50 protein-coding genes (1 of these 50 cut by a window edge) are annotated in these 57405 nt (G+C 71.0%); 34 read left to right on the forward strand and 16 right to left on the reverse strand.

Going from position 1 to position 57405, the window contains the following annotated elements; translation table 11 throughout:
- Positions 1-210: 210 nt before the first annotated feature.
- The 8 genes from ACH4RC_RS00125 to ACH4RC_RS00160 all read right to left on the reverse strand — a co-directional run bounded on the left by ACH4RC_RS00125 (position 211) and on the right by ACH4RC_RS00160 (position 6861).
- Positions 211-633: a rhodanese-like domain-containing protein gene (locus ACH4RC_RS00125; RefSeq protein ID WP_398195591.1), complete on the reverse strand. Its 423-nt coding sequence runs from the start codon at positions 631-633 to the stop codon at positions 211-213.
- Entirely contained in the window at positions 624-1160 is a 537-nt protein-coding gene (locus ACH4RC_RS00130) for a cysteine dioxygenase (RefSeq protein ID WP_398193134.1), read from the reverse strand. The genes ACH4RC_RS00125 and ACH4RC_RS00130 overlap by 10 nt, the downstream gene beginning before the upstream one ends.
- A 149-nt stretch (positions 1161-1309) precedes the next feature.
- Positions 1310-1357, reverse strand: a complete 48-nt coding sequence (locus ACH4RC_RS00135; protein ID WP_342781581.1) for a hypothetical protein — start codon at positions 1355-1357, stop codon at positions 1310-1312.
- 138 nt (positions 1358-1495) lie between these two features.
- Positions 1496-3169, reverse strand: a complete 1674-nt coding sequence (locus ACH4RC_RS00140) for an FAD-dependent monooxygenase (RefSeq protein WP_398193136.1) — start codon at positions 3167-3169, stop codon at positions 1496-1498.
- Between the two features lie 253 nt (positions 3170-3422).
- Positions 3423-4358, reverse strand: coding sequence for an amino acid ABC transporter permease (locus tag ACH4RC_RS00145; protein WP_398193138.1), 936 nt, complete (start codon positions 4356-4358; stop codon positions 3423-3425).
- A complete protein-coding gene (locus ACH4RC_RS00150) occupies positions 4355-5002 on the reverse strand; it encodes an amino acid ABC transporter permease (RefSeq protein ID WP_356491110.1) in 648 nt (215 codons plus the stop codon). Before ACH4RC_RS00150 ends, ACH4RC_RS00145 begins: the two co-directional genes overlap by 4 nt.
- A 116-nt stretch (positions 5003-5118) precedes the next feature.
- The gene (locus tag ACH4RC_RS00155; RefSeq protein ID WP_398193140.1) at positions 5119-6036 is read right to left on the reverse strand and encodes a glutamate ABC transporter substrate-binding protein; all 918 of its coding nucleotides are present in this window, start codon (positions 6034-6036) and stop codon (positions 5119-5121) included.
- 45 nt (positions 6037-6081) lie between these two features.
- Positions 6082-6861 (reverse strand): amino acid ABC transporter ATP-binding protein, encoded by a 780-nt coding sequence (locus ACH4RC_RS00160; protein WP_398193142.1) that lies wholly within the window; start codon positions 6859-6861, stop codon positions 6082-6084.
- 273 nt (positions 6862-7134) lie between these two features.
- Here ACH4RC_RS00160 and ACH4RC_RS00165 point away from each other — a divergent pair, with 273 nt between their 5' ends.
- The gene (locus ACH4RC_RS00165) at positions 7135-7821 is read left to right on the forward strand and encodes a response regulator transcription factor (protein ID WP_398193144.1); all 687 of its coding nucleotides are present in this window, start codon (positions 7135-7137) and stop codon (positions 7819-7821) included.
- A gap of 21 nt (positions 7822-7842) precedes the next feature.
- Positions 7843-9309, forward strand: coding sequence for a sensor histidine kinase (locus ACH4RC_RS00170; RefSeq protein ID WP_398193146.1), 1467 nt, complete (start codon positions 7843-7845; stop codon positions 9307-9309).
- Here the strand turns inward: ACH4RC_RS00170 and ACH4RC_RS00175 are convergent.
- Both ACH4RC_RS00175 and ACH4RC_RS00180 read right to left on the reverse strand, forming a co-directional pair.
- A complete protein-coding gene (locus tag ACH4RC_RS00175; RefSeq protein ID WP_398193148.1) occupies positions 9288-10283 on the reverse strand; it encodes a TAXI family TRAP transporter solute-binding subunit in 996 nt (331 codons plus the stop codon). The genes ACH4RC_RS00170 and ACH4RC_RS00175 overlap by 22 nt on opposite strands.
- A gap of 60 nt (positions 10284-10343) precedes the next feature.
- A complete protein-coding gene (locus tag ACH4RC_RS00180; protein ID WP_398193149.1) occupies positions 10344-10754 on the reverse strand; it encodes a cupin domain-containing protein in 411 nt (136 codons plus the stop codon).
- 246 nt (positions 10755-11000) lie between these two features.
- On the opposite strand from ACH4RC_RS00180, the gene ACH4RC_RS00185 reads away from it, so the two are divergent.
- The 12 genes from ACH4RC_RS00185 to ACH4RC_RS00240 all read left to right on the forward strand — a co-directional run bounded on the left by ACH4RC_RS00185 (position 11001) and on the right by ACH4RC_RS00240 (position 22380).
- Positions 11001-11564 carry a carboxymuconolactone decarboxylase family protein gene (locus ACH4RC_RS00185; protein WP_398193150.1) on the forward strand — a complete coding sequence of 188 codons (564 nt, stop codon included), beginning with the start codon at positions 11001-11003 and terminating at the stop codon, positions 11562-11564.
- The gene (locus ACH4RC_RS00190) at positions 11561-13066 is read left to right on the forward strand and encodes a sugar ABC transporter ATP-binding protein (RefSeq protein ID WP_398193152.1); all 1506 of its coding nucleotides are present in this window, start codon (positions 11561-11563) and stop codon (positions 13064-13066) included. Before ACH4RC_RS00185 ends, ACH4RC_RS00190 begins: the two co-directional genes overlap by 4 nt.
- Positions 13063-14079, forward strand: a complete 1017-nt coding sequence (locus ACH4RC_RS00195; protein ID WP_398193154.1) for an ABC transporter permease — start codon at positions 13063-13065, stop codon at positions 14077-14079. Before ACH4RC_RS00190 ends, ACH4RC_RS00195 begins: the two co-directional genes overlap by 4 nt.
- A gap of 59 nt (positions 14080-14138) precedes the next feature.
- Positions 14139-15137: a sugar ABC transporter substrate-binding protein gene (locus ACH4RC_RS00200; protein ID WP_398193155.1), complete on the forward strand. Its 999-nt coding sequence runs from the start codon at positions 14139-14141 to the stop codon at positions 15135-15137.
- 47 nt (positions 15138-15184) lie between these two features.
- Positions 15185-16129 (forward strand): LysR family transcriptional regulator, encoded by a 945-nt coding sequence (locus ACH4RC_RS00205; RefSeq protein ID WP_398193157.1) that lies wholly within the window; start codon positions 15185-15187, stop codon positions 16127-16129.
- Positions 16130-16202: 73 nt separating this feature from the next.
- Positions 16203-17126, forward strand: coding sequence for a VOC family protein (locus ACH4RC_RS00210; protein ID WP_398193158.1), 924 nt, complete (start codon positions 16203-16205; stop codon positions 17124-17126).
- A gap of 187 nt (positions 17127-17313) precedes the next feature.
- Complete coding sequence (locus ACH4RC_RS00215; RefSeq protein WP_398193160.1) at positions 17314-18774, forward strand: NAD-dependent succinate-semialdehyde dehydrogenase; 1461 nt, start codon at positions 17314-17316, stop codon at positions 18772-18774.
- Positions 18775-18779: 5 nt separating this feature from the next.
- Positions 18780-19577, forward strand: a complete 798-nt coding sequence (locus tag ACH4RC_RS00220; RefSeq protein WP_398193161.1) for a fumarylacetoacetate hydrolase family protein — start codon at positions 18780-18782, stop codon at positions 19575-19577.
- Complete coding sequence (locus tag ACH4RC_RS00225; protein ID WP_398193163.1) at positions 19574-19945, forward strand: VOC family protein; 372 nt, start codon at positions 19574-19576, stop codon at positions 19943-19945. Before ACH4RC_RS00220 ends, ACH4RC_RS00225 begins: the two co-directional genes overlap by 4 nt.
- A gap of 23 nt (positions 19946-19968) precedes the next feature.
- The gene (locus tag ACH4RC_RS00230; RefSeq protein ID WP_398193165.1) at positions 19969-20763 is read left to right on the forward strand and encodes an alpha/beta fold hydrolase; all 795 of its coding nucleotides are present in this window, start codon (positions 19969-19971) and stop codon (positions 20761-20763) included.
- Between the two features lie 132 nt (positions 20764-20895).
- Positions 20896-21375: a heme-binding protein gene (locus tag ACH4RC_RS00235; protein ID WP_398193166.1), complete on the forward strand. Its 480-nt coding sequence runs from the start codon at positions 20896-20898 to the stop codon at positions 21373-21375.
- 6 nt (positions 21376-21381) lie between these two features.
- Positions 21382-22380, forward strand: coding sequence for a methionine synthase II (cobalamin-independent)-like protein (locus ACH4RC_RS00240; protein WP_398193167.1), 999 nt, complete (start codon positions 21382-21384; stop codon positions 22378-22380).
- A 160-nt stretch (positions 22381-22540) separates the two neighbouring features.
- On the opposite strand, the gene ACH4RC_RS00245 is transcribed toward ACH4RC_RS00240, so the two are convergent.
- Entirely contained in the window at positions 22541-22900 is a 360-nt protein-coding gene (locus tag ACH4RC_RS00245) for a putative quinol monooxygenase (protein WP_398193169.1), read from the reverse strand.
- A gap of 109 nt (positions 22901-23009) precedes the next feature.
- On the opposite strand from ACH4RC_RS00245, the gene ACH4RC_RS00250 reads away from it, so the two are divergent.
- The 7 genes from ACH4RC_RS00250 to ACH4RC_RS00280 all read left to right on the forward strand — a co-directional run bounded on the left by ACH4RC_RS00250 (position 23010) and on the right by ACH4RC_RS00280 (position 32423).
- A complete protein-coding gene (locus ACH4RC_RS00250) occupies positions 23010-24527 on the forward strand; it encodes an aldehyde dehydrogenase family protein (RefSeq protein ID WP_398193170.1) in 1518 nt (505 codons plus the stop codon).
- Positions 24528-24563: 36 nt separating this feature from the next.
- Positions 24564-25766 (forward strand): L-2-hydroxyglutarate oxidase, encoded by a 1203-nt coding sequence (lhgO, locus tag ACH4RC_RS00255; protein ID WP_398193172.1) that lies wholly within the window; start codon positions 24564-24566, stop codon positions 25764-25766.
- Between the two features lie 128 nt (positions 25767-25894).
- Entirely contained in the window at positions 25895-26755 is an 861-nt protein-coding gene (locus ACH4RC_RS00260; RefSeq protein WP_398193173.1) for an amidohydrolase family protein, read from the forward strand.
- 13 nt (positions 26756-26768) lie between these two features.
- Complete coding sequence (locus tag ACH4RC_RS00265; RefSeq protein ID WP_398193174.1) at positions 26769-28484, forward strand: thiamine pyrophosphate-dependent enzyme; 1716 nt, start codon at positions 26769-26771, stop codon at positions 28482-28484.
- Positions 28485-28942: 458 nt separating this feature from the next.
- Positions 28943-30070 (forward strand): Ldh family oxidoreductase, encoded by a 1128-nt coding sequence (locus ACH4RC_RS00270; protein ID WP_398193176.1) that lies wholly within the window; start codon positions 28943-28945, stop codon positions 30068-30070.
- A gap of 34 nt (positions 30071-30104) precedes the next feature.
- Positions 30105-31637, forward strand: a complete 1533-nt coding sequence (miaB, locus tag ACH4RC_RS00275) for a tRNA (N6-isopentenyl adenosine(37)-C2)-methylthiotransferase MiaB (protein WP_398193178.1) — start codon at positions 30105-30107, stop codon at positions 31635-31637.
- A 45-nt stretch (positions 31638-31682) separates the two neighbouring features.
- Positions 31683-32423 carry a class III extradiol dioxygenase subunit B-like domain-containing protein gene (locus tag ACH4RC_RS00280; protein ID WP_398193180.1) on the forward strand — a complete coding sequence of 247 codons (741 nt, stop codon included), beginning with the start codon at positions 31683-31685 and terminating at the stop codon, positions 32421-32423.
- Positions 32424-32520: 97 nt separating this feature from the next.
- Here ACH4RC_RS00280 and ACH4RC_RS00285 read toward each other — a convergent pair whose 3' ends face one another.
- Positions 32521-32775 (reverse strand): antitoxin, encoded by a 255-nt coding sequence (locus ACH4RC_RS00285; protein WP_398193181.1) that lies wholly within the window; start codon positions 32773-32775, stop codon positions 32521-32523.
- 31 nt (positions 32776-32806) lie between these two features.
- The gene (locus ACH4RC_RS00290) at positions 32807-33097 is read right to left on the reverse strand and encodes a hypothetical protein (RefSeq protein WP_398193183.1); all 291 of its coding nucleotides are present in this window, start codon (positions 33095-33097) and stop codon (positions 32807-32809) included.
- Between the two features lie 197 nt (positions 33098-33294).
- On the opposite strand from ACH4RC_RS00290, the gene miaA reads away from it, so the two are divergent.
- From miaA to hflX, 6 genes are all read left to right on the forward strand, one after another.
- The gene (gene miaA / locus ACH4RC_RS00295; RefSeq protein WP_398193185.1) at positions 33295-34233 is read left to right on the forward strand and encodes a tRNA (adenosine(37)-N6)-dimethylallyltransferase MiaA; all 939 of its coding nucleotides are present in this window, start codon (positions 33295-33297) and stop codon (positions 34231-34233) included.
- Between the two features lie 107 nt (positions 34234-34340).
- On the forward strand, positions 34341-34808 hold the full coding sequence (locus ACH4RC_RS00300) for a hypothetical protein (protein ID WP_361077184.1): 468 nt from the start codon (positions 34341-34343) through the stop codon (positions 34806-34808).
- A 43-nt stretch (positions 34809-34851) separates the two neighbouring features.
- The gene (gene dapF / locus ACH4RC_RS00305; RefSeq protein ID WP_398193187.1) at positions 34852-35757 is read left to right on the forward strand and encodes a diaminopimelate epimerase; all 906 of its coding nucleotides are present in this window, start codon (positions 34852-34854) and stop codon (positions 35755-35757) included.
- Positions 35758-35897: 140 nt separating this feature from the next.
- The gene (locus tag ACH4RC_RS00310; RefSeq protein ID WP_398193188.1) at positions 35898-38030 is read left to right on the forward strand and encodes a RelA/SpoT family protein; all 2133 of its coding nucleotides are present in this window, start codon (positions 35898-35900) and stop codon (positions 38028-38030) included.
- Between the two features lie 87 nt (positions 38031-38117).
- Positions 38118-39593 carry a M1 family metallopeptidase gene (locus ACH4RC_RS00315; protein WP_398193190.1) on the forward strand — a complete coding sequence of 492 codons (1476 nt, stop codon included), beginning with the start codon at positions 38118-38120 and terminating at the stop codon, positions 39591-39593.
- A gap of 189 nt (positions 39594-39782) precedes the next feature.
- A complete protein-coding gene (hflX, locus tag ACH4RC_RS00320) occupies positions 39783-41306 on the forward strand; it encodes a GTPase HflX (protein WP_398193191.1) in 1524 nt (507 codons plus the stop codon).
- An 82-nt stretch (positions 41307-41388) separates the two neighbouring features.
- Here the strand turns inward: hflX and ACH4RC_RS00325 are convergent, their stop codons facing one another.
- Complete coding sequence (locus ACH4RC_RS00325) at positions 41389-42603, reverse strand: trypsin-like serine peptidase (protein ID WP_398193193.1); 1215 nt, start codon at positions 42601-42603, stop codon at positions 41389-41391.
- A gap of 200 nt (positions 42604-42803) precedes the next feature.
- Positions 42804-44027 carry a trypsin-like serine peptidase gene (locus ACH4RC_RS00330; RefSeq protein WP_398193194.1) on the reverse strand — a complete coding sequence of 408 codons (1224 nt, stop codon included), beginning with the start codon at positions 44025-44027 and terminating at the stop codon, positions 42804-42806.
- 509 nt (positions 44028-44536) lie between these two features.
- Between ACH4RC_RS00330 and ACH4RC_RS00335 the strand changes: the two genes are divergently transcribed.
- From ACH4RC_RS00335 to ACH4RC_RS00355, 5 genes are all read left to right on the forward strand, one after another.
- On the forward strand, positions 44537-46060 hold the full coding sequence (locus ACH4RC_RS00335) for a diaminobutyrate--2-oxoglutarate transaminase family protein (protein ID WP_398193196.1): 1524 nt from the start codon (positions 44537-44539) through the stop codon (positions 46058-46060).
- Positions 46061-46166: 106 nt separating this feature from the next.
- The gene (locus ACH4RC_RS00340) at positions 46167-48560 is read left to right on the forward strand and encodes an IucA/IucC family protein (RefSeq protein WP_398193198.1); all 2394 of its coding nucleotides are present in this window, start codon (positions 46167-46169) and stop codon (positions 48558-48560) included.
- 84 nt (positions 48561-48644) lie between these two features.
- On the forward strand, positions 48645-49598 hold the full coding sequence (locus ACH4RC_RS00345) for a GNAT family N-acetyltransferase (RefSeq protein WP_398193199.1): 954 nt from the start codon (positions 48645-48647) through the stop codon (positions 49596-49598).
- Between the two features lie 57 nt (positions 49599-49655).
- Complete coding sequence (locus tag ACH4RC_RS00350; RefSeq protein WP_398193201.1) at positions 49656-51701, forward strand: IucA/IucC family protein; 2046 nt, start codon at positions 49656-49658, stop codon at positions 51699-51701.
- Between the two features lie 40 nt (positions 51702-51741).
- Positions 51742-53739 carry an ATP-dependent DNA helicase gene (locus ACH4RC_RS00355; RefSeq protein ID WP_398193203.1) on the forward strand — a complete coding sequence of 666 codons (1998 nt, stop codon included), beginning with the start codon at positions 51742-51744 and terminating at the stop codon, positions 53737-53739.
- A gap of 166 nt (positions 53740-53905) precedes the next feature.
- Here ACH4RC_RS00355 and lexA read toward each other — a convergent pair whose 3' ends face one another.
- Positions 53906-54691, reverse strand: a complete 786-nt coding sequence (lexA, locus tag ACH4RC_RS00360; RefSeq protein WP_398193204.1) for a transcriptional repressor LexA — start codon at positions 54689-54691, stop codon at positions 53906-53908.
- A 549-nt stretch (positions 54692-55240) separates the two neighbouring features.
- On the opposite strand from lexA, the gene nrdR reads away from it, so the two are divergent.
- Together nrdR and ACH4RC_RS00370 are read left to right on the forward strand one after the other, a co-directional pair.
- Positions 55241-55786 (forward strand): transcriptional regulator NrdR, encoded by a 546-nt coding sequence (gene nrdR / locus ACH4RC_RS00365; RefSeq protein WP_398193206.1) that lies wholly within the window; start codon positions 55241-55243, stop codon positions 55784-55786.
- A 136-nt stretch (positions 55787-55922) separates the two neighbouring features.
- Positions 55923-57405, forward strand: partial view of a vitamin B12-dependent ribonucleotide reductase gene (locus ACH4RC_RS00370; RefSeq protein ID WP_398193208.1) — the 5' portion only. The gene runs 1424 nt beyond the window's last position; the window shows 1483 of its 2907 coding nt (coding positions 1-1483); its start codon is at positions 55923-55925; the stop codon falls past the right edge of the window.

Genomic DNA, 57405 nt, shown 5'->3' on the forward strand with positions numbered 1-57405 from the left:
CACCGGCAGCCCCGCCGCCTCACCGGCAGCCCCGCCGCCTCACCGGCAGCCCCGCCGCCTCACCGGCAGCCCCGCCGCCTCACCGGCAGCCCCGCCGCCTCACCGGCAGCCCCGCCGCCTCACCAGCAACCCCGCCACCTCACCAGCAACCCCGCCGCCTCACCAGCAACCCCGCCACCTCACCGGCAACCCGCCGCCTCACCCCGGCCGTCACCCCGTGCCGGTCGGTGGCAGGATCGGCAGTCCCGCCGCACGCCATGCCTGGAAGCCGCCCACCAGATCCGTGGCGCGGTGCAGGCCGAGCTGGTGGAGGGAGGCGGCCGCGAGGCTGGAGGCGTAGCCCTCGTTGCATACGACCACCACGCGGAGGTCGTGGTGGGTCGCCTCGGGGGCCCGGTGGCTGCCGTGCGGGTCGAGGCGCCACTCCAGTTCGTTGCGTTCCACGACCAGCGCGCCGGGGATCAGACCGTCGCGGCGGCGCAACGCCTCGTAGCGGATGTCGACGAGGAGCGCCTCGCCGCGGGAGGACGCCTCGAAGGCGTCCCGCGCCTCGACCCGGTCGAACCCGGACCGCACCCGTTCCAGATGGTCGTCGATGCCGACCCGGCGCCGGCCCGCCGTGCTCACTGCCAGTCCTTCGGGCGCTCCACCGACTCCAGGCGCAGCACCGGGCCGGTGCGGCTGTAGCGGCGGATCTGCGGAAGCGGCGGATAGTAGGCGTGGACCGAGACGGCGTGCTCGGTGGGGGACTCGTTCAGCACCTCGTGCACATGGTGGCGGCCGAAGGCGCGGCCCTGACCGGCCTGCAACCGGCGCTTCCTGTCGACCCCTTCGTCCAGTTCCAGGGTCTTCCAGCCGTCGGCGGGCAACCGGGCGGCCAGGGCGTTCTCCTTCAGCTCGCCCGACGCGGTGAGGAAGGCGCCGACGGACTCGGCGTGGTCGTGCCAGCCCGTGCCGGTGCCGGGCGGCCAGCCGATGAGCCAGGCCTCGCTGCCGCCGGGGCCCTCGAGCCGCACCCAGGTACGGCCCTCCGGGTCGAGCGGCAGGGAATCGACGAGGTCGCGGTCCGCGGCGACACGGCGTACGAAGGCGAGCAGTTCGGCCTGGTCGGGCGCCGGGGCCTCCGGCGTCACCGGGCCCGGCGCGGCGGAGGAAGGCATGGCAGGGGCAGGCGTGACAAGGGCAGGCGTGACGAGGGCAGGCGTGACGAGGGCAGGCGTGGAGGAGGCGGGAACAGACATGGGTACCGTCCTGGAGTTCGCGAAGGACGCGTGCCACGGGCACGCGGAGAAGGTCGTGATCGGCGAATTCAGCAGGACGGGCGACACACGCAGCCCGCGTAGCGGATGAGGTCCATATGGACCCTCCGCCACAGGCGCACGTCGGTGTCGATCGTCACGCTCCGGAGTACACCATGGTGGCGGATTCGGGTCAACCGACGTCCGGAGCGGCCCCGGAAAGGCGACAGCAAGACACCGGAGCCGCTCAAGAAGAGTCAGGAAGAACGCGTCCCGGTCGTCTTCAGCGGCTCTTCGCCGGCCTCCTCCACCGGCCCTCCGAGCGCCGTCTGCGCCGCCTCGTACAGCTCCGCCGGGCGCACCCCGGTCAGGGCGGTGACCAGGTGTCCGTCGGGGCGGACGAGGAGCACCGTGTGCGCGGCGGCGTCCGGGTAGCTTTCCGCGACAAGCAGCTCCGCCTCGTGCGGCAGCGCGGCGATGGCCGCGGCGAGGCGGGGCATGAGCCCCGCCGACATCCAGTGCTTGCGCTCCCACACGCCGGTGCCCGGGGCGACGAGGAGGACGATCAGGTGTCCGAGGCCGAGCCGGTCCCGGAGCTGGACGAAGGTCCCGTCGGGCGCGGTCACCCGGACGTCGGCGACCGGCGCGCCCGGCGCCGTCCCCACCACCGTCTGCGAGTCGGAGGGCGGCGGCGCGAGCGGCGAGTCGGTGTAGGACCCGGGGGCGCCGAGCGGACCGAGGCCCAGGTGCCCTTCGGTGAGCAGGGCGTCATGGCCCCGGGCGCCTCCGGGCACGTAGGAGCGCAGGCCCCTGGGGCCCTTGCCGCCGCGCAGTACCGGCAGGGCCTGGTCGGCGGCGCGCAGCCGGGCGGCGACGACGGTGCGGCGCTCGCTCTGGTAGCTGTCGAGCAGGCCGGACGACACGGCGGAGACCGAGTGAAACCCGTCGTGCCAGGTCAGGGCCAGTTTCCAGGCGAGGTTGTCGGCGTCGCGCAACCCCTCGTCCAGGCCCTGGGTGCCGAGCGCGCCGAGAAGGTGCGCGGCGTCCCCGGCGACGAAGGCGCGGCCCACGCGCCAGCGGCGGGCGAGGCGGTGGTGGACGGTGTGGACGCCGGTGTCGAGCAGTTCGTAGGGCGGGGTGGAGCCTCCGCACCAGCCCGCGAGGGTCTCCCGGACGCGTGCCACGAGGACGTCCGGCGTGACCAGGTCGCTGCGGGGCGGCAGCAGCCAGTCCAGGCGCCAGACGCCGTCGGCGAGGGGGCGGCCGACGATCTCCGGGCCCGCCGGACCCGAGGTCCGCCACGGAGGGCTCCGATGGAGCAACGCCTGACCGGGCCACGGAAGTTCCGTGCGCAGGGCGGCGACCGCGTACCGCTCGACGGCGGTGCGGCCGGGGAAGCGGATGTCGAGCAGTTTGCGGACCGTGGAGCGGGGGCCGTCGCAGCCGACCAGGTAACTGCCGCGCCACCAGGTGCCGTTCGGGCCGCGCGTGTGCGCGGTCAGCCCCGAGCGCTCCTGCTCGATCGCGTCGAGGCGGCTGTCGGCGGCGACCTTGACGAGCCGCTCCCGGGCGACGGCCGCGCGCAGCGCCCCGGTCAGCTCGTGCTGGGCGATGTGGAGCGGGGACACGGGCCCGCCACCGGAGAGCTCATCGCCGGAAGGCTCCTCACCGAAGGTGATCGTCCGCATCTCCTGCTTGCGGCGCATGGAGCGCCAGCCCGTCCACCGGGAGCCGGCCCTGTCGAAGGACGTGCCCGCGAGCCGCTCGACGAGCGCGGCGGTGTCCTCGCGGAGCACGACCGTACGGGCGGGACGCGGTTCGTCCTTGCCGGGACCCTCGTCGAGCACCACCGACGGGACGCCGTGACGGGCGAGGGCGAGCGACAGCGTGAGCCCGACGGGGCCCGCGCCGACGACGATCACCGGATCCACGGCGCGGCCCCTCCCGCCCCGGGAAGTCCGCCGGAAAGCGTCCCGCGCGAGGCGGGCGGCGTACTGGACGTACAAGAAGGGGCAGTTGGAGCGGGGTGCACGTTCACAGAGCGTATGCAACCCATTGCCGGTGCTTGCGTCAAGTGACGGAGGCAGTGGCGATCACGCCACTGCCTCCCAGACACCGGAACGGTCCATGATGGGCCGTCACATCCAGCGTCACATCCAACGCCACATGCAACGGCATGTCAGGTCAGGCGCCGCCCGTACCGCCGGGGCCCTTGCCGAGCGCCTGCTCGATCTCGGACATCTCCACGGTGGGCTCGCCCGCCGGGGCCACGGTCACGCCCTTCTTGGTGGAGCGCCGCCCGCGCCGCTCGATCCAGGTGGCGAGGCCGGACAGGGCCAGACACATGGCGATGTAGATCGCGCCGACGACGATGACGACGGCGGTGATCGGATTGTCACCGTTGACGATGATGTTGTTGGCCATCGTGCGGGCCGCGAACAGCAGCTCGCCGTAGGTGATGATGTAGCCGAGCGAGGTGTCCTTCAGGGTCACCACGAGCTGGCTGATCATCGTCGGCAGCATCGCGCGGACGGCCTGCGGCAGCAGCAGCATCGTCATCACCTGGGACTTGCGCAGCCCCAGTGCGTACGCCGCCTCGACCTGGCCGCGCGGCACGGCGTTGATGCCGGCCCGGATGACCTCGGCCTGGACGCAGCCGTTGTAGACGGTCAGGCCGATGGTGAGGGCCCAGAACGCGGAGTTGTCGCCGACGACCCCGAGGTTCTCCTTGTAGGTGAGGAAGAGCACCCACAGGGCGTAGATGGTGATCAGCAGCGGGATCGCGCGGAACAGCTCGATGAAACCGGTGGCGAACCAGCTGACCGGCTTGTGGTCGGAGAGCCGGGCCACCGCGAGCAGCAGACCGAGGACCAGGGAGAGCACACCGGCGGCGGCGAACACCTTCAGGGTGGTGACGACGCCGTCGCGGATGTTGGCGCGGACGCCCGCGTTGTTGAAGATGTTCCAGACCTCGGGCTCCAGCTGGCCCGTGACGTTCATCCGGTAGAGGGTGAACGCGATCACGCCGAGCACCGCGAGGGAGCCGACGACCGTGTAGATCCGGTTGCGCACCTGGGCCTTGGGGCCGGGTGCGTCGTACAGGACGCTCGAACCACTCATCGTGCGACCCCCATGCGGCGCTCGAGCAGCCGGAAGAGACCGCTGATGGCGAAGGTGATGATCAGGTAGCCGAGGGCCACCCACAGGAAGATCCAGCCGATCGCGAAGCCCTTGTCGCTCAGCAGCTTCTGCACGCCGAAGAGTTCGGCGACGCTGAAGGCGCCCGCGATGGCCGAGTTCTTGGTCAGCGCGATGAAGATCGAGCTGAGCGGCGGCAGGACGGTCCGCGTGGCCTGCGGCAGGATGATCATGCGCAGGGTCTGCGAGAAGGTCATGCCGATCGAGCGCGCGGCCTCGGCCTGGCCCAGCGGCACCGTGTTGATGCCGGAGCGGACGGCTTCACAGACGAACGCCGAGGTGTAGCAGCCGAGCGCGAGCAGCGCCTTGGTCCACGGGTTCAGGCCCGGCAGGAAGATGACCGGGATGACGAACCAGACGACCAGGAAGAGCAGCGTCAGGGGCGTGTTGCGGAACAGCGTGACCCAGGCGGTGCCGAACAGGCGCAGGGGCGGTACGGGGGAGACACGGAAACCGGCGATGATCACGCCGAGCACCATCGCCAGAAGTCCGCTGGCCAGGGTCAGCAGGACGGTGCCTATGAACCCCTCGCGGAACTCCGGGAGATAGTCGAGCAATACGTTCACGGGGATGTCCTCGTGGGCGGCGGCGGCGGACGGGCGACGAAACGGCGGACGGCACGGGGTCGCGCCGCGGGCGCACCCCATGGATGCGCCCGCCGCGGTCCCTCAGGCCGGCTGGATCAGTAGCGCTCGAGCGCCGGCGGCTCGGTGTACGAGGAGCCGGACAGGCCGAGCGTCGCGTCGTACGCCTTCTTGTAGTCGCCGTTCTTCTGGTGCGCCTCGATGGCGTCGCTGACCGCGTCGCGCAGGGCCTTGTCGTCCTTGCCCATGCCGACGCCGTACGGCTCCTTGGTGAAGGGCTTGCCGACGACCTGCAGCTTCTCCGGGCGCTGGGCGGCGTAGCCCTTGAGGATGGCGTCGTCGGTGGTGACGGCGTCGACCTCGTTGTTGAGCAGCTGCTGTACGCACTCGGAGTACTTGGACAGCTCGATGGTCTTCGCGCCGTACTTGGGCTTCTTGATCTCCTGGAGCGGGGTCGAGCCCTTGATGGAGCAGACCGTCTTGCCCTTGAGCGAGTCGGGACCGGTGATGGCCTTGTCGTCCTTGCGCACCAGGAGGTCCGCGCCGGCCAGGAAGTACGGACCGGCGAAGCCGACCTGCTTCTTGCGCTCGTCGTTGATCGTGTAGGTGCCGACGTAGAGGTCGACCTCGCCCTTGGAGATGGTGGTCTCGCGGACGTTGGAGTCGACCGTCTTGAACTCGACCTGGTCCGCCTTGAAGCCGAGGTCGGCGGCGACCATCTTGGCGATCTCGATGTCGAAGCCGGAGCGCTTGCCGTCCGTGTCCTCGAAGCCGAGGTAGGGCTGGTCGTTCTTGGCACCGACGACGAGCTTGCCCGCCTTCTGCGCCTTCTCCAGGGTCGCCGAGTCGACCTTGACGTCCGTGGCGACCTTGTAGGTGGGCAGCTTCGGCTGGTCCTTGCCGCCGGTGGTACCGGCCGGCTTGTCACCGGCGTTGCCGGACTCGCCGCCACAGGCGGTCGCGGTCAGGGCGAGCACGGCCAAGGTCGCCACCGCGGCGGATTTGCGGAGCTTCATGGTGAACATCCTTAATGTCGGCAGATTCGCAGGGGGCCAGGGGAACTAGTGGTGCAGGATCTTCGACAGGAAGTCCTTGGCCCGGTCGCTGCGCGGGTTGCTGAAGAACTGGTCGGGGGCCGACTCCTCGACGATCCGGCCGTCCGCCATGAAGACGACGCGGTTGGCGGCCGAGCGGGCGAAGCCCATCTCGTGCGTGACCACCACCATCGTCATGCCGTCCCGGGCGAGCTGCTGCATCACCTCGAGGACCTCGTTGATCATCTCCGGGTCGAGCGCCGAGGTCGGCTCGTCGAAGAGCATCACCTTCGGGTCCATCGCCAACGCCCGTGCGATGGCCACACGTTGCTGCTGGCCACCGGAGAGCTGCGCGGGGTACTTGTCCGCCTGCGCGCCGACACCGACCCGGTCCAGAAGGGCCCGGGCCTTCTCCTCGGCCGTCTTCTTGTCCGTCTTGCGGACCTTGATCTGGCCGAGCGTCACGTTCTCGAGCACGGTCTTGTGCGCGAAGAGGTTGAAGGACTGGAACACCATGCCCACGTCCGCGCGGAGCTTGGCCAGTTCCTTGCCCTCCTGGGGCAGCGGCTTGCCGTCGATCGTGATCGCGCCGGAGTCGACCGTCTCCAGGCGGTTGATCGTGCGGCACAGGGTCGACTTGCCCGAGCCCGAGGGGCCGATGACGACGACGACCTCACCTCGGCCGACGGTCAGGTCGATGTCCTGGAGCACATGCAACGCTCCGAAGTGCTTGTTCACTTCGCTCAGCGCGACCAGTGCGTCGCCCGCAGGGGGAGTGGCGTCCTTGGTCACCGAAACTTCGGTCATCGGGGTCTTGCTCCATCCTCCTCGGTTGGGAGGACAGTAAAACGCCATGCGACCAGCGTCATTACATCTGAGGGGAAATTGAGCATAACGATCCGGCCGCAAGCGGACACTATGGGTGAAGGGGACGCGGAGCCACGTACCGGCTGCATAACGGAACCCGGCCGTGACCCGCAACCCCTTGACGACGTCCTCGTGTATCGGCGTGGATGCCCTGGTGAACCCGGAGCGTCCGGGGCGAGTCCGGGGGAGACCAGGGTGCGGGAGGGGGCCGGAATGAGACTGTTGCTCGTCGAGGACGACGACCATGTGGCCGCGGCCCTGTCCGCCGTCCTGGCCAGGCACGGCTTCGCGGTGCGCCACGCGCGCAGCGGCGAGGAGGCGCTGGCGGCGCTCGTCCCCGAGCCCGACGCCTTCGGTGTCGTCCTGCTCGATCTCGGCCTGCCCGACCAGGACGGCTACGAGGTCTGCGGCAAGATCCGCAAGCGCACCTCGACCCCCGTCATCATGGTGACCGCGCGGGCGGACGTACGTTCGCGTATCCATGGGCTCAATCTGGGTGCCGACGACTACGTGGTGAAGCCGTACGACACCGGTGAACTCCTCGCCCGTATCCACGCGGTGAGCCGGCGCACCGCGGCCGGGGAGAGCGCGCCCGCCGCCGAGACCGGGCTGCGCCTCGGCGGCGTCCACATCGAACTGCCCACCCGGCAGGTGACGGTGGAGGGGACGGTCGTCCAGCTCACCCGCAAGGAGTTCGACCTGCTCGCCCTGCTCGCGCAGCGGCCCGGTGTGGTCTTCCGGCGGGAGCAGATCATCAGCGAGGTGTGGCGCACGAGCTGGGAGGGGACGGGGCGGACCCTGGAGGTGCACGTCGCCTCGCTGCGCTCCAAGCTGCGCATGCCCGCCCTCATCGAGACCGTGCGCGGCGTCGGCTACCGGCTCGTCGCGCCGGCCGCCTAGCGGAACCCGTAGAGTCCCCGGGTGCGCGCCCGTCTGCTTCCGCTGCTCATCGTCCTCATGGCGGGCGTCCTGCTCGCGCTCGGTTTCCCGCTCGCGGTGAGCGTGGCCTCCGCCCAGCAGCAGAAGGTCGTCGTCGACCGCATCGACGACACGGCCCGGTTCGCCTCGCTCGCGCAGTTCGTCACCACCCGTTCCGACGAGGACGAGGAGGCGGACGAGGACCGGGAGAGCGGAGCGGTCGCGGAGAGCGGGGCGGACGAGCGGCAGCAGACGCTCCAGAAGGAGATAGCCCGCTACCACGACGTGTACGGCATAAAGGCGGGCGTCTTCTACCGCGACCGCAGCCCGATGGGCCGGGCGCCCAGCGACTTCCGCGTGCCCTGGTCGGGCCAGGTGCGCGCCGCGTTCGACGAGGCGCTGTACTCGCGCGGCAGCCACGACCCGCCGCAGGTGTGGCCCTGGCAGCGGGGCCGCGTCGTGGTCGCCTCACCGGTCATCCGGGACGGCGACGTGGTCGCGGTCGTCGTCACCGACTCGCCGACCGGCGCGATGCGGTCCGCGACGCTGCGCGGCTGGGTGATCATCGCGGCGGGCGAGTTCGCCGCGATGCTCCTCGCGGTGGGCGCCGCCCTGCGCCTGACCGGCTGGGTCCTCCGCCCCGTACGGATCCTGGACGCGACCACCCACGACATCGCCACCGGACGGCTGAAGTCCCGGGTCGCGGCGGGCGGCGGGCCGCCGGAACTCCGCCGCCTGTCCCGTTCGTTCAACGAGATGGCGGACAACGTCGAGGACGTGCTCGAACAGCAGCGCGCCTTCGTCGCCGACGCCTCGCACCAACTGCGCAACCCGCTGGCCGCCCTGCTGCTGCGCATCGAGGTCCTGTCCTACGAACTGCCGGAGGGGAACGAGGAGATCGCGTCCGTACGGGCCGAGGGCAAGCGCCTGGCCCGGGTCCTCGACGACCTGCTCGACCTGGCCCTGGCCGAGCACGCCGCCGCCGACCTGCGGCTGACCGACATCGGGGAGCTGGCCGCCGAGCGCGTCGAGGCGTGGCGCCCGGCCGCCGACCAGAAGGGGGTGCGCCTGGTCGCGGAGTGTCCCGCGGCGACCGGCTGGGCCGACCCGATCGCGCTGTCCAGCGCCCTGGACACGGTGGTCGACAACGCCCTGAAGTTCACGCCCGCGGGCGAGACGGTCACCGTCACGGTCGCGGCGAACGGGGAGACGACCGCCATCGAGATCGCCGACGGCGGCCCCGGTCTGCGCGAGGAGGAGCTGGCGCGGATCGGCGACCGGTTCTGGCGCAGCGGCCGGCACCAGAACATCAAGGGCTCCGGGCTCGGGCTCTCCATCTCCCGGGCGCTGCTCACGGCGGGCGGCGGCTCGATCGCGTACGCACCGCGCGAACCGCACGGGCTCACGGTGACGGTGCGGGTGCCGCGCACGGCACCGGCCGGCAAGGATCAGGGCTTGACGGAGAGGTAATAGCGGCGCGCGCCCTCGTGCAGCGAGAGCGGGTCCGTGTAGACGGCGGTTCTGAGGTCGACGAGCTGGGCGGCGTGCACCTTGGTGCCGATGTGGTCGCGGCTGTCGATGACCGTGCGCGTCACCGCCTCGGTCAGTTCGGGGCTGGTGCGGTCGGTGGTCACCAGGAGGTTCGCGACGGCCAGCGTGGTGACGGCCTCGCCGCGCTGGGCGGCCGGGTAGGCGTCGGCGGGCATCACGGCGGCCCGGTAGTAGCGGGACGACTCGCCCTGCTTGTGCAGCGCTTTGACGAGGCTGCCCATCTCGACGAGGCGGACGGGGAATTCGTTCGACAGGTTGTTGACATGGTTGGTGGGCAGACCGCCGGACCAGAAGAACGCGTCGATCTGCCCCGACTTGAGCGCCTTGGGCATGGCGTCTATGCCGATGCCCACGGGCGTGATGTCCCGGTTGATGTCCAGGCCGGCCGCGCGCAGCACCTTGTCGGCGATCAAGCGCACCCCGGACCCCTCCCCGCCCACGGCGACCTTCAGGCCGCGCAGGCCGGCGACCTTCCGGACGGGGGACGACCGCGCCACGACGAGCTGCATGTAGTCGTCGTAGAGGCGGGCGCAGCCGCGCAGCCGCAGCGCGCCCGGCCGGTCCTCGTACTGGTACTTGGCGACCGCGTCGGCGGCGGCGATGGTGAAGTCGGCCTTGCCGGTGGCCACCCGCCGCACGTTGTCCCAGGACCCCTCGCTGCCGGTCAGGTCCACATCGAGCCGGGGCAGGTCACGGGAGAGAGCCGTCTTGAGCAGGTTGCCGTACTTCTCGTAGACGCCGGTACGGGCGCCGGTGCTGATGGTGACGCGCCCGCTCTGCCCCGGATCGCCCAGCGGCAGCAGCCACCACAGCAGCAGCGCGGACACCACGATCCCCGCGGCGGCACCCTGGAAGGCGCGGCGGCGGGTGACACGGGTCAGCGACGGGGGCATGGCGCGATCCTGCCAGGTCGGACCGGGCCTGACCAGGCCCGGCGGGCGCCGGGGCGCGACTCAGTCCCGCCCCATCCGGTCCCCGGCGGACAGGTGCTCCACGGTCCTGCCGGTCTCCGTGAACGTACGGGTGACATGGCCGGAGCTGTAGACCCACAGGATGCGCAGCGGCGTGGAGCCGACGTTGCGGAACAGGTGCGGGACCGGCGAGGGGACGTACGTCGTGTCGTGCCGCTCCAGCTTGGTGACCTCGCCGTCGACCACGACCTCGGCCTCGCCGTCGAGGATCGTGACGTGCTCGTCGCAGTTGTGGGAGTGCAGCGGGGCGCCGGAGCCGACCGGGTAGACGCTGATGCCGCTGGTGATGCGGTTCTCGCCGCCCGCGGACTCGGTCGTGATCAGCGGGGTGGTCACGACGGCGCCGCCGCGGTCGAGCAGCGGTACGGCCGCGGCCTTGATGATCGTGGTCATCGGGGGATGCCTCATTCGTGGGGTTCCGGAGCGGGTGGGTGGCGCATGGTGGTGGCGAACGAGATTAGGAGCGTTCGTCCGCCGGCGGATCCCGGTCGGCGTGCAGTTTTACCTTGCATTCCCGGAGGGGTTGAGGGGGCGGCCTCCGGAGGTACGGTCGGCCACCGTCGCACGGCGAACCCGGACCGTGCCCGGATGTAAAGGCGGATCCCGGCCATGAGGCTCCCCGTTCTCACGCCTGACGAAATGAGTGCGCGCCAGCAGGAGTTGGCGGCGCGGATCGCGGGCCGGCGCGGTGCCGTGCGCGGCCCGTTCCGGGTCTGGCTGCACAGCCCCGACATGGCCGAGCGGGCCGACTCCCTCGGCGCGTTCGCCCGCTTCGACTGCTCCCTGCCGGAACATCTGCGGGAGCTGGCGCTGCTGATGGCCGCCCGCAACTGGGACGCCCAGTACTCCTGGAACGCCCATGCCCATCAGGCCGTCGAGGCAGGGATAGCCGAGGAGAACGTGCGGGCGATCGCCGAGCGGCGCTACCTGGACGTGGCGTTCGAGGACCCGGCGGACCAGGCGTTCTTCGCGTTCGCGCACGAGGTCCTGGCCGACCACTTCGTCAGCGACGCCACCTTCGCCGTCGCGCTCGAGCACTTCGGCGCACGCGGCCTCGTGGACACCATCGGCGCGCTCGGCAACTTCACCATGCTCGGCATGTGCCTCAACGCCTTCCAGGTGGACCTGCAGGCCGACAAGGAGCCGCCGTTCCCCGACGTACGCGGCTACGCGCGCGTGGCCGACGCGGTGTCCAGGCCGTGAGCGGGCTCGCGACGAAAGGGCCCGTCGTCCGGGTGCGCGGTGTCACCAAGAGCTTCGGCGGCGCGGCGGCCCTCAGGGACGTCGACCTCGATCTCCACCCCGGGGAGATACACGCGCTGATGGGGATGAACGGCGCGGGCAAGTCGACCCTGGTGCAGGTCCTCTCCGGGGTGCACCAGGCGGACCGCGGCACGGTCGAGGTCGACGGGCATGCCGAGCACGGCCTGACCGTGCGCCGCGCCCGCCGCCTCGGCATCTCCTTCGTGCCGCAGCGCCGCGAACTGGCGGCCGGGCTGACCGTCGCCGAGAACATCATGCTGGGGGATCTGCCCGGACGGCGCGGGATCGTCCGGTGGAGCGCCATCGACGCGCAGGCCCGGCAGGCGCTCTCGGACCTCGGCATCGACATCGACGTACGCCGCCCCGCCGGTGAGCTGACCGTCGCCGAGCAGACCATGGTGGAGGTCGCCCGCGAGGTGCGGCGCGGCGGCCGGGTCCTCATCCTCGACGAGCCGACCGCCTGCCTGAGCACCGAGGCGGCCGAGCAGATCCGGACGCTGGTGCGCACCCTGCGCGACGAGGGCGTCGCCGTCGTCTACATCTCGCACTACATCGGCGAGGTCATGGGCATCGCCGACCGCGTCACCGTGCTGCGCGACGGGGGTGTCGTACGCAGCGCCCCCGCGAACGAGTTCGACGCGGCGTCGCTCGTCCGCGCCATGGTCGGCAGGGACGTCGTCTCGACCCGGCGCGAACGCCCGGCGCCCCAGGACGAACTCGGCCTGTCCGTGCGCGGCCTCAGCCGGGGCCGCGCCATCCGCGACTTCTCCGTACACGTCCGCAAAGGCGAGGTCGTGGCGGTGCTCGGGCCCGCCGGGGACGCCCAGGCCGGCCTCTTCGACCTGCTGTCGGGCCGGGTGCGGCCGGACGCGGGGGAGCTGCGGGTGGACGGCGCGGCCGTGCCGTTCGGGAAGGTGCCCGCCTCGCTCGCCAGCGGTCTGCGCTGCGTCACCGGCGACCGGCGCACCCTCGGGCTCGTCCCCGAGCTTTCGGTCGACGAGAACCTGATGCTGGCCGGCGACCGGTTCGCGCGGCGCCGCTGGCACCGCGGCGGCGACCTCGCCCGGCGGGCCGCGCCCCTGCGGACGAGCTACGGAGTCGTCGCGCTCGCCGGGAACCCGCCGGTCGCCGCGCTCTCCGGCGGCAACCAGCAGAAGGTCCTGCTCGCCAAATGGCTGCAGACCGAGCCCGCCGTCTGCTTCCTGGAGGACCCCACCAACGGCGTGGACATCGCGGCGATGGCCGACATCCACGCCCTCGTCGACGACCTCGCCGGGCGCGGCGTCGCCGTCCTGCTCGCCTCCTCCTCCGCCGAGGAGGTGATGCGCCTGGCCGACCGGGTCGTCGTGGTCAGCGCCGGGCGGGCCGTCGCCGAGCACGACATCGCCGCCATCAGCCACGACGAACTCGTCGCCACCGCACTCAAAGGACAGTCCCAGTGAGCCTCAAGACCCCCTCCGCAGCGCCGGGACAGCTGGCCTCACCACCCGGGCGGACCGCATCGCGTGGCATCGGACGGAGGCTGTCGGCCGTCCCGCACGGCGGGCTCGTCGCCGTCCTCGTCCTCGTGATCGTCTTCACCGCGCTGCGCGCCGACTCCTTCACCACCTCGCAGAACCTGCTCAACGTGCTCCGCCAGATCAGCGTCAACGCCGTCATCGCGGGCGGCCTGACCCTCCTGATGACCGCGGGCGGCATGGACTTCTCGATGGGGTCCAACGCGGCGGTCACCACGGCCGTCGCCGCGCAGATGCTGTCGGGCGGCCGGTCCACGGCCGTGACCGTGGTGGTCGCGCTGGTACTCGCCGCGGTGATAGGCCTGGTCAACGGCCTGGTCGTGACGTACACGAACGTCGCCCCCTTCGTCGCGACGCTCGCCACCGCCATGCTCCTCGACGGTGTCGCGCTGCTCGTCCTGAACGGGATGAGCGTCACCATCGGCGACAAGATGCACGGCCTCGGCAACGCGACCGTCGCCGGGGTGCCCTGGCTGCTCGTCGTCGCCGTCCTCGTCCTGCTGCTCATCGGGCTCGTCATGCGGTTCACCACCTTCGGCCGGGACGCCTTCGCGATGGGCGGCAACGAACACGTCGCCCGGCTCAGCGGCATCAACGTGCCCGCCCGCAAACTCGCCCTCTACGCCCTGGCCGGCGCGCTCGCGGGGCTCGCCGGGCTGATGCTGCTCTCCCGGCTCGGCGCCAGCGCGCCCAACACGGCCGGTCTGCAGACCCAGTTGACGGCGGTCGCGGCCGTGGTCATCGGCGGTACGTCGCTCGCGGGCGGCCGGGGCACGGTCCTCGGCACGGCGCTCGGCGTGATCCTCCTCGGCGTCGTCGCCAACGCTCTCAACCTGCTCCAGGTCAACAGCAACTACCAGTTCGTCGTGACCGGCGCGGTGCTGCTCGTCGCCGCGATCGTCAACGGGTTCCAGCGCAGGGGCGAGCCCGGTCACTGACCTCCGCCGCGTACGCCACCCCGCCCTTCCCCCGATGCCGTAGGAAAGGTAAGACCCTCATGACCCTCCCCGTCCGCACCCGTAGCCGTAGCCGTGCCCGTAGCCGCACCCGCCTCCGCAGAACCCTCGGGGTCTCGCTCGCCGGGGTGTCCGCGCTGTCGCTGCTGTCCGGCTGCGCCGAGGACAGTGACAGCGCGGGAGCGGCCGACGGCTCCGTCTCCCTCGGCTTCGTCAACGGCGCCAACACGCACTTCCACACCTGTCTGCAGAAGGCCGTCGAGCAGACCGCGAAGGCCAAGGACGCGAAGGTCTACACGGCCAACTCCAAGCAGGACGCCGGGACGGAGCTGTCCAACATCGAGGACATGATCTCCCGGAATGTGGACGCGCTGATCGTGCAGACGGTCAACGTCGACGCCCTCGACGGGGACATCGCCAAGGCCAAGGCCGCGGGCATCCCGATCTATCTGACCTCGGTCGCCACCGACAAGGCGTCCGACATCCTCGGCGCCGCCGTCGTCGACCTGACCCGGGTCGGGCAGATGGACGCCGACTGGATCGCGAAGGACGCGGGCAGCAGGGACGTGAAGGTGGGCGTCGTCGCCGGAGCGCCGGGCGCCGCCTCCGACCTGCTTGTGGGCGGCTTCACCAAGCAGCTACCGGCCAACGCGAAGGTCGTCGCCAACCAGCCGGGCATGTTCAACCCGGCCAAGGCGCAGGACGTCGCGGAGAACATGATCCAGGCCCACCCCGATCTCGATTACGCCTTCGTCGCGAACGAGGAGATGGCCTTCGCCGTCCGTAAGGCGTTCGACGCGGCCGGCGCCAAGAAGGTCAAGATCACTTCGGTGAACGGATCCGAGGACGGAATAGCCGCCGTCAAGGACGGCCGGCTCCAGGCGACCGTCTCCAATTCGGCGCTCACGATCGGACAGACCGCGGTCGAGCAGACCGTTGACCTTCTTGGTGACAAAAAGGTTGACAAAATCAGTAAGGTCCCCCTTACTTTGATCACCAAGGACGACGTTGACCAGGCGCCCCGGTACTGCCCGAAGTGATCCCCGTACTTCCGCCTTTCGCCTTTCGCCTTTCGCCTGGAGGAGTCATGGACCGCCTGCTGCTCATGCACAGCTTCGTCACCGTCGCCCAGAACGGCAGCTTCAACGGCGCCGCGAAGAAGCTCGGCTCCTCGGGCTCCCTGGTCTCGCGGCACGTGGCCGAGCTGGAGCGGCAGGTCGGCGTCCGCCTGGTCAACCGCACGGCCCGCTCGGTCAGCCTGACCGAACAGGGCCTGCGTTACGCCGAGTTCTGCTCCCGCATCCTCGACGAGATCGCCGCCGAGGACGTGTCGATAGCCCAGCTCCACGACCGCGCCGAAGGGGCGCTCAGCATCATCTGCCCCAAATGGATCGGCAGCCTGGACCTGGGCGACGCGATCGCCGCGTTCTCGGCGGAGCATCCGCGTATTCAGGTGCGTTTCGAACTCGGCGGAATGTCGGACCGTACGTACGACTTCCTCGACAGCGGATTCGACGTGGCGTTCCACACCCGGGATCTACGGGATTCCGGAGTGCGCCTCAAGAAAATCGCGTCACTGCCTTTCGTGCTCTGCGCTTCCCCCGATTACCTGGCCCGGCACGGGAAGCTGACGGAACCGAATGCCATCGCCGGGCACGATTGCCTTGTGCACGTGAACGACCCGGTGTGGCGGGTGGGGCACGGGCACGCCTCGACCCTGCACAAGATCCGCAATGTGGCGTTCTCCTCGAACTCGTACATCGCCCTGCAGAAGGCCGCCGTGCACGGCCGCGGCATCGGGCTCCTCCCGCAGCGTCCCGCCTACGACGACCTGCTCTCGGGCGCCCTCGAACTGCTGCTGCCCGAACTCGGTGTCCCCGAGCGCCCGTTGTTCGCCATCTACGGGCCCGGGCAGTCCACTCCGCGCAAGATCGCGGTGTTCCTGGAGTTCCTCACGGCGTGGTTCGCCAAGAACCCGATTCCGCGGATCGCGGCGGAAAACCGGGCGACGACTGACCGACTCGCCGACTGACCGACTTGCCGACCGGCCGACTCGGCGACTGTCCGGCCGACCGGCCGACTGATCTGTTTGGAGTGTGGAACCGATGGGGATTCAGCGCGTGGAGTCGGTCGTCTACGGCGTCACGGATTCCGGGAACCTCGAAGAGACTGTGCGGTTCTTCGAGGATTTCGGACTGTTCCTGGTGGAGCGCACCGACGAACACGCGGTCCTCGAGACGCTCGCCGCGCAGACCGTCCACCTGGACACCCGGCCGGGCCCGTATCTCCCGCCGCCCGTCGAGAACGGGCCCGCCCTGCGCGAGATCGTCTGGGGCGTGGACACGGCGGAGGCGCTCGCCGCGCTGGTCTCGGCGGTCGGGCGGGACCGGGCGGTCCGGTCGAGCGCGGACGGTGTCCATCACACCGCCGACGAGACCGGGTTCGGCGTCGGGCTCACCCTCGCCCGTCCCCGCGCCCTGGCCGTCACGCGGCGCCCGGCCAACGTCCACGGTGACGTGGCCCGTTGGAACACCCCGCTGGAGCCGGTCGGGCAGGTCCGGCCCCTGCGGATGTGCCACGTCGCCCTCAACATCCCCAGAGCCGGCCGCGAACAGGCCGTCGCCTTCTACACCGAACGCCTCGGCTTCCGCCCGACCGACGTCGTCGAACCCATGGGCGTCTTCATGCAGGCGCCCGGCGACGACGACCAGCACACGTTCCTGCTCTGTCACCGCCCCGACAAGGCCGGGACCAACCACATCGCGTACGAGGTTCCCGGCGTCGACGATGTCATCGAGGGCGGCAACCACATGATCGACCGGGGTTGGCGCGAGGCCCGCAAACTGGGCCGCCACACCATCGGCTCCAACATCTTCCGCTTCCTGCACGCCCCGTGCGGTGGCCGCGTCGAATACGCCTGCGACATGGACCGCGCCGATGCCACGTACGGGACCCGGCGCCACGAGACGGCCCCGCCGCACACGATCTGGTCCCTGCGCACGAACCGCGACGCCCCCGTCCTCCCGTGACCCCACCCTCGGGCCGGGCCACGGGGCTCCGCCCCGGACCCCGCTCCCCGATCGCCGGAGGGGCTTGATCGTGCCCCGTCAGGGGCGCGGGGAACCGCGCGACCAGCCACCACGAAACCGTCACTCGGCGACCGGCCCCGGGGCCCGCCCCGGACTCCGCCGCACGCCACGAGATGAGGCCCACCAGATGAGCACCCCGGACCACCCACCCGCCGAATACCGATCCGCCCGCCTCCACATAGCCGGCGAATGGCGAGACGCAGCGGACAAGGCGACGGCCACCGTCACCAACCCGGCCACCGGAGAACCCGTCGGAACCGTCCCCCTGGCGACACCGGCAGACCTGGACGACGCCCTGAACGCGGCAGCACAAGGTTTCCGCACCTGGCGCACAACCCCTCTCGCCCGCCGCACGGAGATCCTCCACCGCGCCGCCGACCTGATCACGGCCCGCGCCCGCGCCATCGCCCGCACCATGACCCTGGAACAGGGCAAGCCCCTCGACGAGGCGCTCGGCGAAGCCACCCGAACCGCCGACACCCTGCGCTGGCACATAGAGGACGCCCGCCGCGCCTACGGCCGGACCATCCCGACCGCCCCCGGCACCTCGCTCTCGGTGCGCCGCGACCCGATCGGCCCGGTCGCCGCGTTCGTCCCCTGGAACTTCCCCGTGGGCGGCCCGAACCGCAAGATCTCCTCCGCGCTCGCCGCAGGCTGCTCGATGATCCTCAAGGCGTCGGAGGAGACCCCGGCGACGGCGGCGGCCCTGGTCGAGTGCTACGCCGACGCGGGTCTGCCCCCGGGCGTCCTCAACCTCGTATTCGGCGAACCGGCCGACGTATCGGCCCAGCTCATCGCCTCACCCCTCACGCGCCTGGTCGCGTTCACCGGCTCCGTCCCCGTCGGCAAGCTGCTCGCGGCGCGGGCGGGCGAGGTGATGAAGCCGTCGCTGATGGAGCTGGGCGGCCACGCCCCGGTGATCGTCTGCGCGGACGCGGACCCCGTGCGGGCGGCCCGCCGCGCCGCGCGGGCGAAGTTCTTCAACGCGGGCCAGGTCTGCACGTCCCCCAGCCGCTTCCTGGTCCACGAGAGCCGCTACGAGGCGTTCACGGCAGAGTTCGTCAAGGCGGCGGAGGCGCTGACGACGGGCGACGGCCTGGACCCCGCCACCACGATGGGCCCCCTCGCCAACGCCCGCCGCGTCGCCGCGGCCGAACGCCTCACCGCGGACGCCATCAGCCGCGGCGCGACCCTCCGCACGGGCGGCACCCGCCCCGACCGGCCCGGCCACTTCTTCGCGCCGACCGTGCTGACGGACGTAGCCCCGGACGCGCAGATCATGTCCGAGGAACCGTTCGCGCCGATCGCCCCCATCGTGCCCTTCGGCGACCTCGACGACGCGCTGGCCGTCGCGAACTCCCTCCCGTTCGGGCTCGCCGCGTACGGCTTCACCGAGTCCGCGGCGACCGCCGAGAGGCTCTGCGCCGAACTGGAGGCCGGGATCCTCTCGATCAACCACTGCGGCGGTTCCGTCCACGAAGCGCCGTCCGGCGGCGTGAAGGACAGCGGCTACGGCCGGGAGGGCGGCCCCGAGGCGCTCGACGCCTACCTCGTCACCAAGCGCGTCTCCCACCTCCTGGCCGGCTGACCGCCATGCGCTACGCACGCGTACGGGTCCAGGGCGTGCCCCTGCACGGAAGGGTGGAGGGCGACACGATCGCGCTGCTCGCCGGCTCCCCGATCGAGAACCCGGCACCGACCGTCATCGGCTCGATCCCCACCGCCCATGCCATCTGGCTGCCACCCGTCGTCCCGCACGTCTTCTACGCCGTCGGCCTCAACTACCCGCGCCACATCGCGCACGCCGCCGCCGAGACCCCGAAGCGCCCGGAGGCCGGCTACCGCGCCAACAACGCCCTCACCGGCCACGGCTCGCCCATCGTCAGACCGCACGACGTGACGGGCCGTTTCGAGGCCGAACCCGAGCTCGTCGCCGTCATCGGCAGGACGCTGCGCCATGCCTCGTACGACGAAGCGCGCGCGGGCGTCTTCGGCTGGACCGTCGGCAACGACGTCAGCGCCCGCGCCTGGCAGCACGAGGACCGCACGCTGTGGCGGGCGAAGAACAGCGACACGTTCAAGCCGATGGGGCCGTGGATCGAGACCGCCGCCGATCCGCTCGCGCCCACCACGACGACGACGCTGCGTGTCAACGGCGAGGTCCGCGCCGAGTTCCCCACCGGCGACATGGTCTTCGACCCGTACGACTACCTCGTCGAGATGAGCCGGTATCTGACGCTGCACCCCGGTGACGTGCTGTGGATGGGCGCGGAGTCCGTCTGCGGGCTCGCGCCGGGCGACACCGTGGACGTCGGGATCACCGGCATCGGCGTCCTCTCCAACCCGGTCATCCAGGCCGAACCCGTCAGTCAGGAAGGTCCGCTGCCATGAGCGCAGAACCCAGGTACATCCACCACGTCAACTTCCCCACGACCGACCCCGACCGCACCGCCGACTGGTACACGAAGGTCTTCGGCATGAAGCGGATCATGCCGAAGTCCAACACGCGCGTGGTCCTGATGACCCGCGGCAACTTCGACCTGCACTTCACCCCGGTCGAGGAGATGGAGCGCATGGCGCCCTACCACTTCGCCGTCGAGGTCGACGACTGGGACGACTTTCTCGCCCACCTCGAGGAGCTCGGCATCCGCCACACGCGGCCGATCCAGCGCCCGGAGAACCAGTCGAAGTTCTGCTACATCCACGACCCCGACCACACCATGATCGAACTTGTGTACCACGCGAAGCGCCCCAACTGAACTGCTACGAGCAGGAGTTACCCATGCCCTACGCCGACTCCGACGACGGCACCTCCGTCTATTACGAACGCCACGGCAGCGGCGGCCCCGCGATCCTCCTCGTGCACGGATCCGGCGGCCATCACGCCGCATGGTGGCAGCAAGTGGCCGCGTTGCGCGACGCGTTCACCGTCCTCACGGTCGACCTGCGCGGCTTCGGCAGGTCCGACTCGTCGATGGCCGAGTTCGACGGCCAGGACTTCCCCGGTGACGTCGTCGCCGTCCTCGACAAGGAGGACGTCCGCGACGCGATGCTGGTCGGCCAGTCCATCGGCTCCGTCGCGGCGCTCCGCGCGGCGCTCGCCCGCCCCGAACGCGTCTCCTCCGTCGTCCTCGGCCACTCCCTCGGCGGCATCGCCCACCCGGAGCTGGCCGAACTGGCCGCGGCGGATCGCGCCGAGGCGGTGAAACTGCCGGTCATCGACCGCCTGCTGACCTCCGCGTTCCAATCGGCGCGCCCCGATCTGACGTTCCTCTTCCAGCAGATGGGCACCTTCAACGTCGCCAGGATGGCCGACCTGCGCAACCTCGACACCGACGGCCCGACCCTCGCCGACATCACCGCGTCCGGCGTCCGCGTCGCGTTCCTCGCGGGCGAGAAGGACGCCGTCCTCAGCGTCAAGACCGTGACCCGTGCCCATGAACTCCTCGCCGGCTCCCACCTGGAGATCGTCGAGGGTGCCCCGCACTCCATGTACTGGGAGACACCGCAGAAGTACAACGCGGCCATCGCCCACCTGCGCCGCACGCTCACCGCCCCAGTGCAGCCGGCCGCATGACCGCCCCAGAGCAGCCGGCCGCGAGGCCAGCCGTATGACCGCCGCGAAGGGAACCCCATGACGACCGCCGCGAAGCAAACCCCATGACGACCGCCGTGAAGGAATCCGCATGATCCCCGCCAAGGAAGCCCTATGACCGCCGCCCTCACCCTCGACGCCGCGGAAGAGATTATCGCCGCCGCGCACCAGCGCGCCCAAGAGCTCGGCAAGGCGGTGAGCGTGGCCGTCGTCGACGCGGGCGGCTTCGTCGTGGCCGTCCGCCGCCCGGACGGCGCGCGCCCGCTCACCCCGGACATCGCCCGCGCGAAGGCGTATACGGCTGCTGTCATGCAACGCCCGGGCAAGATGCTCAAGAAGTGGCAGGAGAGCCAGCCCGTCTTCTTCTCCCAGCTGTCCCAGCTACCCGGCGCCGCCATGCCGATCATGGCCACCGAGGGCAGCCTGACCATCAAGAGGAACGGCGAGATCATCGGCGGCCTCGGCATCGCGGGCGGCACGGCGGACGAGGACCAGGCCATCGCCGAGGACGTCCTCACCGCACTCGGCTACGAACTGGAGTTCGCGGCGTGGGGCGTGCCGGGCACCCCGGCCAACGACCGGAAGGACAGCTGAGCGACCATGGCCGACACGTTCAACTACCGCATCGACCACCATGGCAGCCTGGTCCGCCCGCCGGGCCTGGACCGCTCCGACGCCGCGTCCCTCGACGCGGCCGTCGCGGAGGCGGTCGCGGCCCAGCGCAGACTGCGCTGCACGGTCGTCACGGACGGCGGCTTCCCGTACGAGGACGCGCGCGACGTCATCCTCGACGGTGTCACCGGAATCCGCCGTACCGTCACCGTGGACGGCCTCCCGATCCGCACGGCCGAGTCCCGCCCCGAGCCGGAGGGCGACTCATCGGCGGTGGCGCGCGCGAAGCGCCTCACGGAACTCACGGTCATCGCCCCCAAGGTCACCCTGCCCGCCCCGTCCTACCTGGCGGCGACCTTGCACACGCCGGAAGCACCGTGCGGCGCGCGCGAGCTGGGCGAGGCGTTCGCGGAGATCATCCAGGCCGAGATCGCCCGCCTGGTCGACGCCGGGGTCCGCCTCGTCCAGCTCGACAACCCGCTGCTGCTCGCGGCGACGGGCCCGGACGGGCCGCCGGTCGGCGCGCTGTCGTTCGCCGACGCGCTCGCCGTGGACGCGCCGGTCGCGCGCCCGGACATCCGCCCCGAGGGCGTCCGCATCGCCGTCTTCCCGGGCGCGACGCCCCCGCCGGCGGTCGACCGGGCGAAGGCGGAACGCCTGTACGCGGACGTCCTCGCCGACCGCTGGGTCCTCCCGCTGCTGCACGGCTCCGCCGCGGAGTTCGACCTCGTACGGGCGCTGCCGGAGGACCGCGACGTGTGCTTCGGCGTCGTGGACGCGGCGGCGCCGGACCTGGAGGACATCGACACGGTCTTGCAACGCATAGACGCGGCAGGAGAGCTGAAGGACCTGGAGGACGCGGCCCTGGCCCCGTCGAAGGGTTTCGCGGACTCGGCGGCCCACCCGTTGCTCACCCCTGAGAACCAGCACAAGAAGCTGGTTCTGGTGGAAACACTGGCCCGTTACGTATGGGGCAACGAGTTCTGACGACCAGGACGCCAGGACGCCCCTGAAGAGTGCCGCGAAGCGGCCTCTGCAGGGGCTCGGGGAACCGCGCGACCAGCCACGACGACACGGCACCGTCAGGTCAGCGCGCAACATCAGTCGGACGTTGACGTTGACGTTGACGCTGACGCTGACGCGAAAGCTAAAGCACCTCGGCGAACGTCACATGCCGCTCAGCGAGCAACGGCCGAACCACCCCGAGAATCAACTCCTCGAAATGCGCGGCAGCGCAATGCGCCTCGAATCCGGCCCGATCCGCATACACCTCGTACAACACGAACCCCCCTTCCCGCTCAGCCTCCGCATGGACCTCGTACGCCACATTCGCAGGCTCCTCTCGCGTGAGCTCCCGCATCTTGAGCAACGCGGCCCGCACAGCACCCGCATCGGCGGCGGCACAGCGGTAGTGAGCGAAAACGGCATAAGCCATGACGTGAACTCCCTGAGGTGTCGATCGGGTCCGGCCGAGCGCGTCGATTGCAGCACGGGAGAACACGCGCACGGCCCTCACCCCGCGCAACCAATGCCTGCCTCCCCGGACCTGCCCGCGGAGCCCGCCGTGGTGTGTCGTACATCCGGTCCCCGACACAGCCGAAAGAAGTGTGATCACGATGCGTTCCGCGAAAACCTTGCTGGGCGGGGAGTGGGTGCCCCACGGCGACGGCGACAACAGGGGAGACAGCGACGGCAAGGGCGGCGACGACGCCAACGGCGACAGCGACGGCGACTGGATCGACGTACAGAACCCCGCCGACCTGCGCACCCCCGCCTTCCGCGTCCCCGCGCTCACCCCCGCGGACGTCACCCGCGCCTACGACCACGCCGAGCGCGGCTTCGCCGGGTGGAAGCGCACCAGCCCGCTCGCCCGCGCCGCGATCCTCACCCGCGCCGCCGCCCACCTGCGCGAACGCGCCGACGACATCGCCGTGGACATCGCCACGGAGAACGGCAAGACCCGCGCCGAAGCCCACGGCGAAACCCTCAAGGCCGCCGACTTCCTGGAGTACTACGGGCTTCTCGTCGGCCGGGGCGGCTACGGCACCCTGCTGCACGACGCCCGCCCGGACACCCGTACCAGCGCCCAGCGCGAACCGCTCGGGGTCGTCCTCGCGATCACGCCGTGGAACGACCCGTTGATCACCCCGGCGCGCAAGCTCGCCCCGGCGCTCGCCGCGGGCAACGCCGCTGTCCTCAAGCCCGCGTCCGAGACCCCGCTCTCCGCCCTGCACCTGGCGCGGGCGCTGCACGACGCGGGCCTGCCGCCCGGCGTCCTGAACGTCGTCACCGGCCGCACGGCCCTGATCAGCGACGCGCTGATCAAGGACGAGCGGATCGCCGCCGTGACCTTCACCGGCGGCAACGCGGTCGGCGACGGCCTCCGTACCGCCTTCGCCACCCGCAACATCCGCTTCCAGGGCGAACTCGGCGGCAAGAACGCCTCGGTCGTCCTCGCCGACGCCGAACTCGGCAAGGCCGCGCGCACCGTCGTGGCCGCCGCGTTCGGGCAGGCCGGGCAGCGGTGCACCGCCACCAGCCGCGTCATCGTCGAACGGGCCGTCGCCGAGGAGTTCACGCGGCTGCTGCTCGCCGAGGTGGCGCGGATCGAGCCGGGGCCCCCGCTCGTGGAGGGGACGGGCGTGGGCCCCCTGTCCAGCCCCCGTCAGCGCGACAGCGTCGTCGGGCACATCGGGAAAGCCGTCGAGCAGGGCGCGAAGGTGCTCGCCGGCGGCGACGCCCCGGCCGCCGGCGACCTCGCCCACGGCTGCTACGTCAACCCGACCGTCCTCGGCGACATCACCGCCGACCACGCCGTCTGGCGCGAAGAGGTCTTCGGCCCGGTGCTCGCGCTGCGCGTCGTCGACTCCCTCGACGAGGCGATCACCGCCGTCAACGACTCCGGCTTCGGCCTCGCGGCCGCCGTCTTCACGCGCGACCTGCACGCCGCCCACCGCTTCGCCGACGAGGCCGAGTGCGGCCAGATCGCCGTGAACCTGACCACTCCGGGCTGGGACGTGCACCACCCCTTCGGCGGCTTCCACGACTCCGGCTCCCCGTTCAAGGAGCAGGGAACGGAGGCGCTGCACTTCTACACGCGGGTGAAGACGGTAGCGATCCACTACGGCACCTGACCTCACAGGCATTCGTCGAAAGGAGGCGAACGAACGTTGGCAGACGAGACCGTCGGCGTCGTCGGCGCCGGCATCGTGGGCCTCGCCACCGCCCGCGAGATAGCGCTGCGCCGCCCCGGCACGCGCGTGCTCGTCCTCGACAAGGAGGACGAGGTCGCCCGCCATCAGACCGGCCACAACTCCGGCGTCGTCCACGCGGGCATCTACTACGCGCCCGGCAGCCTCAAGGCCGACCTGACCGTACGAGGTGTCGCCCTGCTGCGCGCGTACTGCCGGGACCGCGCGCTGCCCTACCGCGAGATCGGCAAGCTCGTCATGGCGGTCCGCGAGGACGAACTGGGCCGCATGGCCGCCCTGTACGAGCGCGCCAAGCGCAACCACGTCCCTGACCTGCGCCAAGTGTCCCGCGCGGAGATCAAGGAGCTGGAGCCGCACGCGGGCGGTCTCGCCGCCCTGTACTCCCCGCGCACCGCGATCACCGACTACCCGGCGATCGCCCGCGCGTTCGCCCAGGACGTGGCCGACGCCGGGGGAGAGGTCCGCCTCGGCTTCCCCGTTACCGGCCTGACCACCGTGCCGGAGGGCATCGAGGTGGCGTCCGGCACCGACGAGAGGATCCGCGTCGACCGGCTGGTCCTGTGCGCGGGCCTCCAGTCGGACGCCGTGGCCCGGCTCGCGCGGGACGGCCGCGAACCGCGGATCATCCCGTTCCGCGGCGAGTACATGCTGCTCAGACCCGAGCGACGGGGCCTGGTGCGCGGACTGGTCTACCCGGTGCCCGACCCCCGTTACCCGTTCCTCGGCGTGCACTTCACCCCGCGCGTGGACGGCTCGGTCGAGGTCGGCCCGAACGCGGTCCTCGCCCTCGCCCGGGAGGGCTACCGGCGCTCCCGGATCTCCCCCCGCGACCTGCTCGGCATCGCGGCGTACCCCGGCACCTGGCGCATGGCCGCGCAGCACTGGCGCACGGGTGTGCGGGAGTACCGCGGCTCGTTCTCGGCCGCCGCCTTCATGAAGGACGCGAGCCTGTACGTGCCCGGCGTCGGTGTCCGGGACGTCGTGCGCGGCGGCGCCGGCGTGCGCGCCCAGGCGCTCGACCGCGACGGCGGCCTCGTCGACGACTTCCGCATCCACCGCGTCGGCCGGATCACGGCCGTGCGCAACGCCCCGTCGCCCGCCGCGACGGCGTCGATGGCGATCGCCGAACACATCGCGGACGCGGCCTTCGGCACGCCTTGAACTCCCCTGTCGCCTGCGGCTTTTCGCGCAAGAACTGCTTGCGCGCCCAGCTCTCCGCAAGGCCGCGCGACGCACCTAACGTCGATCGCGCGGGATCCCGCACCCCTCTGCAGAAGGAAGCCACCCTCATGTTCGTCGTCGACACCCAGATCCACATCTGGAAGGAAGAGACCCCGGACCGCCCCTGGGTCCCGGGCGCCCGCGAGCGCATCCGCCTCAACGGTCACCGCGAGGACCCGTTCTCGTACGAGGAGGCGCTGGAGTTGATGGACGAGGCGGGCGTCAACCGGGCGCTGATCCTGCCGCCGTCCTGGGAGGGCGACCGTATCGACTACGCGCTCGAAGCCTGCGAGGCCCACCCCGACCGCTTCGGGATCATGGCCCGCATCCCGCAGAACAAGCCCGAGGAGGGCAAGGCGCTGCTGACGGACTTCGCGCAGAACCCGCACGTCAAGGGCGCCCGTCTCACCTTCCACCGCCCCATCGACCGCAACTGGATGATCGACGGCACCAACGACTGGTACTGGCCGGTCGCCGAGGAGCTGAACATCCCGACGATGGTCCACGCCCCCATCTGGAAGCGCGAGCTGGGCGACATCGCCGGCCGCCACCCCGGCCTGAAGATCATCATCGACCACATGGGCATCATGGCCCGCTGCGTCGACGACGCGATCGGCTACTGGGTCCAGGAAACCGCCGACCTGCACGAACACCCCAACATCTACGTCAAGGTCTCGGCGCTGCCCGGCTACTCCACGCAGCCTTTCCCCAACACCAACATCGAGAAGTACGTCCGCGAGATGGTCGACAAGATGGGCCCGCGGCGCTGCTTCTACGGCACCGACATCACGCGCCTCCTCGGCCACGGCATCACCTACACCGACACCGTCGAGCAGTTCACCAAGCACTGGGACTTCACCCCCGACGAGCTCGAATGGATCATGGGCCGCGGCATCGCCGAGGTCCTGAACTGGCCGATCGAGGGCTGAGGAACCATCTGCCATGGACACACCGGAAACCCCGCCCACGCGCGCGGACGGCGGCGACGCCCTGGTCTCCGCGTTCAACGCGGTCGGCGCCGACTACCTCTTCTGTTCCTCAGGGTCCGAATGGGCCCCGGTCTGGGAGTCCCTCGCCCGCCACCACCGCGACGGATCCCCGGCGCCGCGCTACCTCGACCTCACCCACGAGACCGTCGCCGCGGGCATGGCCACCGGATACGGCCTCCTCACCCGCCGCCCCCAGGGCGTCCTCCTGCACGCCGCCCCCGGCCTGCTCCAGGGCTCCATGGCGGTCCACGGGGCGCTCCTCGCCGGCGTCCCGATGGTGGTCTCGTCCTCCGAGTCCACGACGTACGGGGACGGGCCGGGCCCCGACCCGGGCGGCCAGTGGTACCGCAACCTGTCGATCGTCGGCGGCCCGCACGCGGTCGCACAGCCCTTCACCAAGTGGGCCGACGAGGCGGCCAGTGTGCACACCCTCCCCACCATGATCACGCGGGCGGCGGAGCTGGCCACGCGCGCGCCCGCGGGCCCCGCCTACCTCAACATCCCCCTCGAAGTGCTCCTGGAGGAGTGGGACGGGCGGCACGCCAAGCCGCTCGTCCCGCCCGGCTCCACGCACAGCTCGCCCGACGAGGCCGACGCCGTCGCCGCGCTGCTGCGTACCGCCGGGAACCCGGTGATCGTCACCGAGACCGCCGGGCGCGAGGCGGGCGGCTTCGAGGCGCTCCTCGCCTTCGCCGAGGCGTGGCAGATCCCGGTCGTCGAACCGGACTCGGCGGTCTGCGCCAACTTCCCGCGCACGCATCTGCTGCACGCGGGCGCCGACATCGGCCCGTGGATGGCAGAGGCGGACCTGATCCTCCTGGTCAACTGCCGCGCCCCGTTCTACCCGCCGTCACGCCGCCCCGCGAAGGCGACGGTCGTCGTGATCGACGAGGTGCCGCAGCGCCCGCACATCGCCTACCAGGTCCTTCACGCGGACCGGTACCTGGAAGGCAACGCCGCGAACACGCTCCGTCAGCTGGCCAAGCGGGCGGAGGGCCTGGACGTGGCCGTGGTCACCGCCCGGCGCGCGGCGCAGGAGGAACGGTTCGTGGCGGAGCAGTCGGCGATCGACGCGGCCGAGAACAAGGCCGCCGAGTCGTCGGGGGCCGTGGACCCGGTCCTGGTGGCCGCGACGCTGCGCCGCCTCCTCGACGGCCGGAACGCCGTCGTCGTCGACGAGACCATCACCCACAGCCGCGTCGTCAAGCGCCATCTGAAGACATCCACCCCCGACTCGTACTTCTACGTACAAGGCGGCCTCGGCCAGGGGATCGCGGTCGCCCTCGGCGTCAAACTCGCCGCGCGCGAGCGCCCGGTGGTGCTCACCGTCGGCGACGGCGCCTTCACGTACAACCCGGTGATCCCGTCGTACGACGCGTCCCGGACCTACGAACTGCCGCTCCTGGTCGTCATCTTCAACAACCGTGTCTACAAGTCGATGAACCTCAACCACCGCCGCTTCTACCCCGACGGCGCCGCCGCCGAGACCGGCGAGTGGCTGGGCACGGACCTCCACCGGCTCCCCCGGCTCGCCGCGTTCGCCGCCCCGTTCGACCTGCACAACGAGACGGTCGACACCCCGGACGCGCTCACCCCCGCCCTGGAACGAGCCCTGAAAGCGGTGGCGGCGGGCGCTACAGCTGTCGTGGATGTCCTCGTATCCCGCTGAACGCCGGCCCCCGGCGCTCGCGCGGCCTGCGACCCGGGACGCTGGCCCTGCGCCCCGCGGACGCCAGCCCGGCAGGCCGAGCCGCTCGGCGCGCGGAGCGGCTCGCGGGACTGCGGCCCGGGGCGCTCGCATCGGCCCCGCGGTCGTCCGCTCGCCTGACCGTTCCGCAGGCCGCGCGGCTCGGCGCGCGGCTCGGCGCGCGGAGCGGCGCGTGGGGGCTGCGGAACGGGGCGCCCGCGTCGGCCCTTCGGTCGGCTGCTTCGCCGGCCGAGCCGCTTGGTGCGCCGAGTGGCTCGTGGGGGCTGCGGCCCGGGGCGCCCGCGTCGGCCCCGCGATCGTCCGCTCGCCTCGCCGCACCGCTCGCCTCGCCGCGCGCCGAACCCGGTGGCGCACCCGCATGCGTAACCCCGCTCAAAACCGCCCGCCCCTTTCCCCCTTCCCCCGTTAAGGACGCCCTCATGACCGCTTCCTCCACGCCCACCCGCGTTTCCGCAGCAGCGCTCCGCACCTTCGCCGCCGCTCTCCTCGAAAAGGGCGGCCTCTCCGCCGAGCACGCCGCGACCACCGCCGCCGTGTTCGTCTGGGCCGCGCAGCGCGGCATCGAGTCGCACGGCATCGCGCGCGTGCCCGCCTATCTCGACCTGCTCGACAAGGGTGTCGCCAACCCCACCCCCGACCTCAGGCTCACCTCCTCGGCCCCGGCCGCCGCGGTCCTGGACGCGGACCGGGCCCCCGGCCCCGTAGCCATGACGGCAGCGGCCGCGGAGGCGGTGGCACGCGCGCGTGCGTGTGGAATCGCGTCCGTCGGCGTACGGGAGACCGTGCACACCGGCGCCATCGGCTACTACGTCGCGAAGATCGCGGAGGCGGGCATGGTCGGACTCGGCTTCGTCGCGGGCATGCCGAACATGGGCTACACCGGGGTGAAGGGCCCGGCAGTCGCCACCAGCCCGCTCGCCATAGCCGTCCCCGCATCCACGGAACAGGCATCCGCGGAACAGGCATCCGCGGAACAGGCATCCGCGGAACAGGCGTCCGCGGAGCAGCCCCGGCCGCCGCTGCTCCTCGACATGGCCACCGCCACCATCGCCCTCGGCAAGATCCGCCAGGCCAGGTCGAGCGGCACCCCGCTGCCCGAGGGCGCCGCCGCCACCGCCGACGGCACCCCCACCACCGACCCGGAACAAGCCGTCATGCCGCTGCCGCTCGGCGGCGCCAAGGGCTCGGGCATGTCCCTCGCCTTCGAGCTGCTCACCAGCGTCCTGGTCGGGGCGCCGATCTTCGCCGCGTACCACTCGGCCGACCCGGCGGGCCGCAAGCACCGGCAGAACGCGCTGCTCATCGCCCTCGACCCGGCCGCGTTCGGCGGCGCCGACCGCTTCCTCGCGGACGTCGGCACGACCCTCGGCACCCTCAAGGCGCTCCCGGCGACGGACGAGGCGGCGGGCGTGCACTACCCGGGCGAGCGCAGCGCGGCCACGGCGAGGGAGCGCGGGGCGCACGGCATCCCGGTCGCCCCCAAGGTGTGGCGGCAGCTCGCGGAGGCGGCGGCCCGGCAAGGCGTGGCCCTGCCCGCGACCCCGTGAGGAACGGTCCCGAGTACCCCATACCCTTGTTGGCATGAGCAGCAGTGACCCGCGTCCGGCCGTGGACGGCCGTTCAACCGAAGCCCCCAAGACTTACGAGGTGCGCACCTACGGGTGCCAGATGAACGTCCACGACTCCGAGCGCCTGTCCGGCCTCCTGGAGGGCGCGGGCTACGTCCGCGCCCCCGAGGGCTCCGACGGCGACGCCGACGTGGTGGTCTTCAACACCTGCGCGGTCCGCGAGAACGCCGACAACAAGCTCTACGGCAACCTCGGCCGCCTCGCGCCCAGGAAGACGCAGCGCCCGGGGATGCAGATCGCCGTCGGCGGCTGCCTCGCCCAGAAGGACCGCGACACCATCGTGAAGAAGGCGCCCTGGGTGGACGTCGTCTTCGGCACGCACAACATCGGCAAGCTGCCCGTCCTCCTGGAGCGCGCCCGCGTCCAGGAGGAGGCGCAGGTCGAGATCGCCGAGTCCCTGGAGGCGTTCCCCTCCACGCTGCCCACCCGCCGCGAGAGCGCGTACGCGGCCTGGGTGTCGATCTCGGTCGGCTGCAACAACACCTGCACCTTCTGCATCGTCCCCGCCCTGCGCGGCAAGGAGAAGGACCGCAGGACCGGCGACATCCTCGCGGAGATCGAGGCCCTGGTCGCCGAGGGCGTCAGCGAGATCACCCTGCTCGGCCAGAACGTGAACGCGTACGGCAGCGACATCGGCGACCGCGAGGCGTTCAGCAAGCTGCTGCGCGCCTGCGGCACGATCGAGGGCCTGGAGCGCGTGCGCTTCACCTCCCCGCACCCGCGCGACTTCACCGACGACGTGATCGCCGCCATGGCCGAGACGCCGAACGTGATGCCGCAGCTGCACATGCCGATGCAGTCCGGCTCGGACACGGTCCTCAAGGCGATGCGCCGCTCGTACCGCCAGGAGCGCTTCCTCGGCATCATCGAGAAGGTCCGCGCCGCCATGCCGCACGCGGCGATCTCCACCGACATCATCGTGGGCTTCCCCGGCGAGACCGAGGAGGACTTCGAGCAGACGATGCACGCCGTGCGCGAGGCCCGCTTCGCCAACGCCTTCACCTTCCAGTACTCCAAGCGCCCCGGAACCCCGGCCGCGACCATGGAGGGGCAGGTCCCCAAGGAGGTCGTCCAGTCGCGCTACGAGCGCCTCGTCGCCCTTCAGGAGGAGATCTCCTGGGAGGAGAACAAGAAGCAGGTCGGCCGCGTCCTGGAGCTCATGGTCGCCGAGGGCGAGGGCCGCAAGGACGGCGCCACGCACCGCCTCTCGGGACGCGCGCCCGACAACCGCCTGGTCCACTTCACCAAGCCCGACGCCGAGGTCCGCCCCGGCGACGTGGTCACCGTGGAGATCACTTACGCGGCCCCGCACCACCTGCTCGCCGAGGGCCCGGTCCTGAACGTACGTCCCACGCGCGCGGGCGACGCCTGGGAGCGCCGTACCAAGGAGCAGCAGGACAAGAAGCAGGGCGTCCTGCTCGGCCTGCCCAGGATCGGCGTCCCCGAGCCGCTCCCCGCGGTCACCGGGGGCTGCGCCGTCGACTGAGCGCGGGGCACGGTACGGGGTCGCCCGGCCAGTAAGCTGCTGATCATGCTTGTCGCCGCAGCCGTGTGCCCTTGTCCTCCCCTGCTCGTGCCGGAGGTCGCCGCCGGTGCCGCCTCCGAGCTGGACGCGGCGCGCGAGGCGTGCGACGAGGCGATCGGCGCGGTTCTCGCGGCCGGTCCCGACCTCCTGTGGGTGATCGGCGAGGGGCCGCGCCCCGGCGTCCACCGGCCGGGTTCCCGGGGCTCCTTCCGCCCCTTCGGCGTCGACGTCGACGTATGCCTCGGAGCCCCGGACGACGACTCCGCCGACGACTCCGCCGAGGTCGCGCTCCCGCCGTCCCTCTCCGTGGGCGCGTGGCTGCTCACGCGCGCGGGGTGGACCGGAGAGGTCCGGGGCTACGAGCTGGCCCCGGGCGGAACGGCGTTCGACACCATGGACGGCGCGTGGCGCCTCGGTGAGGGCCGCACCGGCAAGGAGCGCGTGGGCTTCCTCGTCATGGGCGACGGCACCGCCTGCCGCACGGTCAAAGCCCCCGGCTACCTGGACGAGCGGGCCGAAGGCGTCGACGCACGGATCGCCGAGGCCTTGCGCACCTGCGACCGGGACGGCTACCTGGCCCAGCTGGACGCCGGTCTCGCCGCCGAGCTGAAAATCTCCGGCCGCGCGCCCTGGCAACTGCTCTCCGCGGCCTGGGCGGCGGACCACGACGACGACAAGGGCACGAGCCGCCTCCTTTACGAGGACGCGCCCTACGGCGTGGGCTACTTCGTGGCCTCTTGGACGTAGCCCCCGCCGAAGGCCCCGCACACGACACGGCGACGGCCGCGAAGCTCCCCTGGCTTCGCGGCCGTCGCCGTGCGCTGTGACAGAAGGGAAGGCGGCGTCAGGACGCCGTCGGGGGAGAGGGGGGAGTACCGCCGTCCTTGCCGTCCTGCGCGGCCATCCGGTCCAGAGCGTCCTTCGCCTTGCCCGTCCCCTGCTGGATCTTGTCGCTGTACTTGCCCTTGGTCCTGTCGTCGACCGCCTTGGCGGCCTTGTCCAGACCACGGTCGATCTTGTCCCCGTGCTGCTGCGCGAGTTCGGAGACCTTGTCCTTGGCGGGGGCGAGCTTGGCTCGCAGATTGTTCAGGAAGCTCATGGATCCACCTTTCCCGGTGTCCTGGCGGAAGCTACTTGCGGGCGCCCTCGCCTGCCGCCTCGCTGTCGGCGGCCTGCTCCACGGACTGCTGCTGCGGGATCTCCACGTTCTCCGGCGCGGCCGCCCCGGCCGCTCCGTCGTCCTCGGCCTCCCCGGCCTTCTGCTCGGCCTTGCCGCCCTCGGCGGCCTCCGCCTCGGACGCGGCACCCTCCGCGCTCGCCGAGCCCTCCGCGGCGTCCGTCTCCGGCTCGTCGGTCACCGTCGCGGTCCGCTCCTCGGCGGCCTGCGCCGTGTCGCTGTCCTTGGCTTTCCGGCGAAACATAGCAAAAACGCCCATTTCAACTCCATATGGTACTCGTGCGGGCGAAATCCCGCCCAGCCCGGTGCGTCCCATTGCGTCGCCCGGGTCACCGGTCCTCGAAACCGACGGGTGGAACCTCGCAACAGGCAACGACCCCGAAGGCGTGGCGTCACGTAGCTCGTTCGAGAAGCGGGGCCCGGGTTTGCGAGACTGGGGCGGTGAACAGCGCAGCTCCCGCCCCGCGGGTCATCGCCGTCGTCGGTCCGACCGCGGCCGGAAAGTCAGATCTGGGCGTCTTCCTGGCCAAGGAGCTGGGCGGTGAGGTCGTCAACGCCGACTCCATGCAGCTCTACCGCGGGATGGACATCGGCACCGCCAAGCTGACGCCCGAGGAGCGCGCCGGGGTCCCGCACCACCTCCTGGACATCTGGGACGTCACGGAGGCCGCGAGCGTCGCCGAGTACCAGCGGCTCGCCCGCGCCGAGATCGACCGCCTCCTCGCCGAGGGCCGCTGGCCGATCCTCGTCGGCGGCTCCGGGCTCTACGTCCGCGGCGCCGTCGACAAGATGGAGTTCCCCGGCACCGACCCCGCGATCCGCGCCCGCCTGGAGGACGAGCTGGCGCTGCGCGGCCCCGGCGCCCTGCACGCCCGGCTCGCCGCGTCCGACCCCGAGGCCGGTGCCGCGATCCTGCCGAGCAACGGCCGCCGCATCGTGCGCGCCCTGGAAGTCATCGAGATCACCGGAAAGCCGTTCACGGCCAACCTGCCCGGACACGACTCGGTCTACGACACCGTCCAGATCGGTGTCGACGTCGCGCGCCCCGAACTCGACGCACGTATCGCCACGCGCGTGGACCGCATGTGGGAGGCCGGCCTCGTCGACGAGGTGCGCGGCCTCGCCGAGCGCGGCCTGCGCGAAGGACGTACGGCCTCACGCGCCCTCGGCTACCAGCAGGTACTCGCCGCGCTCGCCGGGGAGTGCACCGAGGACGAGGCGCGCGCGGAGACCATCCGCGCCACGAAACGCTTCGCGCGCCGCCAGGACTCATGGTTCCGCCGCGACCCGCGCGTGCACTGGCTGAACGGGGCCGTGGCCGAGCGCGGGGAACTTCAGGGCCGTGCCATGGCGTTGGTCGAACGACCGGTCACAGCCTGATCACGTGATGGCATCGGGACGCTCCGGCCGTCATCCGGGCCTTCCCGGGCGTGCCATCATCGACCAACGATCGACCAGTGGAGTCCGAAGTGGGAGGGCGCGTGGCGATGGAGGCCGGCCCTCGTGACACCGCACCGGGTGGGGAACAGTTGAGCCCCGACGGTCCGGAGGCGACCCCCGACGGCGTGATCGCCGACGGGCCCACCGCCGAGGAACTGACCGCCCAGGACGAGGCGGCCGAGGTGGAGATCGAGCTGCGCCCGCAGCGCAGACTGCGCATCTGGCAGCTCGCCCCGATCGTGATGCTCGCCACCATCGGCTCGCTGATGTTCGCGTTCCCGCTCTTCTTCGAGTTCGGCGACGGCGGCGCGGTCGTCGCCATGCTGGGCCTGCTGATCAGCTCGTGCGCGGCCGGCTGGGGCATGATGGCCGCCCGCCGGGTGGGCTACACCCTGCCGGGCCTCCCGCCCCGCGGCTCGGGCCGCTGGCCGGACTGGCGCGTGGTCGGCGCCTACGTCGTCGTGGTGGCGGCGGTGGCGGTCCTGGCCGTATGGCGCGTGGCCCGGCTGCGCTGACCGCGCTGCCCGGAGTGTCGGACCGATCTCGTACGATCGAGAAATGACCACCTTCCTCAAGGGCCACGGGACGCAGAACGACTTCGTGATCATCCCGGACGCGGAGAACGGCATCGAGCTGTCCCCCGCCGCGGTGGCCGCGCTCTGCGACCGCCGCGCCGGTATCGGCGCCGACGGCGTGCTGCACGTGGTGCGCTCCGCCGCCCACCCCGAGGCGCGCGCCATGGCGGCCGAGGCCGAGTGGTTCATGGACTACCGCAACGGGGACGGCTCGGTCGCCGAGATGTGCGGCAACGGGGTGCGGGTCTTCGCCCGCTACCTCCAGCGCGCCGGACACGTGGGCGAGGGCGATGTCGCCGTGGCCACGCGCGGCGGCGTCAAGCACGTCCACATCGACAAGGAAGGCCTGATCACGGTCGGGATGGGCAAGGCCGAGCTGCCCGCGGGCGACGTCACCGTCTCCGTCGGCGAGCGCGCCTGGCCCGCGACGAACGTGAACATGGGCAACCCGCACGCCGTCGCCTTCGTCGACGATCTGGCGCACGCGGGCACCCTGTACGACGCGCCCGAGTTCACGCCGGCGAGCGCCTACCCGCAGGGCGTCAATGTCGAGTTCGTCGTCGACCGAGGTCCCCGGCACGTCGCCATGCGCGTGCACGAGCGCGGCTCCGGCGAGACCCGCTCCTGCGGCACCGGCGCCTGCGCGGTGGCCGTCGCCACGGCCCGAAGAGACGGCCTGGACCCCGCCGTCACCGGAACTCCGGTGACGTACGAGATCGATCTGCCCGGCGGCCGGCTCACGATCACCGAGCGGCCCGACGGCGAGATCGAGATGACGGGACCCGCGGAGATCGTGGCCGAGGGGGTGCTCGACGCGCCCTTGTCCGCGTCGCTCTCCGCCCCTGCGGTCGAACAAGCAGGCCGACAAGGCGAAACCGTAAACCTGTGAACTGTCGCTCGAATGGGTGATCCGTTTCACGCTGGGCGAGAGCTGGACTGTGGCACGTGGTGGGCTCGGTAGCATCAAGCACCGGTCCGGACGGGTGCCCCCGCCAGCCCGCCGCCGGGTAGAGAAAGCCGGAGGTGCTCATGAGTGCGGAGGCGACCAACCCCGCCATGCCAGGGGCGATCACGCCCGGAGCACCCCGCAGGCGTGGCCGGCCCCGGATCGACCTGCGCCGCCTCGGCCGCGCCGCGCTCCTCGGCTCCACCGGCCGTGACCGGCTCCCCGACGCCATCGGGCACGTCGTCGAGGCGCACCGCGCGCACTACGCGGACGCCGACCTCGACGCCCTGCACCGCGCCTACGTCCTGGCCGAGTCCTCGCACCGCGGCCAGATGCGCAAGAGCGGCGAGCCCTACATCACGCATCCGCTCGCGGTGACGCTGATCCTGGCCGAACTGGGTGCCGAGAACACGACCTTGACCGCCTCCCTGCTGCACGACACCGTCGAGGACACGGACGTCACCCTCGACCAGGTGCGCACGGAGTTCGGCGAGGAGGTCGCCTACCTCGTCGACGGCGTCACCAAGCTGGAGAAGGTCGACTACGGGGCCGCCGCCGAGCCCGAGACCTTCCGCAAGATGCTGGTCGCCACCGGCAACGACGTACGCGTCATGTCGATCAAGCTCGCCGACCGCCTGCACAACATGCGCACCCTCGGCGTCATGCGCCAGGAGAAGCAGGAACGGATCGCCAAGGTCACCCGCGACGTCCTCATCCCGCTCGCCGAGCGCCTCGGCGTCCAGGCGCTCAAGACCGAACTCGAAGACCTCGTCTTCGCGATCCTCCACCCCGAGGAGTACGCGCGCACCCGCACCCTCATGGCGGTGAACGCGGCACGCGCGGACGACCCGCTCGCGGAGATCGCCGAAGAGGTGCGCGGCGTGCTGCGCGAGGCGGGCCTGAGCGCCGAGGTCCTCATCCGGCCGCGCCACTTCGTCTCCGTGCACCGCGTCAGCCGCAAACGCGGTGAGCTGCGCGGCTCCGACTTCGGCCGCCTCCTCGTCCTCGTCGCGGAGGACGCGGACTGCTACGGCGTCCTCGGCGAGCTGCACACCTGCTTCACGCCGGTGGTCTCGGAGTTCAAGGACTTCATCGCCGTCCCCAAGTTCAACCTGTACCAATCGCTGCACACCGCCGTGGCCCGCGCCGACGGCGAGGTCGCCGAGGTCCTCGTCCGCACGCACCAGATGCACAAGGTCGCGGAGGCAGGCGTCGTCGCCCTCGGCAACCCCTACACGCCGTCCGGCGAGGAGCAGCCGGACCCCGCCGACGAGAGCGCCGAGCGCTCCGACCCCACCCGCCCCGGCTGGCTCTCCCGCCTCCTGGACTGGCAGCAGTCGGCGCCCGACACCGACATGTTCTGGTCGACCCTGCGCGAGGACCTCGCCCAGGACCGCGAGATCACCGTCTTCCGGCCCGACGGCGGCACGATCGGCCTGCCCGCGGGCGCCAGCTGCGTCGACGCCGCCTACGCCCAGTACGGCGAGGACGCCCACGCCTGCATCGGGGCACGTGTCAACGGCCGGCTCGCCACGCTCGGCACGGTCCTCGTCGACGGCGACACCGTGCAGCTCCTCATGGACCGCATGGAGGGCGCCGCCGCCTCCGAACCGTCCCGCGACTGGCTCGACCACGCCCGTACGCCCGCCGCGCGCATCGCCATCAGGCGCTGGCTGGCCGCGCACCCCGAGGGGCCGAGCGCCCCCGAGGCGGCGCCGCGCGCCCCGTACAGCGGGCCCTCCGCGCGCCCCGCCACGGCCAACGCGGTGGTCGACCAGCCCGGCGCCACCGTGCGCCTGGCCGGCTGCTGTACGCCCGTACCACCTGACGAGATCACCGCCTTCGCCGTCCGCGGCGGCGTCGTCACCGTGCACCGCGTCGAGTGTCCCGGCGTGGCCCGGATGAAGGACACCGGGCGCGCGGAGGTCGGCGTGCGCTGGGCCGACGCGGAGAGCGCCGAGTACCGGGTCACGCTCGTCGCCGAGTCGTTCAGCCGCCCGCACCTCCTCGCCGACCTCACGGAAGCCATAGCGCTTGAGGGGGTCGCCATCATCTCGGCGAACGTCGAACCGCCCACCCAGGGCGGCGTCCGGCACACGTACACCCTCCAACTCCCGGACGCCGCACACCTCCCGGGCCTGATGCGGGCGATGCGGAACGTGCCGGGGGTGTACGACGTGGGGCGTGCCCAGCACGCGGCGGCAGGGGCCGTCTGACCTCGCCCGCGGTGCCCGGGGACCTCGTTCGGGTGGCCGTGGCGTGTGCCGCCTCCGCGCGCGCCCGCGCGCTGATAGCCGTAGTCCATGCTGCTCAGCTCCCGAAAGCCCCGCACCGCCGCGCTCGTCACCGCCGGTGTCTGCGTCGCCCTCCTCGCGGCGTCCGCGCCGCAGGCGGCCACCCCGCTCGGTCTCGGTGACCGCCTCTTCCCGCACCTGGGGAACCCCGGGTACGACGTCGAGTCCTACGACATCGCCTTCACCTACGGCGGCGACAACAGCAAGCCGCTCTCCGCCGTCACCAGGATCACCGCGCGTGCGACGGCTCCGCTCGACCGGATCAACCTCGACTTCTCCCACGGGACGGTGCGCTCCGTGGAGGTCAACGGGGCCGCCGCGCGCTTCGCGACCAGTGACGAGGACCTGATCGTCACGCCCGGGCTGCCGGTGGCCCAGGGACAGCCGCTGCGCATCACCGTCCGCCACACCAGCGATCCCAGGCCCGCCGCGAAGACGGACGTCGGCTGGATCCGCACCAAGGACGGGCTCGCCATGGCGAACCAGGCGGACGCCGCGCACCGCGTGTTTCCCAGCAACGACCACCCGTCCGACAAGGCCTACTTCACCTTCCGCGTCACCGCGCCCAAGGCGCTCCAGGCGGTCGCCAACGGTCGCCTTCTGGAGAAGAAACAGCGCGCCGAGGCCGCCACGAGCTGGGTGTACCGCACCGCCCACCCCATGGCCACCGAGCTGGCGCAGGTCTCCATCGGCCGCTCCGCCGTCCTGCACGGCAAGGGCCCGCACGGCCTTCCGATGCGCGATGTCGTGCCCGCCAAGGACGTCAAGGCGCTGCGCCCCTGGCTCGCCAGGACGCCCGACCAGATCGCCTGGATGGAGGGCAAGGTCGGCCGCTACCCGTTCGAGAACTACGGCCTGCTCATCGCCGAGGCGAACACCGGCTTCGAGCTGGAGACACAGACCCTCTCCCTCTTCGAACGCGACGTCTTCGTCCGCCCCGAGTACCCCAAGTGGTACGTCGAATCGATCATGGTGCACGAGCTGGCGCACCAGTGGTTCGGCGACAGCGTCAGCCCCCGCACCTGGTCCGACCTGTGGCTCAACGAGGGGCACGCCACCTGGTACGAGGCGCTGCACACTGAGGAGAAGTTCCACTACGCCCTGGACAAGCGGATGCTCAATGCCTACAAGAGCTCCGACGGCTGGCGCGCCGGCGGTGGTCCGCCCGCCGCGCCCAAGGGCCCCAAGCACGGCGAGAAGATCAGCATCTTCCGCCCGGTCGTCTACGACGGCAGCGCCCTCGTCCTCTACGCGCTGCGCCAGGAGATCGGCAAGGAATCCTTCGAACGCCTGGAGCGCGCGTGGGTGACCACCCACGTCGACCAGAGCGCCACCACGACGGATTTCGTCGCACTCGCCTCCCGGGTCGCCGGACGCGACCTGACCGGCTTCTTCAGGAGCTGGCTGTACGCCAAGAAGACGCCGCCGATGCCCGGTCACCCGGACTGGAAGTCCGACCCGGTGGGGAAGGCGGCGAAGAAGTAGACCGCAGGGGCGAGGCTTCGGCCCGGCTTTCACGGGAAATAACCCGGATGACGAGACGGCCCGTCCCGTGCGACCATCCTCAGGTCGGGAATCCCGGGGGCGGGCCGAGCGTTGTGCCTGATACCGGGGACTCTGGGCCTCCAGGTACCCGACAATCGAAGACCACTCTTCCAGCGACGTAAGGATCCAATGACCTCCTCTTCTTCCCCTTCCCAGGACGCGCAGAGCTTCGCCCGGAGCCTTGCGCCGAACACCACCGAAGGTCTTCGGGCCGATGCCCTGATGGAAGAGGACGTCGCCTGGAGCCACGAGATCGACACGGCGCGGGACGGTGACCAGTTCGACCGCACCGAGCGCGCGGCCCTGCGCCGCGTGGTGGGCCTCTCCACCGAGCTCGAGGACGTCACCGAGGTCGAGTACCGCCAGCTCCGTCTGGAGCGCGTGGTCCTCGTCGGCGTCTGGACGTCCGGCACGGTCGACGACGCGGAGAACTCCCTCGCGGAGCTCGCCGCCCTCGCCGAGACCGCGGGCGCCCTCGTCCTCGACGGCGTCGTCCAGCGCCGCGACAAGCCGGACGCGGCCACGTACATCGGCTCGGGCAAGGCGCAGGAGCTGCGGGACATCGTCCTGGAGACCGGCGCCGACACGGTCGTGTGCGACGGTGAGCTGAGCCCCGGCCAGCTCATCCACCTCGAGGACGTCGTCAAGGTCAAGGTGGTCGACCGGACCGCGCTGATCCTCGACATCTTCGCCCAGCACGCCAAGTCCCGAGAGGGCAAGGCGCAGGTCGCCCTCGCGCAGATGCAGTACATGCTGCCGCGCCTGCGCGGCTGGGGTCAGTCGCTCTCCCGGCAGATGGGTGGCGGTGGCTCCTCCGGCTCCGGCGGCGGCATGGCCACGCGTGGTCCCGGTGAGACCAAGATCGAGACGGACCGGCGCCGGATCCGCGAGAAGATGGCGAAGATGCGCCGTGAGATCGCGGAGATGAAGACGGGCCGCGAGATCAAGCGCCAGGAGCGCCGTCGCAACAAGGTGCCGTCGGTCGCCATCGCCGGTTACACCAACGCGGGCAAGTCGTCCCTGCTCAACCGCCTCACGGGCGCGGGCGTGCTGGTGGAGAACGCGCTGTTCGCCACCCTCGACCCGACCGTGCGCCGGGCCGAGACGCCGAGCGGCCGGCTGTACACGCTGGCCGACACGGTCGGCTTCGTCCGGCACCTGCCGCACCACCTCGTCGAGGCGTTCCGCTCCACGATGGAGGAGGTCGGCGACGCCGACCTGATCCTGCACGTGGTCGACGGTTCGCATCCCGCGCCCGAGGAGCAGCTCGCCGCCGTGCGCGAGGTCGTCCGCGACGTCGGGGCCACCAAGGTCCCCGAGATCGTGGTGATCAACAAGGCGGACGCGGCCGACCCGCTGGTGCTCCAGCGGCTGATGCGCCAGGAGAAGCGCTCGATCGCCGTCTCGGCCCGTACGGGCGCGGGGATCGAGGAGCTGCTCGCGCTCATCGACGTCGAGCTGCCGCGGCCCGAGGTCGAGATCGAGGCGCTGGTGCCGTACACGCACGGCAAGCTGGTCGCGCGGGCGCACACCGAGGGCGAGGTGATCTCCGAGGAGCACACCCCGGAGGGCACGCTGCTCAAGGCCCGCGTCCACGAGGAGCTGGCGGCGGACCTCGCCCCGTACGTCCCGACGGCGGCGGGCACGCGCTGACGCTGATCACCATGGACCGCATGTGAAGGAGCCCCGCCCGGGTTCACCGGGCGGGGCTCCTTGCTGCGTTCCGGCTCAGCGCCTACTGGTTGCCGTGCTGCTCGCTCATCATGTCGAAGACCTGCTGGGCCTCGCGGCCCAACTGCGGTCCGGCGAGCCAGGTGTTGCCGGCCGGGCCGATCGACGTGTTCGACACCAGGACGGTCTTGCCGCCCCGCACACGGAACCAGCCGCCGCCCGACGAACCACCTGTCATCGTGCAGCCGATCCGGTACATCGTCGGCTGCTCGGGGCTGAGCGACAGCCGGCCGGGCCGGTCGAGGCACTTGTTCATCAGCAGGCCGTCGAACGGGGGAGCGGCCGGGTAGCCCCACGCGCCCATCGAACCCACCGACTGGGCGGACGGCGCGGAGAAGTCCACCTCAAGCGCGTTGCCGACGGTCTCCTCCAGGGACTTGGTGCCCCGCTCCGGCTTCACGTGCAGCACGGCGAAGTCGTAGGGCGCGCCCGCGCCGCCCGACTCGGCGCCCTGGTCGATCCACTCCTTGGAGGTGGAGGCCCAATCGGCCCAGTAGGTGCCGTACGGGGCGATCTCCGTCTGCGTCGCATTGCGCAGCGCGCTCGCCGACCTGCCCTGGTCGTTGTAGGAGGGCACGAAGGCGATGTTGCGGTACCAGCCGCCCGCCGAACCCGCGTGCACACAGTGGCCCGCGGTCCACACCAGGTTCGATCTGCCCGGGTTGCGCGGGTCCTTCACGACAGTGCCGGAGCAGACCATCGAGCCCTCGGGGGAGTCGAAGAAGACCTTGCCGACCGGTGCCGCGTTCTCGTGGTACGGCGTCTTCTCGGCCCGCGCCGGAACCGGCTCGGGCTCCGGGTCGGTGACGCCCTGGTCGGTCGCGTAGTCCTTCGCCGCGATCGTCTTCTTCGGCTCCTCGGCGGACTTCATCCGCTCGGGCTTCCACAAGCCCTCGATGACCGGGTTGACGAAGTCGTTGGCCTCGCGCAGCCAGTCGTCCTTGTCCCAGTTCTTCCAGGCCCCGTTCTTCCACTTGTCGGGGTCGATGCCGTGCTTCTTCAGCTGATCGGCGAGGCCGGCCGCCAGCTCGGCGCCGCCCTCGGAACCGCCGGATGCCTGGGACGAGGCGTCGGCCGTGGTCCCCGCCGCGCCCTCCTTGGCGTCAGAACCGTCATTGCAGGCGGTGGCGGTGAGCGCCAGGGCGGCGGCGACCGCGGTCGCGGCGACGACAGTGCGCCGTCTCCGGCCGCGGACGACGGACGGACGTGTGAAACGCATGGTGCGATTACCCCCGTGAGAAATGCAAGATCAACAAGCTGGTTCTGTCATGAGCGTGTCAGTGGCGCCGCGCTCCCCGCGGGCACCCGGTCCGACACAGCACCCCGCTATGCCTGGGGATCTGAGGACGAACGGCGGCGGGGCGGTGAAGGTTTGCGCACCCGCGCACCCCAGCCGCCACTTCGGAACCGCGGGGCCGCCTACTGCCCGGCGTACTTCTTGCTCACGGCGTCATAGATCCCCTCGGCCTCCTTGCCGAGGCGCGGACCGGCGAGCCACCCCGCTGTCACCGGACCGATCGAGGTGTTGGAGATCAGCGCCGGCTTGCCGTCGGAACCCTGGCCGACCCAGCCGCCGCCCGACGAACCACCGGTCATCGTGCAGCCGATCCGGTACATCGTCGGGTCCGTCGTGTTCAGCGAGAGCCGCCCCGGCTTGTCCGCGCACTGGAACAACTGCTGGCCGTCGTAAGGCGGCGCCGCCGGGTACCCCTTGGCCGTCAGCTGGGAGATCTTCGGCACCGCCAGCGCATTGAAGTCCACCGGAAGCGACGCACCCACCGTCTCCTCGAGCGACTTCCCCGAACCGCCCTTCTCAGGCGTCACATGGATGACGGCGAAGTCGAACGGCGCGCCCGCACCACCGGTCGGCCCGCCCCGCTCGATCCACTGGTCGGACGTCTGTGCCCAGTTGCCCCACCACACACCGTACGGAGCGACCTCGCTCTTGGGCGCACCCTGCAGATCGGCGGCCGACTTGCCCGCGTTGTTGTACGAGGGCACGAACGCGATGTTGCGGTACCAGCCGCCCTTCGCACCCGCGTGCACGCAGTGACCGGCCGTCCAGATCATGTCGGACTTACCGGGGTGGGCCGGGTCGGAGACCACGGTGGCCGAACAGACCATCGACCCCTCGGGGCCGTCGAAGAACAACTTGCCCGCGTACGGCGCGCTGTCGTGGTACGGGGTCGCGGCGGCCGCCGCCTTCACCGGCTGCGGCGTCGGGTCCGTGACACCCTGGTCACCGGAGATGTCGTTCTCGTCGACCTCGCCACCGGGGTTCTTGTCGGCGTCACGCATCCGGTCCGAGTCCCACAGGCCCTCGATGATCGGGTTGACGAAGTCCTGCGCCTCACGCAGCCACTTGTCCCGGTCCCAGTTCTTCCACTCGCCGTTCTTCCACTTGTCCGGGTCGATCCCGTGTTCCTTGAGCTTCTCCTTGATGTTGTCCGGGATCTGGAACGAGCCGCCGCCCGCGCTCGCGGAGGACGACGCCTTGTCGCTCGCCTCGTCCTCGCTCGGGCCGCACGCAGTGGTGGTGAGAACAAGCACCGCGCCAAGGGCAACGGCCGCCGCCACGGGGGACGTTCTGCCGCGCACGCTCCTGGCGCGACGTTCGGCGGACAGCGGGCGTATGGATCGCATGGTGGGAATCCCCCTGGGCTTCGAGATCAGTGCACTGTCGAACCTGTGCGGTGGACGGGCCGTTACGCCCCCTCCCCGAACGGCAACCCACACTATGCCGGTGCCGTCGGGGACGGCCGACGGAACAGCAACGGTTCCGTCACGGAGAGATCTTGCTGGTGCCACGCTCTGGTGCCACGCATTGGTGCCACGCATGCTCCGTCCGCACACGCTCCGCCGAGGGGTGTGGAAGACCGGGCGCGGACCGGCTGCGATCGGGTACGGGTCGGGTGCATTCCGGTGCGTGCGATCTGTGGCGCAGGTCTCCGCACGAGTCTGCGGACGGGCCGTGTTCCCGCCGCCCCCTCGTCGTTAGGGCCTACGGGGGGTCTGCGGTCGGCACTCAGCCCTCGAACCGTCCTGGCGTGCTGCCGGGGCGGCACTTCGATGCTGTATCCGCCGACCCGGTCCGCCTTTCGGTGAGCCGACGAGCCCAGTCGGCCGTATACGCAGCGGGAGGACCAGCAGCCGTGGCCTTGACCGAAGAGGCCCCTTGGGAAGGGGATGCGCGCGGGACATCCGCACGCGAAAGCGCCCTGCACGACGGCATCCTGTGCCGCCAGTCCGCGCGGGAGTCGGCCGCACGTACGTACGCGCGCGCTCTGCCCATCGTGCCGGTGCGGGCCCGCGGCCTCACCATCGAGGGAGCGGACGGCCGCCGGTACCTGGACTGCCTTTCCGGCGCGGGCACCCTCGCTCTCGGCCACAACCACCCGGTGGTGCTCGAGGCCATCCGAAAGGTGCTCGACTCGGGAGCGCCGCTGCACACCCTCGACCTGGCCACCCCCGTCAAGGACGCCTTCACCACCGAGCTGTTCCAGACCCTGCCGCCCGCTCTCGCCGACCGGGCCCGCATCCAGTTCTGCGGCCCGGCCGGAACGGACGCCGTCGAAGCCGCCCTGAAACTGGTCCGCACCGCCACCGGCCGCTCCGGCCTCCTCGCGTTCGCCGGCGCCTACCACGGCATGACCGCCGGAGCCTTGGAGGTGTCGGGCGGCGCACAGGACGTCCGGGTCGCGCGCCTGCCCTATCCGCAGGACTACCGCTGCCCGTTCGGCGTCGGCGGCCCGCGCGGGGCCGAACTCGCCGCCCGCTGGACCGAGACGCTCCTCGACGACACCAAGTCGGGGGTGCCACTCCCGGCCGGCATGATCCTCGAACCGGTGCAGGGAGAGGGCGGCGTCATCCCCGCCCCCGACACCTGGCTGCGCCGCATGCGGGCGCTCACCGAGTCCCGCGGGATCCCGCTGATCGCCGACGAGGTGCAGACCGGGGTCGGCAGGACCGGCGCCTTCTGGGCCGTGGACCACAGCGGTGTCGTGCCGGACGTGATGGTCCTGTCCAAGGCGATCGGCGGCAGCCTCCCGCTCGCCGTGCTCGTCTACCGCGACGACCTCGACGTCTGGGGACCCGGCGCCCACGCCGGCACCTTCCGCGGCAACCAGCTCGCCATGGCCGCCGGCACCGCGACCCTCGCCCACGTACGCGAGAACGGTCTCGCCGAACGCGCCGCCGTCCTGGGCACCCGCATGATGACCCAACTCCGCGCGCTGGCCCGGGAGTACCCCTGCATCGGCGACGTGCGAGGTCGCGGCCTCATGATCGGCGTCGAACTGGTCGACCCGGAAGGGAACACGAGCCCCGCCCTCACGGCGCCGGCCGACGTGCCCCATACCGGCAAGGGGGCCGCGGACGCGATCGCCGCCGCTGACGGCGCGGGAGCCGCCCACCTCACCGGCGCAGGGCACACCGACGACCTTTCGGCCGACCCCCTCCTCGGCGAACCGGCGACCACGCCGCTCCCCGCCGCCCCGGCGCTGGCCGCGGCCGTCCGCGACGCCTGCCTGGACCGCGGCCTGATCGTCGAACTCGGCGGCCGCCACTCCAGCGTCGTACGCCTCCTGCCGCCCCTCACCATCACCGATGAACAGGCTGCGGCGATCGTCGACCGGCTCGCGGACGCCCTGGCCGCCGTAGCCCGGACGCACTCCTAGCCACACCAGCACACGGCGGCACGCCCTGCCCCAGCGACAGCCGCGGTAGCCGGAAAAGCCGGACCACCGCCCCACGGAGCCTCTCACCCCACGCAAGGAAGCACTCTTGAACGCCACCCCCGCATCCGACGGCCGCCCCTTCGCCGCAGGATCCTGCGACCCGCAGACCTCGAGCGATCCGGAGCACGAAGCGGTCCCCCGGCAGAAGGGCGGCGTCCAAGAGGCCGAGCGTCCGCACACCGCACTCGCCGCCGCCATCGACTCCATCGACTCCATCGAGGCCACGGACGCTACGGATGCCACGAGTGTCACGGGTGTCACGGGTGTCACGGACGCCGTCAACGCCGTCGGCGCCATCGACCTGCTCGAACATCCCGATCCCGACACTGCCGCCCAGCTCGCGGCCGTGGAGAACCTGCTCCGCTGCTGGGTACGCGAGAACAACATCACCCCTCCTCCCGTCGGCGCCCTCCGCATCGCCCTGCCTGCGAGCGGCACCGCCCTTCTCGTCCCGATCAACTACTGGTCCCTCACCGGCTGGCACCGCTTCGGCCTGCCCTACCTGGAGGACGGCCCCCAGGGTGCCCCTTGCGTGGACGCGGTGACCCTTGCCGGCCTCCTGAGCCGGGAGTCCGCGCCGCCGGAGGGCGCAAAGTCCGGCTCAGTTGAGACCGGGGGCGGGAGCGGCAGCAGAGGAACCGAGGCCGAGGCCGAGGCCGAGACGGAGGCCGGTGGCGCGGCCGAGACGGAGGCCGGTGGCGCGGCCGAGACGGAGGCTGGTGGCGCGGCCGAGACGGAGGCCGGTGGCGCGGCTGATACGGAGGCTGGTGGCGCGGCTGATACGGAGGCTGGTGGCGCGGCTGATGGCGTGGTCATGGTCGGAGAGGGGATCGGTGCTGGGATCGGTGCTGGTGCTGGTGCTGGTGCTGGTGCTGGGGCCGGTGCTGGTGCCGGAGCCGAAGTCGGGGCTGGAGCCGGAGCCGAAGTCGAGGCCGGGGCCTGTGCCCGCACCGGCGACGCTTCCGCTCCCGCCTCCTCGGGCCAAGGCGGCGACCTGGTCGCTCGTGTCGCCGACTCCGTACGCCGCACGGCCGAGTTCATCGCCGACCGCCGTCAACATCGCGAGGACGACCCCGACCGCTTCCTCGCCGGGGAACAGGCCCTGCTCCTCGGGCACCCGCTGCACCCCACCCCCAAGAGCCGTGAGGGGCTGTCCGAGGTCGAGACCCGCCTGTACTCACCGGAGCTGCGCGGCTCCTTCCCCCTGCAATGGATCGCCGTCGCACCTGACGTCCTCGCCCACGACTCGGCCTGGACCGAACGCGGCCGCACCATCCCCGCTCCGCACCTGACCTCCCAGTTCGCCGGACCCGGCCTTCCCTTGCCGAGCGGCTTCGCCGCCCTGCCTCTGCACCCCTGGCAGCTCCGCGAACTGCGACACCGCCCGACCACCGCCGCCCTCCTGGACGCCGGCCTCCTTCGCGAGCTCGGCTCGCACGGCGACCCCTGGTTCCCCACCTCCTCCGTCCGCACCCTGTACCGGCCCGGCACCCAAGCGATGCTGAAGCTCTCCCTCGGCCTGCGGATCACCAACTCCCGGCGCGAGAACCTCCGCAAGGAACTGCACCGGGGCGTCGAGGTCCATCGGCTACTCCGCAACGGCCTCGCCGCGCGGTGGCACGCCGCCCACCCGGGCTTCGACATCGTCCGCGACCCGGCCTGGCTCGCAATCGACGACGCTGCCGGTGACCCCGTCCCCGGGATCGACGTCATGATCCGCCACAACCCCTTCCGCCCCGGCGACGACGCCTCCTGCGTCGCGGGCTTCGTCTCGCCCCGCCCCCCGCACCGCCCGGCGGGACAGATGGACCGCACCCCGATGAGCTCCCGCCTCGCCGAGACCATCAGCCGCCTCACTGCACGGACCGGACGATCCCGCGGCGCTGTGGCTACCGAGTGGTTCCTGCGCTACCTGGAGCACGTGGTGCGCCCCGTTCTCTGGCTCGACAGCGAAGCCGGTGTCGCCCTCGAAGCGCACCAGCAGAACACCCTCCTCCTGCTCGACGCCGACGGCTGGCCCGTCGGCGGCCGCTACCGCGACAACCAGGGCTACTACTTCCGCGAGTCCCACAGAACCGAACTCGACAAGCGGCTCCCCGGCATCGGCGCGCTGAGCGACACCTTCGTCTCCGACGACGTCACCGACGAGCGATTCGCCTACTACCTCGCCATCAACAATGTCTTCGGTCTCATCGGCGCCTTCGGTTCGCAACGTCTCGCCGACGAACGCCTGTTGCTCGCCGCGTTCCGCCGCTTCCTCGTCGAAGCCGCCACCGGCGCCAACCGACTGCGCAGCCCCCTGCCGAGCCGGCTGCTTGACTCACCCAAGCTGCGCTGCAAAGCGAACCTCCTGACCCGGCTGCACGGCCTCGACGAACTCGTCGGCCCCGTCGACACCCAATCCGTCTACGTCACCCTCACCAACCCCCTTCATGTCTGAAGATCTCCGATCACGACCCGATTCGAAGGCCCCGTCCCGTCCCTTCCTCTGAATCCCGCACCACTCCCTGAGAGGAGCGTTGCCGTGCCCCCTGCCGATGCGAGCACCGACGCCGAGGCCGGCGCAGACCCCGCCAACGCGCCCGGTGCCGACCCGAACGAGGTCGCCGTTCCGCCGACGGACCCGGACTGCCAGGACACCCTTGACCTGCGCCTGTCCGACGAACTGGTGGCGTTCATCGCAGAGCAGGACGGTCAGCGCGAGCATGGCGAGCACGAGGGACAAGGCAGACACGGTGAGCGCGATGACTGCAACGGGCAGGGTGTACAGGGCGGGCAGGTCGAACGGCATGGGGCGAGAGGCCGAGACGTGCACGGTGGGCGGCTCGGTCAGGACGGGCAGCCCCCCGGTCGCGGGGCGGACAGCAGGCCCTGGAGCCTCCCTCCCCTCACCCGTGCGACCCCGCACGACCTGCTCGACCACGTGGGGGAGTGGGGACCGGTCACCACTCCCTCCGGTGTCTTCCAGCTCGTGCCAACCCGCATCGAGCGGGACCTCAAGCTCATCAGTCGCTGGATGAACGACCCCGCCGTAGCCGCCTTCTGGGAACTGGCCGGCCCCGAGACCGTCACCGCGGACCACCTGCGCCCGCAACTCGACGGCGACGGCCGCAGCGTGCCCTGTCTCGGCGTCCTCGACGGCACACCCATGAGTTACTGGGAGATTTACCGCGCCGACCTGGACCCGCTCGCTCGTCACTACCCCGCCCGCCCACACGACACCGGGATCCACCTCCTCATCGGTGGTGTCGCCAATCGTGGCCGGGGACTCGGAACCATGCTCCTCAAAGCCGTGGCCGACCTCGTACTCGACCATCGCCCGCAGTGCGGGCGCGTCGTCGCAGAACCAGACCTTCGCAACACCCCTTCCGTCTCCGCCTTCATGAGTGCCGGCTTCCGCTTCTCCGCCGAGGTGGACCTCCCCGACAAACGGGCCGCGCTCATGGTCCGTGACCGGGCCCTGCGCACCGTGCTCTGACCTGGTCACTCGTAGTACACCGCTCGACCCGATCCGGTTCCCTCGCGAGGAGTTCCCGTGCCGAAGCCGCCCGTCGTCCCGAACCCGGCAGAGCCGCCCGTGCTGTACGACCCACCCGAGCTCACGCGAGAGAACTGGGACCGGGCGGGGGCACGTCTGCTGGCGAAGCTGATCGGCGAATTCGCGTACGAAGAGATCCTCCGGCCCGTGCCCGTCGGCCCGGACCCCGCCGCCGCCCCCGGCCATCGCCCGTACACCCTGACCGTCCCGGGCCAGGACCGGCTGGAGAAGGAGAAGGAGAAGGAGACGGCCCGGAACGGTCACGGAGAGCGTGGGCAGACCGGCGGGGGCACGGTCAGGTTCCGGGCCCGCCGTGGCGCGTACGGCAGCTGGCAGGTAGACCCTGAAAGCATCGAGTGGCTCGCCCGACCGAGCGCGGAGGACAACGGCGCTGCCACGCAGGCCACGTCAGGAGTCGGCGGCGCTGCCACGCAGGCCACGTCAGGGGCCGGCGGCGCTGCTACGACGGTCATGTCACCGGGCGGAACCGCTGCCCCCGCGGCCACCCCCGAACGGTTCACGGATCCCCTCACCTTCCTTCTCCGCATCAGCAACCTCATCGGCCTCGACGGCACCACCCTCGGCCACCTCGTCCGCGAGCTTTCCATCACCCTCGCCGCCGATGCCCGTCTCGACCACACCGCGATGACCGCGCAGGACCTCGCCGACCTCGGGTACGCCGAGCTCGAGGGCCACCAGACCGGCCACCCCTGGATCGTCCTCAACAAAGGCCGTCTCGGTTTCTCGGCTGCCGACACCGCCCGCTGGGCGCCGGAGGCGCGGCGCCCCACATGCCTCCCCTGGATCGCGGTTCACGCCAGCCTCGCCACGTACCGCGGCGCCGCCGGTCTGGAGTCCGCCGACCGTCTCTACGCCCGGGAACTCGATGCGCCGACCCGTCAGCTGTTCGCGGACAACCTGAGCGCACGGGGCCTGGACCCGGACACGTACCTCTATCTGCCGGTGCATCCCTGGCAGTGGGACGACACGGTGCTTCCGCTCTTCGCCTCCTCCATCGCCACGGACGTGATCGTTCCGCTTCCCACGGACGGCGATGTCCGACTGCCTCAGCAATCGATTCGTACGTTCCTCAACACCAGTCGCCCGGAGCGGCACACGGTCAAACTTCCGCTGTCGGTTCTCAACACCCTCGTGTGGCGCGGGCTTCCGACAGAGCGCACGGTCGCCGCTCCCGCAGTCACCACCTGGATGCACGGACTGCGCGACGCCGATCACTTTCTCAGGGACGAGTGCGGAGTCATCCTGCTGGGTGAGGTGGCATCCGTCGCGGTGCAGCACCCCTTGTACGGTGGCCTCGACGAAGTCCCGTACCAGTACAAGGAATTGCTCGGCGCCATCTGGCGCGAGCCGGTGACGCGCTACCTCGCCCCCGGCGAGCGGGCGCGTACTCTCGCCTCCTTGTTACTCGTCGATCCCCGCGGACGCGCGTTCACGACAGAACTTATTGCGCGCTCCGGACTCGATACGAAGACCTGGCTGCGTCATCTCTTCGCCGCGGTCCTGCCGCCCTTGCTGCGCTTTCTGTACCGCTACGGAACCGTGTTCTCACCGCACGGGGAGAACGCCATCATCGTCTTCGACGAGCACGACGTACCGGTACGCCTGGCGGTCAAGGACTTCGTGGACGACGTCAACATCAGTGGACACCCGCTCCCGGAACACGACTCCATGCCGGACGACGTCCGGGCCGTTCTGCTCACGGAGGGTCCCGCCTTCTTGACGCAGTTCATCCATTCTGGGCTTTTCGTCGGCGTCTTCCGCTACCTGGCGCCCTTGTGCGAGGCGCAACTCGAACTGCCGGAGGCGGAGTTCTGGTCCCTGGTGCGCGCCGAGATCCTCCGCCACCACGCCCGCTTCCCCGAGCTGAAGGAGCGGTACGAGCTGTTCGACCTGCTCACACCTCGGATCGAGCGCCTCTGCCTGAACCGCAACCGTCTGCACCTCGACGGTTACCGTGACCGGGCCCACCGCCCCCACGCCGCGGTGCACGGCACCGTCGCCAACCCTCTCCACCAACCGTGATCGCGGGAATGTCAGTGGGGCCGTTTAGGGTGGTCGAGCTATGACGAAGCCCTCACTCCCCGATCTCCTGCACGCCGCCGTCGCCGCCGTCGGCGGCACGGAGCGCCCTGGCCAGGTGACCATGGCCGAGACCGTCGCCAAGGCGATCGACGACGGTTCCCATCTGCTTGTCCAGGCGGGCACCGGCACCGGCAAGTCCCTCGGCTATCTGGTGCCGGCGCTGGCCCACGGTGAGCGCGTCGTGGTCGCCACGGCCACGCTGGCCCTGCAGCGCCAGCTCGTCGAGCGGGACCTGCCGCGCACGGTGGAGGCCCTGCACCCGTTGCTGCGCCGCCGCCCCAGCTACGCCATGCTCAAGGGCCGGTCGAACTATCTCTGCCTGCACCGCCTCCACGAAGGCATGCCGCAGGACGAGGAAGAGGGGCTCTTCGACCAGTTCGAGGCGGCAGCGCCGACCAGCAAGCTCGGGCAGGACCTGCTGCGCATGCGGGACTGGGCGGACGAGACGGAGACGGGCGACCGGGACGACCTCACGCCCGGCGTCTCCGACCGGGCGTGGTCCCAGGTCTCCGTGTCGTCCCGGGAGTGTCTGGGCGCGTCGAAGTGCGCGTACGGGCAGGAGTGCTTCGCGGAGATGTCCCGCGAGCGCGCCAAGCTCTCCGACGTCATCGTCACCAACCACGCGCTGCTCGCGATCGACGCCATCGAGGGTGCCCCGGTCCTGCCGGAGCACGAGGTCCTGATCGTGGACGAGGCTCACGAGCTGGTGTCCCGGGTGACCGGGGTCGCGACCGGCGAGCTCACGCCCGGCCAGGTCAACCGTGCCGTGCGCCGTGCCGCGAAACTGGTGAACGAGAAGGCGGCCGACCAGCTCCAGACCGCCGCCGAGGGCTTCGAGCGGCTCATGGAGCTGGCCCTCCCGGGCCGCCTTGAGGAGATCCCCGAGGACCTCGGCTATGCGCTGATGGCGCTGCGCGACGCCGCGCGTACGGTGATCACCGCCATCGGCGCCACCCGGGACAAGTCCGTCCAGGACGAGGACGCCGTGCGCAAGCAGGCGCTCGCCTCCGTAGAGACGATCCACGACGTCGCGGAGCGGATCACGAACGGCTCGGAGTGGGACGTCGTCTGGTACGAGCGGAACGAGCCCCGCGCGGGCTCCTCGTTCCGGCAGAGCGGGGCGTCCCTGCGGGTGGCCCCCATGTCCGTATCGGGCCTGCTGCGCGAGAAGCTCTTCACCGACCGCTCGGTGACCCTGACGTCGGCGACCCTGAAGCTCGGCGGGGACTTCAATGGAGTGGGAGCGTCACTCGGCCTCGCGCCCGAGGGCACCCAAGGCGACGAGATGCCGGTGTGGCAGGGCGTCGACGTGGGTTCGCCGTTCGACTACCCGAAGCAAGGCATCCTCTACGTCGCCAAGCACCTGGCCCGTCCTGCTCGTGAGGGCACGCGGACGGACATGATGGACGAGCTGACCGAGCTGCTGCAGGCAGCCGGCGGTAGAACGCTCGGGCTCTTCTCCTCCATGCGCGCCGCCCAGGCGGCGGCCGAGGAGCTGCGGACCCGCGTTCCCGAGTACCCGATCCTGCTCCAGGGCGAGGACACTCTCGGCGAGCTGATCAAGAACTTCGCCGCGGATCCGAAGACCTGCCTGTTCGGCACGCTGTCGCTCTGGCAGGGTGTGGACGTACCGGGCACCGGCTGCCAGCTGGTCGTCATGGACAAGATTCCGTTCCCGCGGCCCGACGACCCGCTGATGAGCGCCCGGCAGAAGGCGGTGGAGGAGGCGGGCGGCAACGGTTTCATGGCGGTGGCCGCGACGCATGCCGCGCTGCTGATGGCGCAGGGAGCGGGCCGTCTCGTACGCGCGACAGGAGACCGCGGCGTAGTCGCTGTGCTCGATCCTCGCCTGGCGACCGCCCGGTACGGCAGTTATCTGCGGGCGTCGATGCCGGACTTCTGGTACACGACGGACCGCAACCAGGCGTGGCGCTCGCTCGCGGCGATCGACGCGGCGGCGAAGGCGGAGGAAAAATAGCGCGACGGGGACAGGGCGCAGGCCCGGCTTTGCGACGCCGCCCGCCCCTCCTGTGAAACTTTCCGCCAGGGAACCCAATCCCTTCGCGCACCCGTGGACAGCCGTGCCCGGACAGCCCTGGGCCCCGGAACCGGCGCAGTTGGTTCCGGGGCCCGGTCAGGGAGAGTCACACCCGGCGGAGGACCGCCACCACCTTGCCGAGGATCGTCGCCTCGTCCCCGGGGATCGGCTGGTACGCCGCGTTGTGCGGGAGGAGCCACACGTGGCCGTCCTCGCGCTTGAAGCGCTTGACGGTGGCCTCGCCGTCGAGCATCGCCGCAACGATGTCGCCGTTCTCCGCGACGGGCTGGCGGCGGACCGTGACCCAGTCGCCGTCGCAGATCGCGGCCTCGATCATCGAATCACCGACGACCTTCAGGACGAACAGCTCACCGTCACCGACGAGCTGCCGGGGGAGGGGGAAGACATCCTCGACCGACTCCTCGGCGAGGATCGGACCACCTGCGGCGATCCGGCCGACGAGCGGCACGTACGAGGCTGCCGGCTTGCCCGTCGTGTCCGTGGGCTGCGCGCTGGGCTGGTCCGAGCCGCGTACCTCGTAGGCGCGCGGGCGGTGCGGGTCGCGGCGCAGGAAGCCCTTGCGCTCGAGAGCCATCAGCTGGTGGGCGACCGAGGACGTGCTGGACAGGCCGACGGCCTGACCGATCTCCCGCATCGACGGCGGGTACCCGCGACGCTGCACCGAGTCCCGGATGACCTCGATCACGCGACGCTGGCGGTCGGTGAGCCCTGAGCTGTCGGCGCGGATGCCTGGAGGTCGGCCGGGCAAGGAGCGGCCGGGCTTGGGCCCCTCCTGGGTCATGGCTGCGTCATTCATGGCATGCACCGGCTCGAGTCGTCCCTGGGCGCGGCCCTGGGCAGTGATCGTGGCACTGTCTGCGGTGGTGGTCACGTCGGTCGGCCCCTCTCGAGAATGTCTCCCTAGCTAGCCAACGGTAGTTCCTTTCGAAAGGTTGCGCCAAACACACGTTCGAGTGAAAAACCGTAGTTTGCTTGTCGTGATCACGCGCTGGGGTGTATGGCTAGCTGCCGGGAAGAGCGGCATTTCGGTTCAATCCGGTACGCTTCACCGCCGAGGCCGAGACCCGCTCCGGGAGCCGTCCCAGTCTGCCATTGGCGGCCTCGCCGACCGGGCACCACCCCCTTCTCGCGTGCGTCGCGCCGGTCCGAGTCGGATGGAAGAGCGGTCGAGCTCCGGTCGGGGGCTGTGGCCTGTGGTGTTTCCGGGCCGTGTGCGACCGACTCCAGTTCTCACGACACGCTCTAGTGCCCCAAAGGCAGCCGAACCCCACATCTAGTGGTTGGATGGCATCAGCAGCCCAGGGGTTGTGGTCCCGGTGCTTTCCCGGCCGACGCCATCACCTATGCTTGGGGCTGCTTCGAGGGGCGGGAAAAGCCTCTTGGGGCTATTGAGGCGTGCCATGAGGAGGGTTGGGAGTACATGCACTGTCCCTTCTGCAGGCATCCCGACAGTCGTGTCGTCGACAGCCGCACCACCGACGACGGCACCTCGATCCGCCGCCGCCGTCAGTGTCCGGACTGCTCCCGTCGTTTCACGACGGTGGAGACGTGTTCGCTGATGGTGGTCAAGCGGAGCGGGGTCACCGAACCCTTCAGCCGCACCAAGGTCATCAATGGTGTGCGCAAGGCGTGCCAGGGGCGGCCGGTGACCGAGGACGCGCTGGCCCTGCTCGGTCAGCGGGTCGAGGAAGCGGTGCGGGCCACCGGAAGCGCCGAACTGACGACCCACGACGTGGGCCTGGCCATACTGGGCCCGCTCCAGGAGCTCGATCTCGTCGCCTACCTGCGCTTCGCGTCCGTGTACCGGGCGTTCGATTCGCTGGAAGATTTCGAGTCCGCGATCGCGGAACTCAGGGAACAGGTGCTCGGCACGATGTCGGGCTGCGCGGGCGGAGAGCGCGTAGAGAGTGACGGCGGGAGCGGCGGGACCCTGGAGGTCCCCGTGCCCGCCCAAGCCGCCGACTGACCGGATCCGGGACAGCGGCGGCGTCCACAGACCTGTTGCGGGCGGCATGAGCGGCGTCCGCGACACAAGACACACACCGTGCCACGGAAATTTCGTGGCACTTCAGGGCGTTTTAGCCCGGTATATGGGAGGCGGCATGACAGAGACGGCGAGCGGCCCGGCACGAGGTTCCCGTACGAAGGGTGCCAAGGCGAGCAAGGGTCTGCGTATCGAGCGCATCCACACCACCCCCGGCGTGCACCCGTACGACGAGGTGGAATGGGCGCGCCGTGACGTCGTCATGACCAATTGGCGCGACGGCTCGATCAATTTCGAGCAGCGTGGCGTCGAGTTCCCCGAGTTCTGGTCGGTGAACGCGGTCAACATCGTCACCAGCAAGTACTTCCGGGGTGCCGTCGGCACCCCGCAGCGCGAGGTGAGCCTCAGGCAGCTCATCGACCGCATTGTGAAGACGTATCGAAAGGCCGGCGAGGACTACAAGTACTTCACGTCGCCCGCCGACGCCGAGATCTTCGAGCACGAGCTGGCCTACGCCCTCCTGCACCAGATCTTCAGCTTCAACTCGCCGGTGTGGTTCAACGTGGGCACGCCGCAGCCCCAGCAGGTCTCCGCCTGCTTCATCCTGTCCGTCGACGACTCCATGGAGTCGATCCTCGACTGGTACAAGGAAGAGGGGATGATCTTCAAGGGCGGCTCCGGTGCCGGCCTGAACCTCTCCCGTATCCGTTCCTCCAAGGAACTGCTCTCCTCCGGCGGCAACGCCTCCGGTCCCGTCTCCTTCATGCGCGGTGCCGACGCCTCCGCGGGAACGATCAAGTCGGGTGGCGCCACGCGCCGCGCCGCCAAGATGGTCATTCTCGACGTCGACCACCCCGACATCGAGGGCTTCATCGAGACCAAGGTGAAGGAAGAGGAGAAGATCCGCGCCCTGCGCGACGCGGGCTTCGACATGGACCTGGGCGGCGACGACATCACGTCCGTCCAGTACCAGAACGCCAACAACTCGGTCCGTGTGAACGACACGTTCATGAAGGCGGTCGAGGAGGGCGGCAAGTTCGGTCTGACGTCCCGGATGACCGGTGAGGTCATCGAGGAGGTCGACGCCAAGTCGCTCTTCCGCAAGATGGCCGAGGCCGCCTGGGCCTGCGCCGACCCCGGCATCCAGTACGACGACACCATCAACCAGTGGCACACGTGCCCGGAGTCCGGCCGCATCAACGGCTCGAACCCGTGCAGCGAGTACATGCACCTGGACAACACGTCCTGCAACCTCGCCTCGCTGAACCTGATGAAGTTCCTGAAGGACGACGGCCTCGGCCACCAGTCCTTCGACGTCGAGCGCTTCGCCAAGGTCGTCGAGCTGGTCATCACCGCGATGGACATCTCGATCTGCTTCGCGGACTTCCCGACGGAGAAGATCGGCGAGAACACCCGCGCCTTCCGCCAGCTCGGCATCGGCTACGCGAACCTGGGCGCCCTGCTCATGGCGACCGGCCACGCCTACGACTCGGACGGCGGCCGCGCCCTCGCCGGCGCGATCACCTCGCTGATGACGGGTACGTCGTACAAGCGCTCGGCCGAGCTCGCCGCGGTCGTCGGCCCGTACGACGGCTACGCCA

Source organism: Streptomyces sp. NPDC016845, assembly GCF_044332585.1.
In the GTDB taxonomy this organism is placed as follows: Bacteria; Actinomycetota; Actinomycetes; order Streptomycetales; family Streptomycetaceae; genus Streptomyces.

Bases quoted from the DNA above. Each gene is read 5' to 3' on its own strand.
- ACH4RC_RS00130 (WP_398193134.1), bottom strand. From the start codon at position 1,160: ATGCCTTCCTCCGCCGCGCCGGGCCCGGTGACGCCGGAGGCCCCGGCG.
- ACH4RC_RS00145 (WP_398193138.1), bottom strand. From the start codon at position 4,358: ATGAGTGGTTCGAGCGTCCTGTACGACGCACCCGGCCCCAAGGCCCAG.
- ACH4RC_RS00155 (WP_398193140.1), bottom strand. From the start codon at position 6,036: ATGAAGCTCCGCAAATCCGCCGCGGTGGCGACCTTGGCCGTGCTCGCC.
- ACH4RC_RS00160 (WP_398193142.1), bottom strand. From the start codon at position 6,861: ATGACCGAAGTTTCGGTGACCAAGGACGCCACTCCCCCTGCGGGCGAC.
- ACH4RC_RS00165 (WP_398193144.1), top strand. From the start codon at position 7,135: ATGAGACTGTTGCTCGTCGAGGACGACGACCATGTGGCCGCGGCCCTG.
- ACH4RC_RS00175 (WP_398193148.1), bottom strand. From the start codon at position 10,283: ATGCCCCCGTCGCTGACCCGTGTCACCCGCCGCCGCGCCTTCCAGGGT.
- ACH4RC_RS00180 (WP_398193149.1), bottom strand. From the start codon at position 10,754: ATGACCACGATCATCAAGGCCGCGGCCGTACCGCTGCTCGACCGCGGC.
- ACH4RC_RS00185 (WP_398193150.1), top strand. From the start codon at position 11,001: ATGAGTGCGCGCCAGCAGGAGTTGGCGGCGCGGATCGCGGGCCGGCGC.
- ACH4RC_RS00200 (WP_398193155.1), top strand. From the start codon at position 14,139: ATGACCCTCCCCGTCCGCACCCGTAGCCGTAGCCGTGCCCGTAGCCGC.
- ACH4RC_RS00205 (WP_398193157.1), top strand. From the start codon at position 15,185: ATGGACCGCCTGCTGCTCATGCACAGCTTCGTCACCGTCGCCCAGAAC.
- ACH4RC_RS00210 (WP_398193158.1), top strand. From the start codon at position 16,203: ATGGGGATTCAGCGCGTGGAGTCGGTCGTCTACGGCGTCACGGATTCC.
- ACH4RC_RS00215 (WP_398193160.1), top strand. From the start codon at position 17,314: ATGAGCACCCCGGACCACCCACCCGCCGAATACCGATCCGCCCGCCTC.
- ACH4RC_RS00220 (WP_398193161.1), top strand. From the start codon at position 18,780: ATGCGCTACGCACGCGTACGGGTCCAGGGCGTGCCCCTGCACGGAAGG.
- ACH4RC_RS00225 (WP_398193163.1), top strand. From the start codon at position 19,574: ATGAGCGCAGAACCCAGGTACATCCACCACGTCAACTTCCCCACGACC.
- ACH4RC_RS00230 (WP_398193165.1), top strand. From the start codon at position 19,969: ATGCCCTACGCCGACTCCGACGACGGCACCTCCGTCTATTACGAACGC.
- ACH4RC_RS00235 (WP_398193166.1), top strand. From the start codon at position 20,896: ATGACCGCCGCCCTCACCCTCGACGCCGCGGAAGAGATTATCGCCGCC.
- ACH4RC_RS00240 (WP_398193167.1), top strand. From the start codon at position 21,382: ATGGCCGACACGTTCAACTACCGCATCGACCACCATGGCAGCCTGGTC.
- ACH4RC_RS00250 (WP_398193170.1), top strand. From the start codon at position 23,010: ATGCGTTCCGCGAAAACCTTGCTGGGCGGGGAGTGGGTGCCCCACGGC.
- ACH4RC_RS00260 (WP_398193173.1), top strand. From the start codon at position 25,895: ATGTTCGTCGTCGACACCCAGATCCACATCTGGAAGGAAGAGACCCCG.
- ACH4RC_RS00265 (WP_398193174.1), top strand. From the start codon at position 26,769: ATGGACACACCGGAAACCCCGCCCACGCGCGCGGACGGCGGCGACGCC.
- ACH4RC_RS00270 (WP_398193176.1), top strand. From the start codon at position 28,943: ATGACCGCTTCCTCCACGCCCACCCGCGTTTCCGCAGCAGCGCTCCGC.
- miaB (WP_398193178.1), top strand. From the start codon at position 30,105: ATGAGCAGCAGTGACCCGCGTCCGGCCGTGGACGGCCGTTCAACCGAA.
- ACH4RC_RS00280 (WP_398193180.1), top strand. From the start codon at position 31,683: ATGCTTGTCGCCGCAGCCGTGTGCCCTTGTCCTCCCCTGCTCGTGCCG.
- ACH4RC_RS00285 (WP_398193181.1), bottom strand. From the start codon at position 32,775: ATGAGCTTCCTGAACAATCTGCGAGCCAAGCTCGCCCCCGCCAAGGAC.
- ACH4RC_RS00290 (WP_398193183.1), bottom strand. From the start codon at position 33,097: ATGTTTCGCCGGAAAGCCAAGGACAGCGACACGGCGCAGGCCGCCGAG.
- ACH4RC_RS00300 (WP_361077184.1), top strand. From the start codon at position 34,341: ATGGAGGCCGGCCCTCGTGACACCGCACCGGGTGGGGAACAGTTGAGC.
- dapF (WP_398193187.1), top strand. From the start codon at position 34,852: ATGACCACCTTCCTCAAGGGCCACGGGACGCAGAACGACTTCGTGATC.
- ACH4RC_RS00310 (WP_398193188.1), top strand. From the start codon at position 35,898: ATGAGTGCGGAGGCGACCAACCCCGCCATGCCAGGGGCGATCACGCCC.
- ACH4RC_RS00315 (WP_398193190.1), top strand. From the start codon at position 38,118: ATGCTGCTCAGCTCCCGAAAGCCCCGCACCGCCGCGCTCGTCACCGCC.
- hflX (WP_398193191.1), top strand. From the start codon at position 39,783: ATGACCTCCTCTTCTTCCCCTTCCCAGGACGCGCAGAGCTTCGCCCGG.
- ACH4RC_RS00325 (WP_398193193.1), bottom strand. From the start codon at position 42,603: ATGCGTTTCACACGTCCGTCCGTCGTCCGCGGCCGGAGACGGCGCACT.
- ACH4RC_RS00330 (WP_398193194.1), bottom strand. From the start codon at position 44,027: ATGCGATCCATACGCCCGCTGTCCGCCGAACGTCGCGCCAGGAGCGTG.
- ACH4RC_RS00355 (WP_398193203.1), top strand. From the start codon at position 51,742: ATGACGAAGCCCTCACTCCCCGATCTCCTGCACGCCGCCGTCGCCGCC.
- nrdR (WP_398193206.1), top strand. From the start codon at position 55,241: ATGCACTGTCCCTTCTGCAGGCATCCCGACAGTCGTGTCGTCGACAGC.